The organism is Shewanella mangrovi (genome assembly GCF_000753795.1).
GTDB classification, from domain to species: domain Bacteria; phylum Pseudomonadota; class Gammaproteobacteria; order Enterobacterales; family Shewanellaceae; genus Shewanella; species Shewanella mangrovi.
This window is the reverse complement of record NZ_JPEO01000008.1, coordinates 1-57,671: the sequence shown is the minus strand read 5'-3', so window position 1 is coordinate 57,671 and position 57,671 is coordinate 1. Positions and strand designations below refer to the sequence as shown.

At 47.7% G+C, this 57,671-nt stretch carries 56 protein-coding genes (1 of these 56 running past the window's edge); 40 read left to right on the top strand and 16 right to left on the bottom strand.

Features of this window, described 5'->3' with window-relative positions; translation table 11 throughout:
• The 5 genes from lpxB to HR45_RS11855 all read left to right on the top strand — a co-directional run.
• Positions 1-1,021 carry the 3' portion of a lipid-A-disaccharide synthase gene (gene lpxB / locus HR45_RS11875; protein ID WP_037443209.1) on the top strand. The gene continues 146 nt to the left of window position 1, outside the view, so only the last 1,021 of its 1,167 coding nucleotides appear in the window; the start codon falls outside the window, past its left edge; it ends in the stop codon at positions 1,019-1,021.
• A gap of 3 nt (positions 1,022-1,024) precedes the next feature.
• Positions 1,025-1,645, top strand: coding sequence for a ribonuclease HII (gene rnhB, locus HR45_RS11870; RefSeq protein WP_037443207.1), 621 nt, complete (start codon positions 1,025-1,027; stop codon positions 1,643-1,645).
• 94 nt (positions 1,646-1,739) lie between these two features.
• The gene (dnaE, locus tag HR45_RS11865) at positions 1,740-5,216 is read left to right on the top strand and encodes a DNA polymerase III subunit alpha (RefSeq protein WP_037443205.1); all 3,477 of its coding nucleotides are present in this window, start codon (positions 1,740-1,742) and stop codon (positions 5,214-5,216) included.
• The gene (gene tilS, locus HR45_RS11860) at positions 5,213-6,601 is read left to right on the top strand and encodes a tRNA lysidine(34) synthetase TilS (RefSeq protein ID WP_052074704.1); all 1,389 of its coding nucleotides are present in this window, start codon (positions 5,213-5,215) and stop codon (positions 6,599-6,601) included. Before dnaE ends, tilS begins: the two co-directional genes overlap by 4 nt.
• A 227-nt stretch (positions 6,602-6,828) precedes the next feature.
• On the top strand, positions 6,829-7,224 hold the full coding sequence (locus HR45_RS11855; RefSeq protein WP_037443203.1) for a hypothetical protein: 396 nt from the start codon (positions 6,829-6,831) through the stop codon (positions 7,222-7,224).
• 28 nt (positions 7,225-7,252) lie between these two features.
• Here the strand turns inward: HR45_RS11855 and HR45_RS11850 are convergent, their stop codons facing one another.
• Both HR45_RS11850 and HR45_RS11845 read right to left on the bottom strand, forming a co-directional pair.
• Positions 7,253-7,906 (bottom strand): RluA family pseudouridine synthase, encoded by a 654-nt coding sequence (locus HR45_RS11850; protein WP_037443201.1) that lies wholly within the window; start codon positions 7,904-7,906, stop codon positions 7,253-7,255.
• 66 nt (positions 7,907-7,972) lie between these two features.
• The gene (locus HR45_RS11845) at positions 7,973-8,569 is read right to left on the bottom strand and encodes an acyl carrier protein phosphodiesterase (protein ID WP_037443199.1); all 597 of its coding nucleotides are present in this window, start codon (positions 8,567-8,569) and stop codon (positions 7,973-7,975) included.
• Between the two features lie 134 nt (positions 8,570-8,703).
• Between HR45_RS11845 and HR45_RS19440 the strand changes: the two genes are divergently transcribed.
• The 10 genes from HR45_RS19440 (at position 8,704) to HR45_RS11800 (ending at position 16,811) form a co-directional block, all read left to right on the top strand.
• Positions 8,704-8,862 carry a hypothetical protein gene (locus HR45_RS19440; protein ID WP_156104067.1) on the top strand — a complete coding sequence of 53 codons (159 nt, stop codon included), beginning with the start codon at positions 8,704-8,706 and terminating at the stop codon, positions 8,860-8,862.
• A 58-nt stretch (positions 8,863-8,920) separates the two neighbouring features.
• Positions 8,921-9,967, top strand: coding sequence for a tRNA preQ1(34) S-adenosylmethionine ribosyltransferase-isomerase QueA (gene queA / locus HR45_RS11840; RefSeq protein ID WP_037443198.1), 1,047 nt, complete (start codon positions 8,921-8,923; stop codon positions 9,965-9,967).
• 121 nt (positions 9,968-10,088) lie between these two features.
• Positions 10,089-11,213, top strand: a complete 1,125-nt coding sequence (tgt, locus tag HR45_RS11835; RefSeq protein WP_037443196.1) for a tRNA guanosine(34) transglycosylase Tgt — start codon at positions 10,089-10,091, stop codon at positions 11,211-11,213.
• 26 nt (positions 11,214-11,239) lie between these two features.
• Positions 11,240-11,572 (top strand): preprotein translocase subunit YajC, encoded by a 333-nt coding sequence (gene yajC, locus HR45_RS11830; protein ID WP_037443195.1) that lies wholly within the window; start codon positions 11,240-11,242, stop codon positions 11,570-11,572.
• Positions 11,573-11,589: 17 nt separating this feature from the next.
• The gene (gene secD, locus HR45_RS11825; RefSeq protein WP_037443192.1) at positions 11,590-13,443 is read left to right on the top strand and encodes a protein translocase subunit SecD; all 1,854 of its coding nucleotides are present in this window, start codon (positions 11,590-11,592) and stop codon (positions 13,441-13,443) included.
• Positions 13,444-13,457: 14 nt separating this feature from the next.
• Positions 13,458-14,405: a protein translocase subunit SecF gene (gene secF, locus HR45_RS11820; RefSeq protein ID WP_037443190.1), complete on the top strand. Its 948-nt coding sequence runs from the start codon at positions 13,458-13,460 to the stop codon at positions 14,403-14,405.
• A gap of 225 nt (positions 14,406-14,630) precedes the next feature.
• Positions 14,631-14,951: a putative signal transducing protein gene (locus tag HR45_RS11815; RefSeq protein ID WP_037443188.1), complete on the top strand. Its 321-nt coding sequence runs from the start codon at positions 14,631-14,633 to the stop codon at positions 14,949-14,951.
• Between the two features lie 23 nt (positions 14,952-14,974).
• Positions 14,975-15,337 (top strand): rhodanese-like domain-containing protein, encoded by a 363-nt coding sequence (locus HR45_RS11810; protein ID WP_037443186.1) that lies wholly within the window; start codon positions 14,975-14,977, stop codon positions 15,335-15,337.
• Positions 15,337-16,248: a precorrin-2 dehydrogenase/sirohydrochlorin ferrochelatase family protein gene (locus HR45_RS11805; RefSeq protein WP_037443183.1), complete on the top strand. Its 912-nt coding sequence runs from the start codon at positions 15,337-15,339 to the stop codon at positions 16,246-16,248. The genes HR45_RS11810 and HR45_RS11805 overlap by 1 nt, the downstream gene beginning before the upstream one ends.
• A 116-nt stretch (positions 16,249-16,364) precedes the next feature.
• Positions 16,365-16,811, top strand: coding sequence for a hypothetical protein (locus HR45_RS11800; RefSeq protein ID WP_037443182.1), 447 nt, complete (start codon positions 16,365-16,367; stop codon positions 16,809-16,811).
• Positions 16,812-17,111: 300 nt separating this feature from the next.
• Here HR45_RS11800 and HR45_RS19725 read toward each other — a convergent pair whose 3' ends face one another.
• The 5 genes from HR45_RS19725 to HR45_RS11775 all read right to left on the bottom strand — a co-directional run bounded on the left by HR45_RS19725 (position 17,112) and on the right by HR45_RS11775 (position 21,925).
• Entirely contained in the window at positions 17,112-17,243 is a 132-nt protein-coding gene (locus HR45_RS19725; RefSeq protein WP_277619576.1) for a YciI family protein, read from the bottom strand.
• A 53-nt stretch (positions 17,244-17,296) separates the two neighbouring features.
• Positions 17,297-17,641: a winged helix-turn-helix transcriptional regulator gene (locus tag HR45_RS11790; protein ID WP_037443181.1), complete on the bottom strand. Its 345-nt coding sequence runs from the start codon at positions 17,639-17,641 to the stop codon at positions 17,297-17,299.
• A gap of 183 nt (positions 17,642-17,824) precedes the next feature.
• On the bottom strand, positions 17,825-19,261 hold the full coding sequence (locus HR45_RS11785) for a carbon starvation CstA family protein (RefSeq protein WP_037443179.1): 1,437 nt from the start codon (positions 19,259-19,261) through the stop codon (positions 17,825-17,827).
• 281 nt (positions 19,262-19,542) lie between these two features.
• On the bottom strand, positions 19,543-20,253 hold the full coding sequence (btsR, locus tag HR45_RS11780) for a two-component system response regulator BtsR (RefSeq protein ID WP_037443177.1): 711 nt from the start codon (positions 20,251-20,253) through the stop codon (positions 19,543-19,545).
• Position 20,254: 1 nt separating this feature from the next.
• On the bottom strand, positions 20,255-21,925 hold the full coding sequence (locus tag HR45_RS11775) for a sensor histidine kinase (RefSeq protein WP_037443174.1): 1,671 nt from the start codon (positions 21,923-21,925) through the stop codon (positions 20,255-20,257).
• A 141-nt stretch (positions 21,926-22,066) separates the two neighbouring features.
• Here HR45_RS11775 and HR45_RS11770 point away from each other — a divergent pair, with 141 nt between their 5' ends.
• Complete coding sequence (locus HR45_RS11770) at positions 22,067-22,309, top strand: YecH family metal-binding protein (RefSeq protein ID WP_037443172.1); 243 nt, start codon at positions 22,067-22,069, stop codon at positions 22,307-22,309.
• Between the two features lie 19 nt (positions 22,310-22,328).
• On the opposite strand, the gene HR45_RS11765 is transcribed toward HR45_RS11770, so the two are convergent.
• From HR45_RS11765 to suhB, 5 genes are all read right to left on the bottom strand, one after another.
• A complete protein-coding gene (locus tag HR45_RS11765) occupies positions 22,329-22,691 on the bottom strand; it encodes a ribbon-helix-helix domain-containing protein (RefSeq protein WP_037443170.1) in 363 nt (120 codons plus the stop codon).
• On the bottom strand, positions 22,678-23,346 hold the full coding sequence (locus tag HR45_RS11760) for an AAA family ATPase (RefSeq protein WP_037443168.1): 669 nt from the start codon (positions 23,344-23,346) through the stop codon (positions 22,678-22,680). Before HR45_RS11760 ends, HR45_RS11765 begins: the two co-directional genes overlap by 14 nt.
• A gap of 84 nt (positions 23,347-23,430) precedes the next feature.
• On the bottom strand, positions 23,431-23,730 hold the full coding sequence (locus tag HR45_RS11755) for a PilZ domain-containing protein (protein ID WP_037443167.1): 300 nt from the start codon (positions 23,728-23,730) through the stop codon (positions 23,431-23,433).
• A 124-nt stretch (positions 23,731-23,854) separates the two neighbouring features.
• Positions 23,855-24,259 (bottom strand): phosphate-starvation-inducible protein PsiE, encoded by a 405-nt coding sequence (locus HR45_RS11750; RefSeq protein ID WP_037443166.1) that lies wholly within the window; start codon positions 24,257-24,259, stop codon positions 23,855-23,857.
• Positions 24,260-24,423: 164 nt separating this feature from the next.
• Positions 24,424-25,227, bottom strand: a complete 804-nt coding sequence (gene suhB, locus HR45_RS11745; RefSeq protein WP_037443165.1) for an inositol-1-monophosphatase — start codon at positions 25,225-25,227, stop codon at positions 24,424-24,426.
• A gap of 150 nt (positions 25,228-25,377) precedes the next feature.
• On the opposite strand from suhB, the gene trmJ reads away from it, so the two are divergent.
• The 12 genes from trmJ (at position 25,378) to HR45_RS11685 (ending at position 36,558) form a co-directional block, all read left to right on the top strand.
• Entirely contained in the window at positions 25,378-26,112 is a 735-nt protein-coding gene (gene trmJ / locus HR45_RS11740; RefSeq protein ID WP_037443164.1) for a tRNA (cytosine(32)/uridine(32)-2'-O)-methyltransferase TrmJ, read from the top strand.
• Positions 26,113-26,124: 12 nt separating this feature from the next.
• Positions 26,125-26,946, top strand: a complete 822-nt coding sequence (cysE, locus tag HR45_RS11735) for a serine O-acetyltransferase (RefSeq protein ID WP_037443162.1) — start codon at positions 26,125-26,127, stop codon at positions 26,944-26,946.
• 189 nt (positions 26,947-27,135) lie between these two features.
• Entirely contained in the window at positions 27,136-27,600 is a 465-nt protein-coding gene (gene iscR, locus HR45_RS11730; RefSeq protein ID WP_037443160.1) for a Fe-S cluster assembly transcriptional regulator IscR, read from the top strand.
• Positions 27,601-27,673: 73 nt separating this feature from the next.
• The gene (locus tag HR45_RS11725; RefSeq protein WP_037443158.1) at positions 27,674-28,888 is read left to right on the top strand and encodes an IscS subfamily cysteine desulfurase; all 1,215 of its coding nucleotides are present in this window, start codon (positions 27,674-27,676) and stop codon (positions 28,886-28,888) included.
• Between the two features lie 34 nt (positions 28,889-28,922).
• Positions 28,923-29,303: a Fe-S cluster assembly scaffold IscU gene (iscU, locus tag HR45_RS11720; protein ID WP_037443156.1), complete on the top strand. Its 381-nt coding sequence runs from the start codon at positions 28,923-28,925 to the stop codon at positions 29,301-29,303.
• Positions 29,304-29,321: 18 nt separating this feature from the next.
• On the top strand, positions 29,322-29,645 hold the full coding sequence (gene iscA / locus HR45_RS11715) for an iron-sulfur cluster assembly protein IscA (RefSeq protein WP_037443154.1): 324 nt from the start codon (positions 29,322-29,324) through the stop codon (positions 29,643-29,645).
• 27 nt (positions 29,646-29,672) lie between these two features.
• The gene (gene hscB, locus HR45_RS11710) at positions 29,673-30,194 is read left to right on the top strand and encodes a co-chaperone HscB (protein ID WP_037443152.1); all 522 of its coding nucleotides are present in this window, start codon (positions 29,673-29,675) and stop codon (positions 30,192-30,194) included.
• A gap of 85 nt (positions 30,195-30,279) precedes the next feature.
• Complete coding sequence (gene hscA, locus HR45_RS11705) at positions 30,280-32,139, top strand: Fe-S protein assembly chaperone HscA (protein WP_037443151.1); 1,860 nt, start codon at positions 30,280-30,282, stop codon at positions 32,137-32,139.
• Between the two features lie 8 nt (positions 32,140-32,147).
• Positions 32,148-32,483, top strand: coding sequence for an ISC system 2Fe-2S type ferredoxin (gene fdx, locus HR45_RS11700; RefSeq protein WP_037443149.1), 336 nt, complete (start codon positions 32,148-32,150; stop codon positions 32,481-32,483).
• A gap of 84 nt (positions 32,484-32,567) precedes the next feature.
• Positions 32,568-32,765, top strand: coding sequence for a Fe-S cluster assembly protein IscX (gene iscX, locus HR45_RS11695; RefSeq protein WP_037443147.1), 198 nt, complete (start codon positions 32,568-32,570; stop codon positions 32,763-32,765).
• A gap of 162 nt (positions 32,766-32,927) precedes the next feature.
• Complete coding sequence (ndk, locus tag HR45_RS11690; protein WP_037443145.1) at positions 32,928-33,359, top strand: nucleoside-diphosphate kinase; 432 nt, start codon at positions 32,928-32,930, stop codon at positions 33,357-33,359.
• Positions 33,360-34,008: 649 nt separating this feature from the next.
• A complete protein-coding gene (locus HR45_RS11685; protein WP_037443143.1) occupies positions 34,009-36,558 on the top strand; it encodes a TonB-dependent receptor in 2,550 nt (849 codons plus the stop codon).
• Between the two features lie 118 nt (positions 36,559-36,676).
• Here HR45_RS11685 and HR45_RS11680 read toward each other — a convergent pair whose 3' ends face one another.
• Both HR45_RS11680 and dusC read right to left on the bottom strand, forming a co-directional pair.
• Positions 36,677-37,009: a hypothetical protein gene (locus HR45_RS11680; protein WP_037443141.1), complete on the bottom strand. Its 333-nt coding sequence runs from the start codon at positions 37,007-37,009 to the stop codon at positions 36,677-36,679.
• Between the two features lie 82 nt (positions 37,010-37,091).
• On the bottom strand, positions 37,092-38,033 hold the full coding sequence (gene dusC / locus HR45_RS11675; RefSeq protein ID WP_037443139.1) for a tRNA dihydrouridine(16) synthase DusC: 942 nt from the start codon (positions 38,031-38,033) through the stop codon (positions 37,092-37,094).
• Positions 38,034-38,200: 167 nt separating this feature from the next.
• On the opposite strand from dusC, the gene HR45_RS11670 reads away from it, so the two are divergent.
• The 10 genes from HR45_RS11670 to HR45_RS11625 all read left to right on the top strand — a co-directional run bounded on the left by HR45_RS11670 (position 38,201) and on the right by HR45_RS11625 (position 49,265).
• Positions 38,201-38,590 (top strand): YbaN family protein, encoded by a 390-nt coding sequence (locus HR45_RS11670; protein ID WP_037443304.1) that lies wholly within the window; start codon positions 38,201-38,203, stop codon positions 38,588-38,590.
• A 148-nt stretch (positions 38,591-38,738) separates the two neighbouring features.
• Positions 38,739-39,290: an adenine phosphoribosyltransferase gene (apt, locus tag HR45_RS11665; RefSeq protein WP_037443137.1), complete on the top strand. Its 552-nt coding sequence runs from the start codon at positions 38,739-38,741 to the stop codon at positions 39,288-39,290.
• Between the two features lie 120 nt (positions 39,291-39,410).
• Entirely contained in the window at positions 39,411-41,837 is a 2,427-nt protein-coding gene (dnaX, locus tag HR45_RS11660) for a DNA polymerase III subunit gamma/tau (RefSeq protein ID WP_037443135.1), read from the top strand.
• Positions 41,838-41,954: 117 nt separating this feature from the next.
• Positions 41,955-42,284 (top strand): YbaB/EbfC family nucleoid-associated protein, encoded by a 330-nt coding sequence (locus HR45_RS11655; protein WP_037443133.1) that lies wholly within the window; start codon positions 41,955-41,957, stop codon positions 42,282-42,284.
• A 19-nt stretch (positions 42,285-42,303) separates the two neighbouring features.
• Entirely contained in the window at positions 42,304-42,903 is a 600-nt protein-coding gene (gene recR / locus HR45_RS11650) for a recombination mediator RecR (RefSeq protein WP_037443131.1), read from the top strand.
• A gap of 194 nt (positions 42,904-43,097) precedes the next feature.
• Positions 43,098-45,011, top strand: a complete 1,914-nt coding sequence (gene htpG / locus HR45_RS11645) for a molecular chaperone HtpG (protein WP_037443129.1) — start codon at positions 43,098-43,100, stop codon at positions 45,009-45,011.
• Positions 45,012-45,085: 74 nt separating this feature from the next.
• Complete coding sequence (locus HR45_RS11640) at positions 45,086-45,919, top strand: tetratricopeptide repeat protein (RefSeq protein WP_241461114.1); 834 nt, start codon at positions 45,086-45,088, stop codon at positions 45,917-45,919.
• 185 nt (positions 45,920-46,104) lie between these two features.
• Positions 46,105-46,749: an adenylate kinase gene (gene adk / locus HR45_RS11635; RefSeq protein ID WP_037443125.1), complete on the top strand. Its 645-nt coding sequence runs from the start codon at positions 46,105-46,107 to the stop codon at positions 46,747-46,749.
• Between the two features lie 102 nt (positions 46,750-46,851).
• Positions 46,852-47,847 (top strand): ferrochelatase, encoded by a 996-nt coding sequence (gene hemH / locus HR45_RS11630; RefSeq protein WP_037443123.1) that lies wholly within the window; start codon positions 46,852-46,854, stop codon positions 47,845-47,847.
• 113 nt (positions 47,848-47,960) lie between these two features.
• Positions 47,961-49,265 carry an inosine/guanosine kinase gene (locus tag HR45_RS11625; RefSeq protein ID WP_037443121.1) on the top strand — a complete coding sequence of 435 codons (1,305 nt, stop codon included), beginning with the start codon at positions 47,961-47,963 and terminating at the stop codon, positions 49,263-49,265.
• Between the two features lie 44 nt (positions 49,266-49,309).
• On the opposite strand, the gene HR45_RS11620 is transcribed toward HR45_RS11625, so the two are convergent.
• Complete coding sequence (locus HR45_RS11620; protein ID WP_037443119.1) at positions 49,310-50,620, bottom strand: dicarboxylate/amino acid:cation symporter; 1,311 nt, start codon at positions 50,618-50,620, stop codon at positions 49,310-49,312.
• Positions 50,621-50,828: 208 nt separating this feature from the next.
• Between HR45_RS11620 and HR45_RS11615 the strand changes: the two genes are divergently transcribed.
• On the top strand, positions 50,829-53,258 hold the full coding sequence (locus HR45_RS11615) for an Ig-like domain-containing protein (RefSeq protein WP_037443117.1): 2,430 nt from the start codon (positions 50,829-50,831) through the stop codon (positions 53,256-53,258).
• A 57-nt stretch (positions 53,259-53,315) separates the two neighbouring features.
• On the opposite strand, the gene astB is transcribed toward HR45_RS11615, so the two are convergent.
• Complete coding sequence (gene astB, locus HR45_RS11610; RefSeq protein ID WP_037443116.1) at positions 53,316-54,650, bottom strand: N-succinylarginine dihydrolase; 1,335 nt, start codon at positions 54,648-54,650, stop codon at positions 53,316-53,318.
• A 310-nt stretch (positions 54,651-54,960) separates the two neighbouring features.
• Between astB and topA the strand changes: the two genes are divergently transcribed.
• On the top strand, positions 54,961-57,588 hold the full coding sequence (topA, locus tag HR45_RS11605; protein WP_037443114.1) for a type I DNA topoisomerase: 2,628 nt from the start codon (positions 54,961-54,963) through the stop codon (positions 57,586-57,588).
• Positions 57,589-57,671: the final 83 nt, after the last annotated feature.

Below are 57,671 nucleotides of genomic sequence, written 5' to 3'. Positions count from 1 at the left end.
CTTAGGCTTTGAATCACTGTTTGCGATGGAAGAGTTGTCGCTGATGGGCATTGCCGAGGTGCTCGCGCACTTGCCGCGCTTATTTAAGATCCGTGCGTCCTTGGTTGAGCAAATCTCGGCGCTACAGCCAGATTGCTTTATCGGTATTGATGCGCCGGACTTCAATATTGGTCTTGAGCTCAAACTCAAAGCGCAGGGCATTAAAACCGTGCATTACGTCAGCCCATCAGTATGGGCTTGGCGGCAGAAACGTATTTTCAAAATTGCCAAGGCAACCAATATGGTGCTGGCGTTATTGCCTTTTGAAAAAGCGTTTTACGATCAACATCAGGTGCCTTGTACATTTGTTGGTCATACCCTGGCAGACGATATTCCACTCGAATCAGATAAAATAGCTGCGAGAACCGCATTGGGGCTTGATGTCGACGCCGAGTACTTAGCCATTTTGCCTGGCTCTCGTGGCGGTGAAATGGGCATGTTGGCACAGCCATTCCTAGAAGCAGCTTTGAAGATTAGGCAGCGCTTCCCTGACATTAAGTTTGTTACGCCACTCGTCAATGCTAAGCGTCGTGAGCAATATGTTGCCGCTTTAAAGCAATATGCGCCCGATCTGGAGATTAGTCTCATTGATGGTCATTCTCGTGAAGTGATGGCCGCTGCTGACTGCATTTTATTGGCGTCGGGGACTGCGACCTTAGAAGCGATGTTAGTTAAGCGGCCAATGGTCGTTGGCTATCGTGTGAGTCCTATCACCTACCAAATTGCCAAGCTGATGATTAAAATTCGCCACTTCTCGCTGCCTAACTTGCTTGCAGGACGCGAATTGGTGCCCGAGTTGATTCAACATGAATGCAATCCTGAGCGTTTAGCGGATGAAGTTACTAAGCAGCTCAATAACGACCCTCGACCGTTGCAACAAACTTTCACCGACTTGCATCAATTGTTGAAGCAAAATGCCAGTGAAAAAGCGGCTGATGCGGTTGTTGCTTTGCTTAATTGTCAAACGGAAAAGGAACGTTAAGACATGGCCATTTATAAGCAAATATCCGCAGAGCAACTTGTGATGTTGGAGCAAGGTATTGTGGCCGGTGTTGATGAAGTAGGGCGCGGTCCACTGGTGGGCGATGTGGTAACTGCGGCGGTGATTTTAGATCCGAATCGGCCAATTGCCGGACTGAACGATTCTAAAAAACTCAGTGATAAAAAGCGCGATGCGCTGTTCGATGTGATTATTGAAAACGCCTTGGCCTATAGTGTCGGCCGCGCGTCTCCGGCGGAAATCGATGAACTAAATATTCTTCATGCCACTATGCTGGCGATGCAACGCGCAGTTGCAGGCTTGAGTATCACGCCTCAACGTATACTGGTTGATGGCAACCGTACCCCTGATTTTGCCGGTATTGCCGCCGATGCTATCGTAAAAGGCGACGGTTTAGTTGCGGCTATTAGCGCTGCATCCATTATCGCCAAAGTTACCCGCGATCGTGAAATGGAAGCGCTAGATAAGCTTTATCCTCAGTTTGGCTTCGCTCAGCACAAAGGTTACCCCACCAAGGCTCATTTTGAAGCCATCGCGCAGCATGGTGTATTAGCAGAACATCGCCGTAGTTTTAAACCTGTCCGTCAAGCGCTCGGTTTGGCATAAAAGCAGTTGTTCTTCGTGCCGCTTGCGGTAGCATAGCGGCATATGCCGGCGTTTTTGCCAAACATCATTCATTCAAAAACAAGCAGATATTCGAATGACCGAACCTCGTTTTATTCACCTTCGGGTACACAGTGATTTCTCCATGACCGATGGTCTGGCTAAGGTGAAACCCATCATCTCTAAGACTGTGAGCGAAAATATGCCAGCAGTTGCTATCACTGACCAGAACAACATGTGTGGTTTGGTCAAGTTTTATAGCGGCGCTCAAGATAATGGTTTGAAGCCATTAATCGGCATCGATTTGTGGGTGGTGGTACCGGGGGATGAAGACGAGTTCTACTGTTTAACTGCGCTGGCAATGAATAATGAGGGCTATCAAAACCTCACTCAGCTCACCAGTAAATCTTATCTGCGTGGTTATGTGCGTGATCGTGCGGCAATCGACCGTGATTGGCTCATTGAGCACAATGAAGGGGTGTTGCTGCTTTCTGGCGGTAAAGACGGTGATGTTGGCCGTGCGCTGCTTAAAGGTAACAATCAACAAGCGGAAGAGCTGTTGAGCTTTTACGAGCAGCATTTTAAAGACCGTTATTATCTCGAATTACTGCGCACCGGTCGTCCTGATGAAGAGCGCTATCTGCATCTTGCAGTTGATTTGGCCGAGCGTCACGGTTTGCCTGTGGTGGCAACTAACCAAGTGGTGTTTATGCGCAAAGAGGATTTTGATGCGCACGAAATCCGCGTGGCGATCCATGATGGTTTTACGCTCGCCGATCCGCGCCGCCCAAAGAAATACAGCGCCGAGCAGTATTTTAAGTCAGAAGAAGAGATGTGCGCGCTATTTGAGGATATTCCAGAAGCGCTGCACAACACGGTAGAGATTGCTAAACGTTGTAACGTTACCGTGCGCTTGCACGAATACTTCCTGCCTAACTTTCCTACTGGCGACATGTCGACTGAGGATTATCTGGTGCATCGCTCCAAAATCGGTTTGGAAGAGCGCTTAGCGTTTTTGTATCCCGATGAAGCGGTACGGCTAGAAAGGCGCCCGGAATATGATGCGCGGCTGGATCGCGAGCTCGGCGTAATTAACCAGATGGGCTTTCCCGGATACTTCCTCATTGTGATGGAGTTTATTCAATGGGGCAAAGACAACGGCATTCCGGTAGGGCCGGGCCGTGGTTCGGGTGCGGGCTCTTTGGTGGCGTATGCGCTAAAAATTACCGACCTTGATCCGCTCGAATATGACTTGCTGTTCGAACGTTTCTTGAACCCTGAGCGGGTATCGATGCCCGACTTCGACGTCGACTTCTGTATGGACCGCCGCGATGAGGTGATTGACCACGTGGCTGATATGTATGGACGTGATGCGGTATCGCAGATTATCACTTTCGGTACCATGGCGGCCAAAGCGGTTATTCGTGACGTGGGCCGTGTGCTCGGTCATCCATACGGCTTTGTCGATCGCATCTCTAAGATGATCCCTGCTGAACCAGGCATGACGCTGGAAAAAGCGTTTGCGGCCGAACCCGCGCTGCCCGAGGCGTATGAGGCCGATGAAGAGGTGCGCGACCTTATCGATATGTGTCGCAAACTCGAAGGCGTGACGCGTAACTCCGGTAAGCACGCCGGGGGCGTGGTAATTTCGCCGACCACCATCACCGACTTTAGCCCGCTACTGTGTGACTCGGAAGGTAAAAACCCGGTAACTCAGTTCGATAAAGGTGACGTGGAATACGCCGGTCTGGTGAAGTTTGACTTCTTGGGTTTGCGTACGCTGACTATCATCGAGTGGGCGCTGGATATGATCAACCCACGGCAAGCGCGCGAAGGCAAACCACCTATCGATATTGCGGCGATTGATTTGGCTGACCAAGCATCGTTCCGCATGTTGAAGCGCTACGAGACTACCGCGGTGTTCCAGCTCGAATCGCGCGGCATGAAAGACCTGATTAAGCGTCTGCAGCCCGATAACATCGAAGATATGATCGCACTGGTGGCGCTGTTCCGTCCGGGGCCGCTGGAATCGGGCATGGTGGATGACTTTATTGCCCGTAAACACGGTCAAGCCAAGGTCGCTTATCCGCACCCTGACTTTGAACATGAGTGTTTGAAAGAGATCCTGGAACCCACCTACGGCGTTATTGTTTACCAAGAACAGGTAATGCAGATTGCACAGGCGCTGGCCGGTTACACCCTAGGTGGCGCGGACATGCTGCGCCGGGCGATGGGTAAGAAAAAGCCAGAAGAGATGGCCAAGCAGCGTGGTACCTTCCGCGCCGGTGCTGAAAGTCAGGGCGTTGACCCTGAACTGGCGATGAAAATCTTCGACTTGGTGGAAAAGTTCGCCGGTTACGGCTTTAACAAATCGCACTCCGCCGCCTATGCGCTGGTGTCTTATCAAACATTGTGGTTGAAAACCCACTATCCGTCTGAGTTTATGGCGGCGGTAATGTCGGCGGATATGGATAACACCGACAAAATCGTCACCTTGGTCGATGAATGTGATCGCATGGGGCTAAAAATCATCCCGCCCGATGTGAACAAAGGTTTGTTTAAATTCACCGTCGATGATGAATTGAATATTGTCTATGGCATCGGTGCCATCAAAGGTGTTGGTGAGGGGCCTGTAGAGGCGATTATTGAAGCGCGTAAATCCGGCCCATTCAAAGATATGTTTGATTTTTGCGCCCGCGTCGATCTGAAAAAACTGAATAAGCGGGTAATTGAGCGTTTGATTAGTGCAGGGGCACTTGACGGTTTAGGACCACATCGTGCTGCGATGATGGCGACGCTACCTGAAGCGCTCAAGGCGGCTGATCAGCATGCAAAAGCGGCAGCCTTGGGGCAAGACGACATGTTTGGCTTGCTCAATGATGATCCTGACGACGTCAAACAGCAGTTTGTTGAGTGTGCACCTTGGCCAGATAAAATTTGGTTGGAAGGGGAGCGTGAAACGCTGGGCTTGTATCTGACAGGTCACCCAATTAACCAATATTTGACCGAGCTGAAACAATACACTAGTGGCCGTTTGAAGGATGTGCATCCTACCGAACGCGGTAAAACCGTTAAGGTTGCAGGTTTGGTGGTGGCCACAAGAGTCATGACCACCAAACGTGGTTCCAAAATGGGACTGCTGACCTTAGATGATAAGAGCGCTCGCTTGGAAGTGATGCTGTTTACCGAAGCCTTTGAAAAATATGCAGAGCTTATACAGCAAGACCGGATTTTGATTTGCGAAGGAGAGGTGAGCTTTGATGACTTTTCCGGTGGGAATCGCATGACGGCGCGCAACATCATCGATATAAGTGAAGCGCGCAATCACTTTGCCTCCGCGCTGGAGTTGACGCTGGATGCGGATAAAGTCTCGCCACAATGGTTGGGCAACTTGCAGCAAACTGTTGAACCTTGGCGCAGTGGTTCGGTACCGCTGGTGATTGATTATCGTCAGCCACAAGCCAAGGCCCGATTTAAAATGGGCGATGACTGGCGGGTTAATCCGTCTGATGAGTTGATGCTCGCATTGGAAAGTATGTTGGGCACCGGCCGCGTGCGGATCCTATTCGAATGAGCCGTGCGCTGACCGATCGTATCATTGCTGAAATGCAACGGCTGATCGCGTCTTTGCCGCAGCCGCCGCAGCATATTTGGCTAGGTTTCAGCGGTGGTATGGATTCTGCGTTGCTGGCTTACGCCTTGTCGCTGTTTGTTCGTCAGGCACCAGAATGGCGTAGTCAGGTGCATTTAGTGCATGTGCATCATGGTTTAAATCGCCAAGCGGATACTTGGGCGCAGCATTGTATGGCGAGTGCACGGGTGTACCAACTCGATGGTCGAGTGCTGGCCGTTGATGTCGATACCAGTGCTGGTATGAGCATTGAGGCAGAAGCGCGTAAGCAACGTTATCAGGCGTTAGCTTCTTTGATGCAAGCCAATGACATATTACTCACCGCCCATCATCAAGACGATCAATTAGAAACTGTGTTGCTGGCACTTAAGCGTGGGCAGGGACCAAAAGGCTTGGCTGCAATGGGGGCGGTGCAACCATTTTCTTCACGTTGTTGGCAATTGCGTCCCATGCTGAACGTCAGCCGCAGTGAGATTGAGCAAGCGGTCCAAGCGTTGGCGCTCGATTATGTTGATGACGATAGCAATCTTGATACGCGCTATGATCGGAATTTTCTGCGACAAGACATTATTCCTATGTTGAAGCAGCGTTGGCCTGCCTTTGCCGAAACCGCGAGTCGCAGTGCTACACTCTGCGCTGAGCAGCAGCAGCTGTTAGATGAAATTGCGCTCGAAAAAATTGCGCCCATTTTGTCAGCGTGTGAGTTTACCGGGCAGCCCATTTTGCCTTTAGCGCCACTGACCGCGTTCTCCGATGCTTGGCAACGGCAACTGGTGCGGACTTTTATTGCACAGCAATGTATCGCGCCGCCTTCACAAATTCAGCTACAGCAATTGCTGCAGCAGTTGTTCAGCGCTGCTGATGATGCCAGCGTGATGCTAACCTTCGGAGGTTACCAGTATCGTCGTTTTAATGACGCGCTCTATATCGTCCCACCATTGCCTCCTGCCGCAGCAACAATTGTATTGAGTGACGCGCAATCTGCAGCGCTACGCGCTGGTCAATTGCGTCTTGCGATGCCGGCACCTTGGCAGGCGCTAGCGAGTGTTGTTGTTCAGCAGGGCCCTCGTCTTAATCCAGCGTTATTACAGGGGCAAGTCGAGATTTGTTTCTCGTTGCTAGGCAGTACGCGTTGCCATCCACATTGGCGTCAACAAGGACGTGAACTGAAAAAGATCTGGCAGGAAACCAAGGTACCCACTTGGTTAAGAAATCGAATGCCGATGTTATTGGTGAATGGCAAATTAGTGGCGATTGCTAATCTTTTTATCAACCAGCATGCGCTTGCTACATCAGAGCAAGCGGGGATCAGCCTCGATTTACATTAATCACTCTTCGCTGATTTTTTAGCCTTAATCACAAATTTTGCGCAAATCAGATCTCGATGGATTCGTAACTTAAATAACCCCTTGTATGTGATCTAGATCTCTTTTTATGAAATCTGGTAGATTACACTGGTCACGTTCCGGTTGGGGACTCCTAACCTGTTGTGATGTAAATAAAATGTTTTGTTTTTACCGTAAATTTACTTTTTGCGTTTGGGGGCAAAAGTATTATGGGGTTGTTGCTCGATATTGAAGAGAACCTGCCACTGCAACTACAGGGCTGTTGCAAATTGTCAGGCCTCTCCGCGGCGGAAAAACGCCGTAAATTGGTGCGTCGTCAGCATGAGAACGGCGAGTTAGTTGGCAGTTGGCGCGACAAACGCCAAAACCTTGATGATGAGATTTTACTGTATCGTGAATCAGGCAAATGGATTATGCAGACTTGGTTTAACGATGGCAGTCACAGTTGCGATGAAATGCACGCTGAAGAAACCGAAGAAGGAGTGCGTTTGGAAGAAAAAGGTGGCAACTTCTTCGGTGAGTTTTTTGTGCTAAAAGCAAATGGTGCTTTGGTATTTTGCCGTGACGATGGCTGTTTTTATACCGCGCAGCAGAGTGTTGCCTGAGGCAATTAATACGTCAGCATGGTCAGGTTTAAAAACCTGCCATGCTAACAAAATGCATCTCTTTGTTTGACCACGGATGGCTAAACATCAAACTAGCTGCGTGCAGGCATAATCTTGGCCTTGCATGCAGGATACGTTCGTCTCCGTAGAAATCATCCCCCAAGATCACATGCCCTAGCGCTAACATATGTACGCGTAGTTGATGAGTCCTTCCGGTCTCAGGTTGCAGTGACACTAAGGTAGAATCTGCACGACGCTCCAGCACGCGGTAATGCGTAATCGCTTTTTTCCCTGCGTTATCCACTTTTTGCAACGGTGGATTATCTCGGTCCGCTGCCAAGGGTAAATTAATCGTGCCTTGGTCTTGCGCAAGCAGACCATCCAATTCGGCAATATAAAGCTTGTCGTTATGTCGCTCTTGAAATTGCTTCTTAAGGTGAGACTCCGCTTTTTTACTGCGGGCGAACACCATAATGCCTGACGTTGCACAGTCGAGACGGTGCACCAAAATCGTTTCGGGATATAGCTGTTGCAGGCGGGTGAGGGCGCAATCGTGCGTGACTTCTGCGCGGCCGGGATTTGATAACAGCCCTGATGGCTTATTAATCACAATCACATCACGGTCAATATAGCGAATATCGAGCCAAGGCAGTTTCGGTGGGTGGTATTCAAAAATTTGCATGTTGTCTCCCGCAGTTCGCGGCGTATTGTATACAAAAGCGCTGCGAGAGACCAAATATCCAGACGCTTAGCCCAAATATTCTGCCGGAGTGTCGCGACTCCAACGGCGACTATACGCCATGAGCTGCGGATAAAAGGTCCGAAATGCAATTTCGACATCCACATCCAGCTTATTAAGTGCTTTGGTTGCGCCGTTAAAAAGCTCCGGTTTAGATAAGCGCTTACTTACGCCGCTAACCGCCAGCTGAAAGCCTTGTTTGTCGGCGTAGTTACTAAGCCAGTCGCCTTGGCGCATTTTAGGTAACAAAGTGGCGAGAGCGGTGGGCAGCTCGGCGGTGTCAGCTAGGTGTTGATAACAGCGTTGGCTAAATTGTAACAATGGTTGATGGTGGTACTCATCCCAGTAGCGTGCCAGCATATGATCAAAAGCCAGATCGATTAAAATGGGGGCTACCCGTCGTAGCGGCGCTGGAAATTGGGCTTTAAGCGCTTTAACGCTTTCATCATTATCGGTAAGCGTGTCAATTTTGCGATGCAGCCAGATGCCCTGACGCAAATGCAGAGGATGATCGGCAATGTTGCCGCGACAGAAGTCGCCCGCGAGATTCCCAGCCAATGAGGTATTGCTGATATCGGCGAGGTGCAGATGGGCTAAAAAGTTCATAATTTGTACTTGTCAGAAAGCGGAATGTGGTTAATATGTGCCACCGTGATTTGAAAAATATCACAGACTGCAGAGTATTTCTCTACTAAACTGTCCGCTGGCGAGCTAATTTGCTAACTAAAGGATCATGGAAGATGTGGAATTGGATAGAAAAACTGATGGGTAAACCGGCGCAACCGATAAGGAAACGGGTGCCGATGGAAATCCCGTTTGAGCAGATTGATAGCCGTAGTGGTCGCGTCGATGATTCACCTACGGATGAGTTTACTGAGCGAGAATTGAAGGATTCTTGATCTTCCCCTTTCAAGCCCCTAGACTAGCCGCCGATTTAAGCTATTCAGAGGCATTCCCATGCGAGTTGCAGATTTTGCGTTCGATCTTCCGGAAGAGTTGATCGCGAAATTTCCTACGCCTGAACGTAGCGCGTCCAGACTCCTTACGCTGGACGGAAATAGCGGTACGCTGCAGGACAAACATTTCACGGATATTCTTGAGCTGGTCAACGAAGGTGACCTGATGGTGTTCAACAACACGCGTGTTGTACCTGCGCGTGTGTTCGGGCAGAAGGCCTCTGGCGGTAAGCTGGAAATCCTGCTGGAGCGGATGTTGGACGAGAAGCGCATGTTGGCGCACGTTCGCAGCTCTAAGTCACCTAAAGAAGGCAGTGAGATCATCCTTGATGGTGGTTATCGCTTAAAAATGGTCGCACGTCATGATGCGCTGTTTGAGCTTGAGCTGCTGGAAGACGGTACCATTTTAGCAATGCTGGATGATGTCGGTCATATGCCGCTGCCACCCTATATTGACCGTCCCGATGAAGCTGCCGATAAAGAGCGTTATCAGACGGTTTACAACAAAAATCCTGGAGCAGTCGCAGCACCAACTGCGGGGCTGCATTTTGATGAAGGCATTTTAGCCGCATTAAAAGCCAAAGGCGTGCAGATTGCCTTTGTAACATTGCACGTTGGCGCGGGTACCTTCCAACCAGTGCGGGTAGATGATGTGCTCAATCACCATATGCACTCTGAATGGGCCAATGTGCCTGCAGAGGTGGTGGATGCTATCAATGCCACTAAAGCCGCCGGTAAACGGGTGATTGCGGTGGGTACTACCTCTGTACGGTCGCTGGAAAGTGCTGCCACTTTCAATGATGGCGTGCTGAAACCTTTCTGTGGCGATACCGATATCTTCATCTATCCTGGCTATCAGTGGAAAGTGATCGATGCGATGGTTACTAATTTCCACTTACCTGAATCCACTTTGATTATGTTGGTTTCGGCTTTTGCTGGTTATGAACATGTCATCAAGGCTTATCATCACGCTGTAGCGCAGCGCTACCGTTTCTTCAGTTACGGCGATGCTATGTTTGTGACTCGCCAAACGACAGCCAACGACTAAGCAAAGTACAATTCTAATCACATTATTTAATGAATTAATGTTGGGGAGCGATAAGCTCCCCTTGAATCTGATGGGATACGTCCCCACAACAAGTCAGACTGTTTCTCTGACGAGGTAACACATGAAGTTTGAACTCCAGACAACAGATGGCCGCGCGCGTCGCGGACGTTTAGTTTTTGAACGTGGTACGGTAGAAACCCCCGCGTTTATGCCGGTTGGTACTTACGGTACAGTAAAGGGGATGACCCCTGAAGAAGTAAGAGAAACAGGCGCCGACATTCTACTCGGTAACACATTCCATTTATGGTTGCGCCCAGGCGAAGAAGTGATGCAAAAGCATGGTGATTTGCATGACTTTATGAACTGGCAACGTCCTATTCTGACCGATTCCGGCGGTTTCCAGGTCTTCAGTCTCGGTGATATCCGTAAAATCACCGAAGAAGGGGTGCATTTCCGTTCACCTATCAATGGCGAGAAAATCTTCCTTGACCCGGAAAAGTCGATGCAAATTCAGCATTCACTGGGTTCAGATGTGGTGATGATTTTTGACGAATGTACGCCATATCCCGCCACGGTTGATGAAGCGCGTAAATCAATGCAGATGTCATTGCGTTGGGCGCAGCGTTCACGTGATGAGTTTGACCGCTTAAAAAACCCGAATGCACTGTTTGGCATTATTCAGGGCAGCGTGTACGAGCATTTGCGTGATGAGAGCCTTGATGGTTTGGTGAATATCGGATTTGACGGTTACGCTATCGGCGGTCTGGCGGTGGGCGAACCGAAAGAAGATATGCATCGCATCCTTGAACATGTGTGTCCAAAAATCCCAGCCGATAAACCCCGTTATTTGATGGGCGTGGGTAAGCCAGAGGATTTGGTGGAAGGCGTGCGTCGTGGTGTTGATATGTTTGACTGTGTGATGCCAACACGTAACGCGCGTAATGGTCATCTGTTTACTGCAGATGGCGTGATCAAAATTCGTAATGCGCGTCATCGTGATGACACATCACCGTTAGAAGCTGAGTGCGACTGTTATACCTGTAAGCACTATTCACGCGCTTATTTGCATCATCTTGATCGTTGCAATGAGATGCTGGGTGCTCGCTTAAACACCATCCATAACCTGCGTTATTATCAAAGATTGATGCAAGGTTTGCGCGGTGCCATTGAGACAGGTACATTAGACGCCTTTGTAAGGGACTTTTACACTCGTCAGGGCCGTGAAGTGCCCGAATTACTTGACTAAATCTACTGAAATAAGAAGAGAGAAGTATGTTTATCGCAAATGCCTATGCAAGCGCCGGTGGCGCACCTCAATCTGGTGGTACTTTCCAGCTGATGATTATGCTGATCCTGATGGGATTGGTGTTCTACTTCATGATCTTCCGCCCACAGTCTAAGCGGGTAAAAGAGCACAAAAACCTGATGTCTTCCCTGTCTAAAGGGGATGAAATCCTCACTAACGGTGGTCTGGTGGGTAAAATCGCCAAAATCGCCGAAGACAATGACTATGTGCTGATCAATCTTAACGAAAGCACTCAGATTACTATCAAGAAAGATTATATTGCGGCGGTATTGCCAAAAGGCTCTATTCAGTCGCTGTAAGCCAAGGGGGCTAAGGCGTGTTAAATAAATATCCAATGTGGAAAAATCTGATGGTGATTGTCATTCTCGCCATCGGAGCTTTCTATGCCCTGCCTAACCTCTTTGGTGAGGACAACGCAGTACAGGTCGTTGGTACTCGTGGTACCACTGTTACTGAAACTACTCAGCGACAAGTTAACGATCTGTTGGCCAGTAAAGGCATTCAGGTTAAGCGTTCTGAGCTGGAAAATAGTCAGCTATTGGTGCGTGTTAACAGTGGCGAAGAGCAACTGCTAGCCAAAGAAGCGATTGCACAAGCACTGGGCGATGGTTATTCAGTCGCTTTGAACCTTGCGCCGGCCGTTCCTAAATGGCTGGAAGATGTCGGTGGTTCACCGATGAAGCTGGGGCTTGACTTGCGCGGTGGCGTGCACTTCCTGATGGAAGTCGACATGAGCGAAGCGATTCGCAAAATGGAAGAAGCCAAAATTGCTGATTTCCGCTCACAATTGCGTGAGGAGCGAATTCGTTACTCTGGCGTTAAAGTGACGCCAAAAGGTATTGAAATTCACTTCCGTGATGCTGACAGTGTGGCTCAGGCTGAAGCATTTTTAAAAACGCGTGCTAACAACGAGATGGTGTTTGCTGATGCATCTGAAGGCGAAAACTTCAAGCTGTTGGCAACAATGAGCGAGCCTTATCTGAAGCAGATTAAGGAAGACGCACTGACGCAAAACATCACTACCATTCGTAACCGTGTGAATGAGTTGGGTGTGGCAGAGCCTGTGGTGCAACGTCAAGGTGCTGAACGCATTATCGTTGAACTGCCAGGGGTACAAGACACTGCACGTGCGAAAGAGATTTTGGGCGCGACTGCGTCAATCGAATTCCACATGGTGGATCAGAAAACGGATCTGCAAAATGCCAAAGCGGGTCGTCTGCCAGCAACTTCAGAAGTGTATAAACGCCGTGAGGGTGGTGAAGTTGTCCTGAATAAAGATGTAATGTTAACGGGTGATCATATTACCGGAGCACAACCATCATTTGACCAGTACAGCCGTCCACAAGTCAGCATCAACCTAGATGCGAAAGGCGGTAACATCTTCTCTAATGTTACTAAGGACAACATCGGTAAGCCGATGGCGACTTTGTTCATTGAATATAAAGATAGTGGTCAGCGTAATCCTGATGGCACTGTAAAGATGAGCAAGGTAGAAGAAGTGATCTCTGTAGCGACCATTCAGGCGCGACTCGGTCGTAACTTCGTGATTACCGGTCTTACCCATAGCGAATCACAAAACTTAGCATTGCTGCTGAGAGCGGGTGCTTTGATCGCGCCAGTATCAATTGTGGAAGAACGTACGATTGGTCCTAGCCTTGGTGCTGAGAACATTCAGAACGGTCTGCAAGCTATGATCTGGGGTATGGCAGTTGTGCTGTTGTTTATGATGGTTTATTACCGAGCGTTCGGTTTCATCGCAAACTTAGCACTGTCCTTTAACTTGATCATGGTCGTTGGGGTTATGTCTATGATCCCGGGGGCGGTACTTACCTTGCCTGGTATTGCAGGTATGGTGCTGACTGTCGGTATGGCTGTGGATGGAAATGTGCTGATTTACGAACGTATTCGTGAAGAATTGCGTGCGGGTCGTTCTATCCAGCAAGCAATCCATGAAGGTTACGCTAACGCATTCTCGACCATTGCTGATGCTAACATCACCACCTTTATCACGGCATTGATCCTGTTTGCTGTTGGTACCGGTGCGATTAAAGGCTTCGCGGTAACGCTGATGATCGGTATCTTGACCTCAATGTTCACTGCGATTGTGGGAACCCGCGCGGTAGTTAACGCGTTGTGGGGCGGCAAGCGTCTTAAGAAGTTGTCAATTTAAGGGGAATGCCGACGATGTTACAGATTTTAAATTTTAAAAATTCGGTTAACTTCCTGCGTCATGCGGTACCTATCAGTATCATGTCAATGATTCTGGTGATTGCCTCATTTGTCTCTTTGGGCACCAAAGGCATCAACTGGGGTTTGGATTTTACTGGTGGTACTTCGGTAGTGCTGAACTTCAGTAAACCAGCGGATTTGAATTCTCTGCGTGATCTTTTGGCTGACGGTCCTACTGAGAGCGCAATCGTGCAGAACTTTGGTTCGAGCCGCGACGTGGTGGTACGTTTGCAGACTCAACAAGGGACTAAAAGCGATGACCAAGTAAAACTGGTGATGGCAGCTGCGGAAAAGCAAGATCCTCAGGTTGAAAGAAAGAGTGTTGAGTTTGTTGGTCCACAAGTAGGTCAAGAACTCGCTGAACAAGGCGGTATGGCAGTGCTGGTGGCACTGATCTGTATTCTGCTTTACGTGGCATTTCGCTTTGAGTGGCGTTTGTCATTGGGGGCAGTTGCCGCATTGGCGCACGACGTCATTGTGACCTTGGGTTTGTTCTCAGTACTGCAGTTGGAGTTTGACTTAACCGTGTTGGCGGGTGTGCTGACCGTGGTTGGTTACTCTCTCAACGATACCATCGTAGTATTTGACCGTATTCGTGAGAACTTCCTTAAGATGCGTAAAGCCGAGCCTCGTGAAGTGGTCAATGCTTCCATCACGCAGACAATGAGTCGTACAGTTATCACCACTGGTACTACTTTGATTACGGTTGTTGCCCTTTATCTGAAAGGCGGTTCGATGATCCACGGTTTTGCTACGGCATTGCTGATGGGTATCGTGGTGGGTACATACTCATCTATCTATGTTGCGAGTTTCTTGGCTATTCGCCTCGGTATTAACCGCGAACATATGATGCCTGTACAGATTGAGAAAGAAGGCGCCGATCAGCCGAGTATGATGCCTTAATCGAATGTTGAGCTGAGAAAAAGCCACCCATTGCGGTGGCTTTTTTTTTCTGTATTAGCCTAAAGTCCATTATGAATTGTTGATGAAAAGTAAATTTTCTGTGGAGTATCCCTCGACACTGTTCATTTTTTGGCTGTAGCATGTGGTGAGCAAAAACGCCGAGTTGTCACTAAAGGTGATTCCTGACATCTTATTCAAGCAGTTACAGGTGGAGTAGAGCAGTACATGGAACAGAGAAAAGTGTTGGTTGCTGGAGGCAATTTACTGCAGGCACATACTTGGAAAGGCATGCTAGAAGCCAGTGGTATTGAAGTTGAACTGCGTGGCGAGGCGCTGATGGGCGGTGTAGGAGAATTGCCTGTTGATGCACAAAGCGTGCAGCTTTGGGTACTTGATAGCCAACTAGATCAAGCGCAACAAGCGTTAGCCGCGTTACAGGTTGAACAACCCCAATGGCAGTGTGTACAGTGTCACGAGTACAATGACGCCAGTTTTGAATTGTGTTGGAATTGCAGCGCTGAGCGTTGTGAATCCCATCATGGCTAATACTCACACTCTTTGGAGCCTTTATGCAGCATAGTCCCGGCTTTCTTGCACTTGTCGAAGCGATTCTTCCCAATATCACCGAAATATCCGCCGACGACTATTGGCAAACGCCCTTCGCGTGGACGCTTATCGATGTCCGTGAAGATCACGAGTGGCAATTGGATCACCTCCCCGATGCCACTCACATGGGTAGGGGCATTATTGAGCGGGACATTGAACTGCGATTCCCGGATAAAACGACGCCGCTTGTACTCTATTGCGGCGGTGGTTTCCGCTCAGCACTAAGCTGCCATAACTTACAACTCATGGGGTATTCTAAAGTACTTTCATTAGCAGGTGGCTATCGCGGTTGGTGTGAACAGCAGCGTCCTTTGGTAACGGATTGATGCAATACTTCCCACTATTTCTCAACACTCAGCGCCTAAATGTACTTATTGTCGGGGCTGGGGAGGTTGCTTGTCGCAAGTTAGATCTACTCAGCCGTACCGAAGCTTCGATTGAGGTCGTGGCTCCAGAGGTCTGTGGTGGCATACTCGACTATGCACGCGCTGAACGTATTACATTGCAGCAACGTGCTGTGGTTGATGCAGATCTGCAGCATCGAGACTTAGTTTATATTGCCACTGCCAATCAGAGTCTTAATCTGCAGCTCGCAGTGCAGGCTAAAGAGGCGGGAGCCATGGTGAATGTTGTGGATACGCCTGCCGCATGTGATTTTATTACACCCTCTATTGTGGATCGTGGGCGTTTGATTGTGGCGATCAGCACGGCGGGCGCTGCGCCAGTATTTGCTCGTGACGTAAGAGCTAAACTTGAAGCCATGTTACCTGCGAGTCTTACCCCGTTATTTGATTTCATTGCCAGTAAGCGCAGCGAAGTGCAGCAACGTCTCACTACTGGCCCTGAGCGCCGTCGGTTCTGGGAGCGTTTTTTCGCGCTGAATGGTGAGCAATTTAACGGGCATACGCTGCAAAAATATCAACAGAGTTTTGCCAACGATATTGAGCATGGTGAACTGCTCTTGCTGGCCGATAATTGTCCTGCAGAATTTTTGCCATTAGCGGCTTTGCCATTGTTGCAGCGTATTGATGCTGTGGTGAGTATTGATGATATTCCGCCAGCTATAGCTGAGCTGATGCGGCGAGATGCTGAGCGTCTGGAGATGTTGTCTAACAGTGAGCTATTAAAGGCATGGGAGATTGGCCAGCGTCTGCTTTTGGTGCTACCTGTCGCAGAAGTTGAACGCCTTAAAATCGCATTTCCATTTGCTAAACATTTGCGCCCAGGCGCTATTTAAGCAAACTTATCTTTCAAACTTTCTAGCCCAAAACGCGAATTCTTTTCTCAACAAAAGGACATTGTCCCTCTAACAATCACAACCTTACCAAAAGCCACACGGCGAATATAAAGAGTATGAAAATTCCTTCTGACGTTTATGAGACCGTATTGCTTATGTCCCATGACCTCGTTACTGCCGCGGCGATTGAGGACAAACAGCAAGAGTGGCGTTTGTACAATGAGTTGCGAGAATATGCGGAGTCTGTAGCCGCTTCAGGGCAGGATCATCCATTTCTTTGGGAAACTGTTGCTGACTTTACTAGCAACGACGCTGCAGCTATTGAGATATACCTAAGGGCCTTAGCATTAGCTAAAGAGCTTCATGCTACAGATTATCTAGCGTCCATCTGTTTTGCTTTAGCGGAACGGTATTCGGTGCTCGCGGCACCGGAAACTGCATATGCCTTTTGTGAAGAAGCGAATCATTATGCAAAGCAGACAGACGATTTGGCACTTCGACGACAGATAAGTGAGTTCCCATTGGAACAGGCGCATTCTGACGAAACTTTCAGTCACAAGTAGCAACTCTTGCGATAGAGTTCATCAGGTTCCAACCCCGTTAACATTCCACCTAGTACTTTGAAAACTGACCTTCATTCAGGGGGAGCATGCATCTCAACACCTTGGCTGTGGTGTCACGAAAATGGGCGATGTCGTTACTTCACTCTACTGAAGCAAGGGCACAAGTTCCGGCACCATTTTACTTGTAACGAACTCTGTCACCTCATAACTGGCAACTTGATGGATGATAAACGGGTCGCTGTTTAATATCGCGTCCAGTTCGGTACGATTTGATGCAATGGCGAGTATGATGCCGTCAGTTCACGGCACTTTGCCACCGGAAGCAATAAAGTGACCTTTTTGATAGTGGGTATCCAGATATTCGCGGTGTGCAACTAAGAACTTATCTACTTCTGAGTGCTCGGTTAGGTAGTGTAACGAGACGATATACATGTTGTTTCCTTGATGAGGATGATCTTACTGCTGGTCAGTAATATGCTGAATAGCTAGTCTTCAGCACTGTTAAGGTCTTTACTCCATTGTTCCGAAAGTGCTTTTAACGGATGAATAGCGGCAATGATTTGCTCGCCTAACTCGGTGGGTTGATAGCCGTCGCCCCCTCGTTCAACCAGTCTCGCAGCTCTTAATTCACTTAGTCTTGAGTTTAAAACGGCAGGGGATATAGATTCACAGCGATTCTGTAGTTCGCGAAACGTGCATGGGCCTCCACTGCATAACTGCCAGAGTACGCCCATTGCCCAGCGTCGCCCGAGCAAATCAAAAAGCGCCATAATGGGATTGCCGCTCTCTGAACCGCGAACTGGCTTACCAGGATGTGGGAAGTTAGCCATAACTCACTCTTTGCTATTAATTTAATAGCAAAGAGTACAATAGCGTTCGTGAAATTGCTATGTTTTTAATAGCAACCATATTTATTCTGTGTGCAAGGTGATGTTGTGGGGGATTTTCACACAACAAAAAAAGCCAGTCTTTCGACTGGCTTTTCACTCAAATACTATCTTATTTATTTAACGTTAGGCTTCTTCAGCACTGATAGCGGCGTCTTTGCCTTTGCTGATATAGAACACCATAGCGGTCACGACCGCGGTAATTACGATACCCGCAATGGTCGACACAGTCATTGGCAAGCCAGCACCCAGTGTTTGTGAATTCAGCAGGAAGCTAAACACCACGGCAGTCATGAACATCGCTGGGATTGTACAAATCCAGTGCAGCTTGTTAGTACGCATCAGGTAGGCCGCAGCAGTCCACAGCATCATTACTGCAGTTGCTTGGTTTGCCACACCGAAGTAGCGCCAGATGATACCGAAGTCTACCTGAGTAAGAATCGCACCCAGTACAAACAGTGGTAGTGCCAGCAGCAAACGCTTGCTAATTTTCACCTGAGGCATGTTGAAGTATTCAGCCAGAATCAAGCGAGCAGAGCGGAATGCAGTATCACCTGAAGTGATTGGCAATACGATAACGCCCAGCACCGCCATAAAGCCACCCACGGTACCTAACAGCCCGGTAGATGCAGCGTAAACAACGTTGGCAGGGTTGCCATTCATACCTTCGCTCAGACCTTGTACACCGTCGAAGAAAGACAGGGCAATCGCACACCAGATCAGCGCAATCACACCTTCACCAATCATTGCACCATAGAATACGAAGCGACCGTTCGATTCATTTTCTACACAACGTGCCATCAGTGGAGACTGAGTGGCATGGAAGCCAGAGATGGCACCACAAGCGATGGTGATAAACAGTGCTGGCCACAGTGGCGCATCTTTTGGATTGAGGTTTTTCAGGAAGTCAGCAGGACCAAATCCAGCTAACAGTGAATGCTGATCTGATACCACAATCGCGATAGTCAAACCGACAGACATAAACAGCAGCAATGCACCAAAGAATGGATACAAGCGGCCGATAATTTTGTCGACAGGTACGATGGTTGCAATCAGGTAGTAGACGAAGATGATACCAACGAACATGGTAACGCTCATGCCTGTAAGTTTACCCAGCAAACCTGCAGGGGCCGAGATAAACACCACACCCACTAACAGCAGCAGTACCAGTGCGAAAATGTTCATAAAGTTTTTCGCGCTCTTACCTAGGTATTTACCGGCAAGATTTGGTACCGATTGGCCACCATTACGTACTGACAACATGCCAGAGAAATAATCGTGCACAGCACCAGCAAAGATACAACCGATGACAATCCACAGCATCGCTGATGGACCGTACATAGCACCGAGAATAGGACCAAAGATTGGGCCCACACCTGCGATGTTCAGCAGTTGGATTAGATAGACTTTTGATTTTGACATCGGCACATAGTCGACGCCGTCATTTTGAGCATAAGCTGGTGTTTGGCGGCCTTTATTGATGCCAAATACCTTTTCAACAAATGTTCCGTAGATGAAATAGCCGCCGATTAGCAGCCCCACGCAGAGTAAAAACCACAGCATGTTTATTCTCCCCCAGTTAGCGTTGATGGCATCTTAAACCTTTTGTTAACAACGCCAAGGTGAGATTCAGTAAGCGGTAATATTGGCTGAGTGAGCGGTTATAGATGGCCTTAAGCGGTTTTATTGGAGAATAAGCGGCTGTATATCACCTGTAAAAGGTAGCTGGAATGTTACGAAAGCCTACCACTAAAGTATAATGCTGGTGGCGGCTAAACATTATAAAAGCAATAAAAATAATGTGTTAACCGCTGAACTCTATGAATGGCGGTAAAAATACAGGGTTAATTGAAACCAAAGGCCTGCTTTAACGGTTTCAGGTAGCGGCGTGACACCGGAATTTTCGCTTCGCTGTGGGTGGTGACTTCACCGCCGGTGTCTAATACCTCAATTTCAGCAATTGCCGATGGCGCCACGAGATACTGTCGATGGCAACGGAGTAGCGGGGTTTTCTCTTCAAGTACTTTTAATGTGAGCTCAGTATGGACTTGCTCTTTCGCCGTGGCGATGTGGACCCCAGTTAAATCGCTAAAGGCAAACTCTACATCTTTGACCGCAATAATTTTTAATTTGCTACCGCAATAACAGGGTAAATGCTCCAGATGGACCGGCATCACTGGTGTGAGCAACTGTGGCGTTAGATCGCGTCTGACTTTACTCAAGGTTTGCTGCAGACGTTTCTCATCTAGAGGTTTAAGCAGATAATCAAAGGCATGGTTATCAAATGCCTTAACCGCAAATTCATCATAGGCGGTGACAAACACAATGCGGGGTAACTGCTCTGGGTCGAGCATCGCTATCAGTTCCATCCCACTGATCCGGGGCATTTGAATATCGAGAAACACCAAATCAGGCTTTTCTCTATTAATCATCTGAATGGCTTCGACCGCATTGGCGCATTGACCGATGATCTCAATGTCATTTTCAGTGGCCAGTAGCTCCGCTAATGCCTCGCGAGCATAAAGTTCATCGTCGACGAGTAAGCAACGTATCATGTTAATTATCCCGGTAAGGCAGATTGATCGCGACGCGAGTATACTCGTCTGGCTCGCAGTTGACTGTAACGCCATAATGCGGGCCGTAAAGATTCTGTATACGTTTGTGTACTAAGTTCATGCCAAGTCCGTCTGATTCCGCTTTTTCTTCATATAAACCAGCATTATCTTCAACCGCTAAAATAACCTCATCATTGTGCAATTCTGCGGTAACACGAATATATCCGGGCTCAATTAAATGTGAGGTGCCATGTTTAACCGCATTCTCAATGATGGGTTGCAGCGTAAAAGCTGGCATTTGCATTGCCAGCAGTGCTTTATCAATGTCGATATCTACTTGCAACTTATCCACGAAGCGTGCTTTTTCTATCGCTAGATAGGAGTCAATGTGTTCTAACTCATCACTTAGTGATACTAGTCCCGTAGTACGTTTCAGGTTAATCCGTAAGAACTGGCTGAGCTGTTGCAGTAGTTGCCGGGCATTATCTGGATCGCGGCGCACAATGGCACTGATGGTATTGAGTGCGTTAAACAGGAAATGAGGATTGACCTGCGCTTGCAACAGCTTTAACTCTGCCTGAGTCAACATCGATTGCTGTTGCTCAAAACGTCCGTAAAGGATCTGGTTGGAAAGTAGCCTTGCAATCCCTTCGCCTAGTGTACGGTTGATATTGAGGAAGAGTTTATTCTTTGGCTCATATAACTTGATGGTGCCAATCACTTCGTTATCGGCGCGTAACGGGATGACTAAACTGGACCCCAATTTACAGTTTTTGGAAATTGAGCAGGAGTAGGGCGTTTCAACACCGTCGGCAAACATCACCCGGTTTTGATGAATGGCATCCATGGTGATTTTAGAGGAGATAGGAGTGCCAGGCAGGTGATGGTCAGCGCCAATACCAATAAATGCCATCAGTTTTTCACGGTCAGTTATGGCTACTGCGCCAACAGAGGTTTCTTCGATCACTATCTTGGCGACTTGGGTACTGGTTTGTTCGTTAAAGCCTTTACTTAGAGTACCGACACTGCGCTCAGCAATTTTTAGCGCCTTGGTGGAAAAGCTCGACGACAATTTATCGAACATGGTTTTTTGGTCACGAATAATGCTCATAAACAAGGCGGCACCAATTGAGTTTACCAGTAGCATTGGCGGTGCAATCTGTCTCACCAGTGCTAGCGCTTCTTCAAATGGGTGTGCCACCATTAAAATAATGCACATCTGCATCATCTCAGCATAAAAGGTGACTAAGCCGACGAGAAAGGGATGATAGACCAGTTCGCCACGGCCTTGCTTCTTTAAGTAATAGCTGATCATGCCAGCGCTAAACCCTTCAAAAGTGGTGGATATCGCGCATGAAAGATCGGTAAATCCGCCCAAGGTATAGCGGTGAATTCCCCCGGTTAACCCCACCAATAACCCTGTCGTTGGACCACCTAAAAGACCACCCAACACGGCTCCCATCGCACGGGTATTGGCGATAGCACCATGGGTTTGCTCACCAAAATAAGTGGCCATGATGCAAAAACTTGAGAATACCAAGTAGATATAGATTTTGTGGGGTAGGCGGGTCGAAGCTTCGGCAAAAAGCTTGAACATCGGGGTTTTGCTGACGAGATACACAATGACCATATAAAGGCACATCTGTTGTGTCAGAGCGAGGATCAGCGCCATGTTGAATTCACCTTGGCCGATTGGCTGTTCAGATTGTTAAGTCTGTTCGCTATATTGCCAGAATTCTTGCGTTAAATCAGAGTATGGCATGCAAAAAATCGATATAAATCAGCAACTGCTTATTTTGATGGGAGCTTAACCATGAGTGAATCTATCCACGGTCATGAAGTCTTAGAGATGCTGCTAGCGCAACCTGAAGGGGTAACTAGGGAGTTGCTTAAGTCACAAATGCAGCAACGTTTTGGTGCGACAGCGCGCTATCATACCTGTAGCGCAAGTGATATGGATGCCGACGCATTGATTGAATTTCTTGCCGCTCGTGGCAAGTTTGTCGATGCGCCAGCAGGGATCACCACCGAAGCTGAAAAAATCTGTAGTCACTAATTGTTGATGATGAAGCGCTTTACTTGGGCGACTGTTGTTCGCATAACTCCAACAGTTGTTCTTGCTCATCATCCGTGAGCTGCGAAAAGTTGGCAATAAAAATGCGCAGCAGTTTGGACTTGGCAATACCAGTTTGCTGTGACAAGTCATCGAGTTGAGAAATACTCTGTTCTGTCAGTGTAAAGGTGGCATGGCGAAACTGCTTCGGCGTTTTGCCTTTGCTCAGTTTTCTTGTGACTTGCTCGGCGTCGCCTTTTTCCCCATGTTGTAATTTACTCGGTTTGCCCGCCGCATAGTTGGTAGCGTCTTCGATAAAATCTTCTACCGAGACTTTCTTGGGCTTTTTCTTGACGAGATTGCGTTTTAAATCAGTTAAGCTCATAAGAATTTTCCGGCGGAATAGCAAACAATTCATCAGCTATGGCTCGGATCTCTTCTGCTGCCTTTCCATCGGGCTCAAGTTCAATCACTGAAGAACCTTTTTCTTCACTGTCATCATAGATGTTACGGTTAAAAGTGACGGAGTTGAGTACGCGTAGGCCGAAGGATTCAACCACCTCTTTTGCTTCTAAAATCCGTTTCGCTTGTGTGGGTAACGCCGGGCATTGAGTGAGAACAATTGTTGCGACCATTTTCGGATTAACCATTTTACAGGTCGACAGCATATCTTCCATGTGCGGCAGGGTTTTTAAATCGCGGCGTTTAGGACGAAGGGGAATGACGACATAAGTGGCGACTGACATTGCTGCACGCATGGCTAAGTTATCTTGACCACCACAATCGACAATGACGTAATCATAGCGTTCATCAAGACTTAGTAAGTCATTGCGAATTTTGCCGTAGAGTTGAATACAGTTGATGCCGGGAAGTGATTCATCGGTGTTACGTGCTTGAATCCAGTCAGAGGTGGTTCGCTGTGGATCACAGTCGACCATCAATACGTTGGCATTAAACTTCTGAGTAATGTGTACCGCAATATTTTGGGCTAAACAGCTCTTACCGCTACCGCCTTTTTCGCCGCCAACGAGCAGTATCATAAAAATTCTCCCCGAGCATTAGATACTTAGTCTTATCACACAAGTTCACCAAGTATAGAACAGAATAAAATTTGCATTGCGCTGCTAAAAAAGCTGCATGGCAATGTGAAACACCTCACCATTGGGTGAACAGCGGCAAACCTGACCTTTAATCGTATTTTGCGCATCAGTGCCGGCATTAAAGGTAACTTCGACTAATTCACCTAGTTTAAAGGCGTTGCTGTACTCAATGAGAATGCCGTGCCGCGACAGGTCGATACAGATGCCTTCAGCTGTCTGGAATTGCCCGCTAGCATCCTGCCAACCTAATCTTATTGTTTCTGATTCAAGATCTACCCGTAAGGACTTACGGCGTTCGTTGAAAGAATCTACATCATCACTCATATGTCGTCCCTTTATGGATGTGCATAGTTACTCGCCACGTTAACACAGCATAGAACGCTTGAGTAGAGGCTGCAAAATGCTGATATCTAAAAATATGCCCGACGTTTTCGCCGGGCATATTTGCTTAGTTATCGTATTCCTGATTACGTGGGTAAGGCATTTTTAATTGGCCCCAGCGAATCACAATGACGGTACAGGCTAATACCAGTGTTGAAAGTGATACAGTGAACACGCGCCAGTCTTCCATTGCTTTCATATCGAGGATTAAATAACGGGCTAACGCGACAATGGCAATGTAGAGTGGCATGCGCACGGGCAACTTACCTGATTCGGCATAATTGGCGACCATGGCAAGCACTTCTAGATAGATGAACAACAGCAGCAAGTCTGCGAGCTCTACAGTGCCTACTTCAAAGATGTGTACGCCTTCTTGGCCGATGGCAACAACTGTGGCAATCGCTATCAGTAGCAACACGACATGTTCCACTGCCTTGAGCGATTTAGCGCCGTACTTCCGATAGATTTCCATAGCAACTCCTACATTATTTTTATGTTCATTATCAATGATTCAGCGTAATGCTTCAGTGAAATTTGCGTGACTAAACTCACAGATAATCGACGGTGTTCGTGTCCGTTGTGACAATTTGGGTATAAAAAAACCGCCAAGCGGCGGTTTTTTATATTGAAGAGAGATTAACGCTTCAGTGCTTCGCTCAACTGTGGGCGGAATTTCTTCACCAATAGTGCGGTAGTTTTCGGACCACCTGCCACGATGTTACCGCTAATAAGGTAGTTGTGGCCACCTGACAGTTCAGCCACAGTACCGCCAGCTTCACGTACCAAAAGGTCGCCAGCAGCGATGTCCCATGGCTTCAGACCGATTTCAAAGAAGGCATCAATACGGCCAGCAGCAACATAAGACAGATCTAAGGCGGCAGAGCCTGCACGACGGATATCGGTGCAGCTAGCGAACGCTTCAGCAAACAGCTTCATATAGGTTTCGGTATGCTGACGTGCTTTAAATGGAAAACCGGTAGCCACTAAGCTCTTGCTTAAGTCATTTGGGTTATTGGCACGAATACGGAAGTCATTCAGCTTAGCGCCTTGACCGCGAACAGCAGAGAACAACTCTTCACGTACAGGGTCATAAACGATAGCGACTTCAGTTTTACCTTTAACTTGTAAGGCAATAGAAACAGCAAAGTGAGGAACACCATTAACAAAGTTATTGGTGCCATCCAGCGGATCGACAATCCACAAATAATCTGAGCTAGAACCACGGTTTTCACCGTTTTCTTCACCTACGATGCTATGATCGGGGTAAGATTTGCGGATTTGCTGAACAATGGCAGCTTCTGCTTCTTTATCAATATTTGACACAAAATCGTTAACACCTTTGGTATCAACTTGAACGCGGTCTAATTCGTTAAAACCACGCATGATAATCTGGCCTGCGGCACGAGCGGCGCGCACACCAATGGTAAGCATCGGATGCATTGCAATCCCCTGAATGTGAAAGAACGGTCGAAAAAACGCGCGTATTATACATGAGCCAAGAGTTATATCAAATACCGATTTTTGTGTGAGCAATATTGGCGGTCTGTGATACGATCCGGCTCCTAATTTTTACGGAACTAAAGTCGTCAAATGCTTAGCAATATTCGGGTTGTTTTAGTGGGGACAACTCACTCAGGCAACATCGGCTCGGTAGCTCGAGCAATGAAAACCATGGGTTTATCTTCTCTCTATTTGGCAGAGCCAAAAGTGACGCCAGACGGTCAATCTATTGCGCTGGCCGCAGGGGCTTCTGACATCCTTAAAGATGCGATTACAGTGGATAGTATGGCTGAAGCCATTAAGGACTGTTCATTAGTGATTGCCACCAGTGCCAGAAGTCGCACATTAGAGTGGCCCGTGCTCGAACCAAGAGAAGCTGCACAAAAACTTGTTGCTGAAAGCGCAAACAGTAAAGTTGCCATTGTGTTTGGTCGTGAGCGTAATGGGTTAAGCAACGAAGAACTGCAAATGTGTCACTATCATTTGGCTATCCCTGCCAATAGTGAATATAGCTCGCTCAATTTGGCTCAGGCGGTGCAGATTGTGTGTTATGAAACCCGCATGGCATTTCTTGATACGCAAAACCAGGAAGAAACCACAGAGGTTGTTGAATATCCTTCAGTTGACGATCAAGAACGTTTCTACGAACATCTGCAACGAACGCTAACTAGCACCGGGTTTATTATTAAAAATCACCCGGGCCATATTATGCAGAAATTACGTCGTCTGTTCAGCAAAGCCAGAGTAGAAGCCCCCGAAATGAACATTTTACGGGGTATTTTGACCTCTATTGATAAAGCGACAGAAAAGCAAAAATCAGAGTAGTTCGAGGAATATATGGGTGTGATATCAAGACTCCGAGAGGATATTCAGTCAATCTATCACCGTGACCCCGCGGCACGTAGCGCGTTGGAGATTTTGCTTAACTATCCAGGCATGCATGCCATTTGGCTGCACCGCATCAGCAATAAGATGTGGAGAGCAAAATGGTTCTTTCTCGCGCGCTGTCTGTCCACATTTTCTCGTTGGCTTACCGGCGTTGAAATACACCCAGGTGCCACTATTGGCCGTCGCTTTTTTATTGACCATGGCATGGGCATCGTTATCGGTGAGACCGCAGAAATTGGCGACGATTGTACGCTTTATCACGGTGTGACCCTCGGTGGTACCACCTGGCAAGCGGGAAAACGTCACCCCACACTACAAAATAATGTCGTGATTGGTGCGGGCGCCAAAGTATTAGGGCCTATCACCATGCATGATGGTGCGCGAGTCGGTTCTAACTCTGTTGTGGTAAAAGATGTGCCTGCTAACACGACAGTCGTCGGGATCCCTGGACGTGTTGTCACCATGGGAACGCCTCAATCTAAAGAGAAGTCTGAGCGCCGCTCCGCGATGGCCAAAAAATATGGCTTCGATGCGTATGCTGTTTCACCTGATAACCCAGATCCTGTTGCCAATGCCATTGGTCAGATGCTTGATCATATGCATTTGATGGATTCCAAAGTTCAGGATTTATGTAAGGTAATGAAAGAGATGGGCGCGCCTATCTGTACCGAGAAATTACCTGAACTGGATGTTGGTGACTTCTGCGAGGCGGAATTGGCTGCAGCCGAAAAACGCAAGCAGGCGATGGACGCTTTCGATCCTGAGATCTAGCTATTTTTGTAACTAAATGAGGCTATTTCTCGTTGAATCCCGAACAGCAAAGGAGTTTAATACCCAACTATTAAACTTGGGTATTAAATTGGCGATAAAATAACCTAGTAACCTGCAGGGTTTTATACTTGACTAGTTTAGTAGGATATGGTCAAATTTAGGTATCTTATTTATCGCCATGGTGTTTTTATGAAGTTGACATCCAAAGGTCGTTACGCGGTAACCGCAATGCTTGATGTTGCGATACATTCGGCGACCGGGCCAGTACCACTGGCAGACATTTCAGAACGTCAGGGGATCTCTCTGTCTTATCTCGAGCAACTGTTCGCCAAACTCCGTAAAAAGGGCTTGGTAGCGAGTGTAAGAGGGCCGGGCGGTGGTTACCGTTTGGGGAAAGACGCTGCAGAAATCTCAGTGGCGATGGTTGTCAATGCGGTCGATGAGTCAGTAGATGCAACCCGTTGCCAAGGCCAATCGAACTGTCAGAGTGGCACTCGTTGTTTAACTCATTCACTGTGGGGCGATTTGAGTAAACAAATTTCTGAATTTTTGAACGGTATTAGTCTTGCCGCATTAATGCAGAAGCGCGATGTACAGTACATATCTGTTAAACAAGATAAGATACATCAGGAACAACAAAGGATCAGCGCCTGAGCCTTTGTTGAGAATTAATATAAAAGTACGTGGTATGTAGCCTCGGCGGAGACTGCTAAGTACGGAGTGTGTAATGAAACTTCCTATTTATTTGGATTATGCCGCAACAACGCCTGTCGACCCTCGGGTTGCGCAGAAAATGGCACAGTACATGACGATGGATGGTGTATTTGGGAATCCAGCGTCCCGTTCTCACCGTTACGGTTGGCAAGCTGAAGAAGCCGTAGATATCGCCCGTAATCAAATCGCTGATCTGATCAACGCCGACCCGCGTGAAATTGTGTTCACCTCTGGCGCGACTGAATCCGACAACCTAGCGATTAAAGGTGTGGCTAACTTTTATCAGAAGAAAGGTAAGCACATCATCACCAGCAAAACCGAACATAAGGCGGTATTGGACACTTGTCGTCAGCTTGAGCGTGATGGCTTTGAAGTGACCTATCTTGAGCCTGAAAGCAACGGTTTGATCCCGCTGGAACGTATTGAAAACGCGCTGCGTGATGACACCATTTTGGTCAGTATCATGCACGTGAACAATGAAATTGGTGTGATTCAAGACATCAATGCAATCGGCGAATTATGCCGTAGCAAAGGTATTGTCTTTCACGTTGATGCCGCGCAAGGCGCAGGCAAAGTTGCCATTGACGTGCAAGCTACCAAAGTTGACCTAATTTCTATCTCTGGCCACAAAATGTATGGTCCTAAAGGCATCGGTGCGCTGTATGTTCGCCGTAAACCTCGTATCCGTTTGGAAGCGCAAATGCATGGCGGTGGTCATGAACGTGGTATGCGCAGTGGTACTTTGCCGACTCACCAAATCGTGGGCATGGGCGAAGCGGCTGCCATTGCGAAAGCTGAAATGGACAAAGACAACGAACGTATTCGTTATCTGCGCGACAAGCTGTGGAATGGTATCAAGGATATCGAAGAAACCTACATCAATGGTGATATGGAACACCGCGTATGCGGTAGCTTGAACGTAAGTTTCGCTTATGTTGAAGGTGAATCATTGATGATGGCACTGAAAGATCTCGCAGTATCTTCTGGTTCTGCCTGTACTTCAGCCAGTCTCGAACCTAGCTATGTGCTACGTGCACTTGGTTTGAATGACGAGATGGCACACAGCTCAATTCGTTTTACTGTTGGTCGATTCACCACGGAAGAAGAGATTGATTACGCGATTGCAACTATTAAAGATTCAATCGGTAAGCTTAGGGAGATGTCTCCATTGTGGGAGATGTTCAAGGATGGTATTGACCTGAACCAGGTGCAGTGGGCTGCCCACTAACTTCCCGCAGACGTATTAAATTTGGAGCAATATCATGGCATACAGTGAAAAAGTGATTGACCACTACGAGAATCCTCGTAACGTGGGCTCGTTCGACAAAGATGATCCGTCCGTGGTGACTGGTATGGTCGGTGCCCCTGCTTGTGGTGACGTAATGAAACTGCAGCTGAAAATCAACGAATCAGGCATCATTGAAGACGCTCGTTTTAAAACTTATGGTTGCGGTAGCGCAATCGCCTCTAGCTCGCTGGTAACAGAGTGGGTGAAAGGGAAAAGTGTTGAAGAAGCCGCTTCAATTAAGAACACCGACATCGCAGAAGAGTTGGCGTTGCCACCAGTGAAAATTCACTGCTCAATTTTGGCAGAAGACGCAATTAAAGCCGCTCTGGAAGAATATAAGACCAAGAAAGCCTAACCAAGATCGGGAGTTAATATGTCGATTTCGATGACACCTGCTGCTGCAGACCGCGTCAAATCTTTTCTGGATAATCGCGGAAAAGGTATCGGTTTGCGTTTAGGGTTAAAAACTTCCGGTTGTAGTGGTATGGCTTATGTCCTCGAGTTTGTCGATGAACTCAACGAAGACGATGAGTTATTTGAAGTGAATGGCGTCAACATCATCATTGACGCCAAAAGCTTGATTTACCTTGAGGGCATTGAACTTGATTTTGTCAAAGAAGGCCTCAACGAAGGTTTTCAGTTCAATAATCCTAATGCCAAGGGCGAGTGTGGCTGCGGTGAAAGTTTCACAGTCTAGCCTACTCGCTTCGCAATAGAGCGCTGTATGAACTACTTCGAGTTGTTTAATTTGCCAGCGACATTTGATGTTGATGTCGCTGAGCTGTCCACCCGCTATCGTGAGCTGCAAAAAACGGCTCATCCCGATAGATTCGCCAACGCCAGTGAACAACAAAAGCTACTGGCCGTTTCCCGTACCGCGCAAATTAACGATGGCTTTCAAACCCTGAAAGACCCGATTCGTCGCGCCGAGCATTTGCTGGAAATGAAAGGGGTGGAATTACAAAATGAAACCCAAACGGTGAAAGACACCAGCTTCCTGATGCAGCAAATGGAATGGCGTGAAGCATTAGAGGATATTAGTCGTAGTGGTGATGAAGATGAAGCCGATAAGCTTGAGCGTTCTTTCAAGCAATATCGTGCGGATATCACCCATGCGCTGCAGGACTTATTAGCAAAAGATGATGTGGCAGCAACGCAAAGCGCAGCGGATCACGTCAGAAAGCTAAAGTTTATGGCAAAATTGCAGGATGAACTGGTTAGAATTCAGGACGCGATGTACGACTGAGTGTTCTGAGTGAAGCTTCACTTACCTTAGTTAACGATTTGGCTCACTTAGGTTGAGCCAAATTTTTAATGAAGAATGGATATTTATGGCACTTTTGCAAATTGCTGAACCCGGCCAAATGGCTGCTCCTCACCAGCATCGACTCGCCGCTGGTATTGATTTAGGTACCACTAATTCGCTAGTGGCTTCAGTGCGTAGTGGCAAGGCTGAGACCTTAGCTGACGTTGACGGAAGTCATTCATTACCTTCAGTGGTGCATTTCGCTAAAGACGGCATTACCGTGGGCAGTGAAGCACTGGCCCATTCTGCGGTCGATCCACAAAATACCATAGTGTCAGTAAAACGCTTTATGGGGCGCTCGCTGGCGGATGTGCAACAGGGCGCTCAGCGCTATCCATATCGGTTTGAATCGAGTGAAAACGGTTTGCCGGTATTTGTCACTGAGGCCGGAAAACTCAATCCAGTGCAGGTTTCTGCAGAGATTTTGCGTCCGCTGGTGGCTCGTGCTGAAGACACACTGGGTGGTTCGCTTGAAGGTGTGGTGATTACCGTGCCAGCCTATTTTGATGATGCACAACGTCAAGGCACCAAAGATTCGGCAAACCTGCTGGGCGTTAAGGTACTGCGTTTATTAAATGAGCCAACAGCTGCAGCCATCGCTTACGGTTTAGATTCAGGTCAGGAAGGTGTTATTGCCGTTTACGACTTGGGTGGCGGTACGTTTGATATCTCTATTTTGCGATTAAATCGTGGTGTGTTTGAGGTATTGGCAACGGGTGGTGACTCGCAACTTGGCGGTGATGATTTCGACCATCTGCTTGCAGAAGATCTGCGTGCTCGCCTCGGCTTGGGTGAGCTTGCGCCTCAGCTAGAGCGTAAACTGCTGATGGAAGCGCGCCGCGTGAAAGAAGTGCTATCAAATAGCGCTACTGCGACCACAGTGCTGACAGTCGATGATAGTGACGTTTCTTGCGATACCAGCGTGGAACAGTTTAATGAGCTGATCAATAAGTTGGTGAAGAAAACTATTCAAAGCTGCCGTAAAGCACTGCGTGATGCGGGAGTGGAAGCGGAAGAAGTATTGGAAGTAGTGATGGTTGGTGGTTCGACCCGCGTGCCATTAGTACGCGAGTTAGTTGGCGAATTCTTCGGTCGCACACCACTTACGAGTATCGACCCGGATCGTGTTGTCGCAATTGGCGCTGCTATTCAAGCCGATATTTTGGTGGGTAATAAGCCTGACTCAGAATTATTATTGTTGGATGTTATTCCACTGTCGCTCGGTATTGAAACCATGGGTGGCTTGGTTGAGAAAGTTATCCCACGTAATACCACTATCCCTGTCGCAAGGGCGCAAGAGTTTACTACCTTTAAAGATGGTCAAACTGCAATGGCATTTCATGTGGTACAAGGTGAGCGTGAACTGGTGTCTGATTGCAGATCCTTGGCGCGTTTTACCTTACGTGGAATCCCATCGCTCGCGGCGGGCGCTGCGCACATTCGCGTGACATTCCAGGTGGATGCTGATGGCTTATTGAGCGTAACAGCGATGGAAAAGTCTACGGGTGTACAATCCAGCATTCAGGTGAAACCATCATTTGGTCTTTCTGATACTGAAATCGCAGGCATGATTAAAGACTCAATGACCTACGCTAAACAGGACATTGAGCTACGGATGTTGACCGAACAAAAAGTGGAAGCTGCACGAGTGCTCGAGTCGTTGAACGCAGCGTTAGCTGCCGATGGTGAGCTACTCACAGACGCCGAACGTGCTGAAGTTGATGGTGCCATGCAATTGTTAGCACAGAGTGCTGAAGCTGATAATGCTGATGCAATTAAGCAGGCCATCGAGCAAGTAGATGCTGCTACCCAAGCTTTCGCTGCTAAGCGTATGGATAATTCAATTAGAGCCGCACTGAAAGGTCAGTCGGTGGATAAAATATAGGTGCAATAATGCCGCAAATCGTATTTTTACCTCATGCAGATCTGTGCCCAGATGGAGCAGTCGTTGAGGCTGATAAAGGCGAATCTATTTTGAATGTTGCGTTACGCAACGGTATCGAAATTGAGCATGCTTGTGAAAAGTCATGCGCCTGTACAACCTGTCACGTTATTGTGCGTGAAGGATTTAATAACCTCGAGCCAAGTGATGATTTGGAAGACGACATGCTGGATAAGGCGTGGGGCCTAGAACCAGAAAGCCGTCTGTCTTGCCAAGCGAAGGTGGAAGATGAAGACCTCGTGGTCGAAATACCTAAGTACACCATTAACATGGTAAGTGAAGGTTAAAAACGAAAGGCCAGCGCAAGCTGGCCTTTTTGTCACTAGTGCTAAGCTTAAGGTAACCGCCCTTAGTTGATTTGAGGAGGCGTTATGTCATTAAAATGGACTGATTCACTTGATATCGCTCTGGAACTGCTGGAAGCCCATCCAGAGGTCGATCCTGAAAGCGTGAGCTTTACCGATTTATATAACTGGATTATGGCGTTAGAGGCATTTGATGATGATCCTAAGCATTGTGGTGAGCGCATTTTAGAAGCGGTACAACAATGCTGGATTGAAGAGCGATAATCGTCTGAGATTTAAAATGTGGTGCTGTTCGCAGTCAAAGAACAAGCAAGATTGCGCCATCTCCGTAAAATCGTTGCTTTTGTGAGATTAAATTAGGATTTTTAATCGTTATTTCGTATAATCCGCGCGAAATTTAAATTCGCTGATTTAGGAACCTTAACAATGGCGATTGAACGTACTTTTTCTATCATCAAGCCTGATGCAGTTGCAAAAAACCACATCGGTGCAATCTACAGCCGTTTCGAAAGCGCTGGCCTGAAAATCATTGCGTCTAAAATGGTTCACCTGACTAAAGAACAAGCTGAAGGCTTCTACGCTGAGCACAGCGAACGTCCTTTCTTTGGTGCTTTGGTTAGCTTCATGACTTCTGGTCCTATCATGGTACAGGTTCTGGAAGGCGAAAACGCTGTTCTGGCTAACCGTGAAATCATGGGTGCTACCAACCCAGCTGAAGCTGCTCGCGGTACTCTGCGTGCTGATTACGCAGTAAGCATCGATGAAAATGCTGTTCACGGTTCAGATGCTCTGGCTTCTGCAGAACGTGAAATTGCTTATTTCTTCGCAGCTGACGAAATCTGCCCACGTACTCGTTAATTAGTACGCTAGGTAAAAAGGGGCGCGTTGATACGCGCCTTTTTTGTTGGTTGCAATCAAGACACATGGGTTCCGATCGTGTGTAAAGCGGTTTAAAAATTTGTTGTTTCGATAAGCGTCTTTCTTCCTTTCTCATGTGGCTTCCTTTCCCTGCTTAAACTTCAATTTCATGCCTCGTTCTTACATTGCCATTAATACTGTAGTATTCGTAACCTATTGATACATGTTTGTCTTAATTGTTTTATTTTTACACGTCGAAACATATCCATTTTAATTAATCTTAATTAGTACTTTTTTTGCACTAAAAATAAGATATTCGGCTTGCTTTAAAAACCTATCTAAATAGCTTAATCATGTATATATAGTTAAATTTAAAAAGTTTTAACCTTATTTATAAATATGAATCAAGATGTATCTTATCGTTAGTTTTAATAATAACACATTGTAATTTAATAAGTTTATTGTTATCTGCTGTTTCGGGGGCCTTTGGCGTTTGTATCAATTTGTTTTAATTGGATTAATTCGGCACCTGCTTTATTGAACTTGATGCTGAATTTGTGAAATATGCTCTCGAAGATTAATTCTTCGTGAATATCAAAAAATATAAGCGAGCATTTCGCATTTAGGAAAATCGTCAAGGGAGTTAAGCATGAACTCTATTAGTTTAACGGCTAAGGCAGTCAGCCGTGGCTTGTTAATGACCGCAGTATCAGGATTTGTTTTTAGTCAATATAGCTTGGCGGCAGAGCAAGCTGCTAGCGAGCAAGCAAACACCGATAAAGTGGAACGTATCGAAGTTACCGGTTCGCGTATTCAGCGAGCTGATCTGGAAACCGCTTCACCGGTCACCACAATCAGCGCAGATACTATTGTCGCGCAAGGGTACACTTCTGTTGACCAACTGCTGCAAGACCAAACTTCTATGGCGGGAGCGCCTATCGGTTCAACGACCAATAATGGTTCTGATGGTGTAGCACAAGTTGATTTACGGGGTATGGGATCGCAACGCACGTTAGTACTGCTAAACGGTCGCCGCATGGTGAACTCGGGTTCTGGTGCGGATAGTGCAGTGGATTTGAACTCAATTCCAGTTTCAATGATCCAACGCGTCGAAATTCTCAAAGATGGTGCCTCAGCTGTTTACGGCTCGGATGCAATCGCAGGCGTGGTAAACATCATCACTAAAAAAGATTTTGAAGGCTTTCAATTAGATGCGAAATCTTCTACTACAGACAAAGGTGATGGCCAAACTTATGAGTTGAGTGGCTTATATGGTTTTAATACCAAAAATGGTGGTAACTACACTGTTGGGGCTGCGTTCTCAAAACGTAATGGTGTAATTCAAGGCGATCGCGATTGGACCGAGTCTGGTGCGAGTTCATTCATTCCTGAGGGTGCGTTAAATGGTATGCGTTCTGCCGCAGACGGTAGCTGGTATGCACGTGACTATGGTTATGACTACACACAAGACAGTTACTACCAAACGCCATCAAAACGTTACAGCTTGTTCGCCAATATGACACAAGAATTGAACGACGACATGGTGTTAACGGGGGATTTCCTCTATACCAAGCGTAAGTCTCATCAACAGATGGCCGCTCAGCCAGCAGATATTTTCTTAGATGTCTGCACCGATACATTGACGAGCAATTGTGTGACGCTGGATAGCGCGATGACGGCCGCAGGCATTACCGCAGATGCGAATGGCCAAGTTGAATACCGTCAGCGTACTAATGATGTGGGTGACCGCATTTATACTCAAGATACTGATACTTATCGCGCATCGTTGGGGTTACAAGGTGACTTGAATGTTGCCAATGGTATGCGTTGGGATGTGTCATACACCTACGGTAAAAACAAAGCAACGACCGGCACAGAAAACTCAATCAATGCGACATGGATGGCGGATGCTATCTATGCCGACCAAGACGCTTGGTTTTACAGTGATAACGTTCCTACTGATGCTATCGATGACATTAGTTACACTGAATCTAACAGCGGCGGTAACGAGCAGCACGATGTTCAAGCCAACCTTAGTGGTGATTTATTCCAAGTAAGCGGTGGCGCAGTAAGTTACGCTATTGGCGCTGAATACCGTTATGAAGAAGGCTTCTATACGCCAGATCCGATTATTGTTGCCGGTGAAAGCACCGCCGCACAACAAGATCCGACTAAAGGCCATTACGACGTTATCTCTTTCTATCAGGAAGTCAGCGTACCGTTCACTGAAAAACTGACTGGTGATTTTGCTTTCCGTTACGACGAATATGACACCTTTGGTAAGGCGTCTACTTGGAAAGTGGGCCTAACTTATCGTATCACCGATGATTTAATGTTACGCGGCGTGACGGCTACAGGTTTCCGTGCACCTAGTATCAGTGAGTTGTACGGTGGTAATTCAGGCTCGTACGATTATCTAGATGACCCATGGGGCAATGCTCAAGATTCTCAATTACTGGTCAACTACACTTCCGATGATGATCTGAAACCTGAAGAGTCAGAATCTTTCACTGCGGGCTTTGTATACTCTCCAAGCTATTTGGAAGGGTTTTCAACGACTGTCGATTATTGGAAGTTTAATATCACCAATGCTATCAGCCGTGTTGATGTACAAGCCAACTTGAACGCCTGTTATAACGGCGATGCTGAAGCATGTAGCGCTGTCGGTATTACCGAAGCTGAAGGCGTTGCGGGTGATTTAAGTGGTTTGACGGCAGCCTTGACTAACATCGGTACGCTGAAAACCAGCGGCGTCGATATCAACGTTAAATATGCGTTCACCGGTTTAGGCTTGGATTGGAGTATCAACAATGATGCGACCTATCTGATTGAGCACATCGAAGATGGCATTGACTACGTCGATTATGTCGATGGCAACATGGGCGGCTATGCTAAATGGCGTAATAACTTCAGTATCACGGCGAGCCAAGACGACTGGAGTATCATGTATTACAACCGTTATATTAGCAGCATGCGCGATTATAGCGCCGACGATGGTTCAAGAGCCGATTCAGTGCTGTACCATAACATTGTGGGCACCTATCACTTTACTGATAACTTGAGTGTGTCTGCTGGCGTGAAAAACTTCACTGATGAAGACCCATCATATGTATCTAACGGCAGTGATGGTGGGACATCCCCGCAAGTTTATGATGTAGTTGGACGTCAAATCTACGGCAATGTTAGCTATAAATTCTGATGATCTTGGCAAGGTGCAGCTATTGTTTTGCTAATCCTTGTTAACCAAAAAGGTAGTCGTTATGACTACCTTTTTTATCGATGTGGCGGAGCAAATATATCGCTGCTTAGCACAGGTGCTAGTGGGTTAAACGTAGCTCTTGGCGATGCTGATGCCGAAACTGTTCATCACACAGTTGGCAGCGCTGTTCGGTCGGATCGCTTGCAATACGATCAGCTTCAATTTCAGCTTCGCAGTCAGCGCATAGGCCATATAAACCAAGCTCTAATTGGCAAATTGCCGCATCCAGGCGAACCAATCTTGCATAGATAGCGTTGCCACACAGTTCGCGTTTAGCCATCAACTCAATGATGTCTCCGAGCGCCATATCTCGCCATTGTGGATCCAACGCCACCAACTCGCTTCTGATGTCCTTTTCTATTGCCGACAATCGTTGTCTTATCTGCTGCATGATCACGCCGCCCTTTAGTGGTCGCTGAAGTTCCTAGTCTAGTGAGCTAATTGCGGCTCACTATGACATTGATCAAGTTCAGCTACTTTTGCAGCAAGCTCGCAGTGTTTTCTAACAGTACGATGATCTCTTCACGGGTTTTCAGCAGGCGCAGTTGCCGAAACAGCTGATCGGCTTCTTCATATTGGCGATTCAGGTAACTAAACCATTGCTTGATGCGTGCCGGGAAATAGAGATTTTTCTCGTGTTCAAACTGGGTGTATTGCAGCAACAACTGCAGTGTTTGCTGCCAAGAGTAGGGCGCTTCAATACCTTTGATCGCACTGGCGAGATTAGGCAGTGCAATCGCGCCGCGTCCCACCATGACATCGTTGCAGCCGGTAACGTCAATACAGCGAGCCGCATCTGCTTGGGTCCATATCTCGCCGTTGGCGATAACCGGTATGGGTAATTTTTGCCGAATATCGGCGATATATTCCCAGTAGGCAGGCGGTTTATAGCCATCGACTTTGCTGCGGGCATGCACTGCCAGTTCCGTTGCGCCAGCTTCATAAACCGCAAGCGCATTTTCCATATAGAGCGAACGATCATCAAAGCCTAAGCGAATTTTGGCGGTAACCGGATGTTCCGCTGGGACCGCTTGGCGCATGGCTTTGACAATGTCATGTACTTGCTCTGGACAGCGCAGTAATACAGCACCGCCGTTACTGCGGTTGACCATTTTCGCTGGACAGCCGAAATTGGCATCTACCCCATGAGAACCGAGATTAATGGCGGTGACGGCGTTGTCTGCCATGCAACTAGGATCTTGTCCCAATAACTGCACCCGCACAGGTGTTCCCGCTTTTGTTTTACCTGCTTGCAGTAGCTCAGGGCATAAACGGTAAAACACTTTTTCGGGCAATAGTTGATCAACCACGCGCACAAATTCTGTCACCAGCAAATCGTATTGATTGATGCTGGACAGCAATTCACGCATTAAATGGTCAACAACCCCTTCCATCGGGGCAAGGATTACTCTCACGTGGTGACAACCTCATATTTTGGGGCTGCGCATTCTACCTTAAAAGTGGGCTTTGCCCAACGACGTCAGTGGTTAATTCGATGGCGACAATCTATCCGCTAGCTCTTGGGAATTTTGCAAAACTTAGCTAAACTTCACAATTGAGAATTGTTTTCATTTGGTGTTTGCTGATGTTGAAACGTAGCTTCTTTTTAGTCTCAGGATTGCTGGCTGTCGGATTAGGCGTGTTGGGCATGTTTCTGCCATTGTTGCCAACGGTGCCATTTCTGTTGTTAGCCGGATTTTGTTTTGCGCGTTCTAGCCCCAAATTGCATCGTTGGTTACATCAACATCCTTGGTTTGCTGCGCCGCTGGCAGATTGGAACCAAAACCGAGTTATTCGTCGGCCATTGAAGATCAGGGCATCGGTGATTTCGGCACTCAGTTTTGCCGTTAGCATTGCTGTAGTACCATTAGTCTGGGTCAAGCTGCTGTTAGTCACACTGTTTATTTGTTTAATGGTCTTCATATGGCGGCAGAATGAAGTCGCAACTGTGTCACCTTTGTCGGCCAAATAAACAACCGTTGCCGCACAAACACTCAAATGCGGTTGCAACCATATTCAAAGCGGCTTAAGCTTTAGCCGGATTTTAGACGAGGTCCACCTAGGGTGGGCCTTTTTGTTGTTAGAAACAGGGTAAACCCGTCAAATTAAGTATTGAGATTATGGCTATAAATACCGAGCAGTTGGCGCTAATCAAGCAGAGTATCAAAACCATTCCTGATTATCCGAAAGCCGGCATCATGTTCCGTGATGTGACCAGTTTGCTGGAAGACCCAGTTGCCTATCAGGTCACCATTAAGGCGTTTTTGGATAAGTATCAAGGCCTAGGTTTTACCAAGGTGGTGGGTACCGAAGCGCGCGGTTTTCTGTTTGGTGCGCCGTTGGCACTTGAATTAGGTGTTGGTTTTGTCCCAGTGCGTAAACCAGGTAAATTGCCTCGCCCAACGATTTCAGAAAGCTATGAACTGGAATACGGCCATGACACCCTCGAAATGCACAAAGATGCTATTGTGCCGGGCGATAAAGTGCTGGTAGTTGATGATCTGTTGGCCACTGGTGGCACTATCGAAGCGACGGTGAAACTGGTTCGTCAGTTAGGTGGCGAAGTTAAGCATGCCGCCTTTGTGATCTCTTTGCCAGATCTGGGCGGTCAACAACGCCTTGAAGCGATGGGATTGGAAATCTGTCAATTATGTGAGTTTGACGGGGATTAATTCCGCAAACTCTCAAGCCTCGGATCGTAGCAATAGCATGTCTTGAATCTGCATGGTATTGTTTGACGATCCGCGGAGCTTGCTCCCGCAATATCAAGCCAATGTTATTTGGGGAGTTTCATGTCATATCAGGTGTTAGCCAGAAAATGGCGACCTGCCAGCTTTGATCAGGTTGTGGGCCAGTCCCACGTCCTGCATGCATTAACCAATGCGCTCGGTCAGCAGCGCTTGCATCACGCTTATCTCTTCACTGGCACTCGCGGCGTCGGTAAAACGAGTCTCGCGCGGTTATTTGCCAAAGGTCTCAACTGCGAGCAAGGCATTACCGCTACACCATGTGGTAAATGCGCTAGTTGTGTTGAGATTGCCCAAGGGCGATTCGTCGATCTTATCGAAGTAGATGCTGCGTCGCGTACCAAAGTAGACGATACGCGTGAGCTGTTGGACAACGTGCAATATCGACCCACACGCGGTCGTTTCAAAGTCTATCTGATTGACGAAGTTCATATGTTGTCGCGTAGCAGCTTCAATGCCTTGCTCAAGACACTGGAAGAGCCCCCCGAACACGTTAAGTTTCTGTTGGCGACTACTGACCCGCAAAAGTTGCCAGTAACCGTATTATCACGCTGTTTGCAATTCAATCTGAAGAGTTTAAATCAGCAGGAGATTGGCGCTCAGTTGACGCATATCCTGAGTCAGGAACACATTCCGACAGAGGACGCCGCCGTTAACCTGTTGGCTAAAGCGGCAAATGGCAGTATGCGTGATGCGCTGAGCCTTACCGATCAAGCCATCGCGTTTGGTGCAGGTCAGGTGATGCTGACTCAAGTGCAAACGATGCTGGGTTCTGTGGATGAACGTCAGGTCATTTCACTGCTCCAAGCCTTGGTCAATGCCGATATCGCCGAGTTACTCACGCAGGCTGACAAAGTGTTGGCGTTTGGGGCTGATGCGAATGAGGTCTTGCGTAGTTTGCTGGAGCTGTTGCATCAAATAACCCTAACGCAATTTGCTCCGGCAGCGGCACAGTTATCTATGTATGCTGAGCAGATCCAAACGTTTGCTAAGGCGCTGGCGCCCGAGCAGGTGCAACTCTATTACCAGCTTTTGCTGACGGGACGCAAAGATCTACCTTATGCGCCGGATCCGAAATCAGGACTTGAGATGGCCTTGTTGCGAGCGGTGGCTTTTGAACCGAAAGCGACACCTTCACGCTGGTTGGCAGAAAGTGATGCGACTGCCGCAAAAGTACAGTTACCCAGCAGTCATGAAAATTCAGCGGCGCCAACGCTTAGCACTCCGGATGCAACGCTTGATCCAGCAAATATTTCAGCCCAATCCTCGGACGATATTGCTCAAGCAAGTGAAGAAGAGGATGACGAGGCATTAGCCGCTGAACAAGCTTTGATTATGTCGCAGGCCGACAGCATGGGCTACCAAGGTTACGAACAGATGCCACAAGCTTCTGACTACAATGTCGAAGATGACTATGGAACGGCGCCTGCCGAGCAGCTTGTCGATGAAAAGCGCTACGTCACTGATGAAGATGATACTGAGCAAGCTCCATTTCATGATGAGCTTACGGGAGATATGTTTTCCGCAGCAACGCCTGCACCAGCAGCACCTGCGTTAATCCCGAGCGATAGTGAACCAGCAACTCAAGGTGCTGATGGATTGTTCGGTGATGATCTCCTCGATCAAGTATTGGCCAGTCGTGACAGTCTGATAAAAGATATTGAAGCGATGTCGGCGGACGAAGAGGAGAGTGCTGCCCGCTCGCCGGGACTTGCTTCAAAAAAAGTGGCTCAGGAAACCCGTGGAGTCCTTCCTGAGCCGGCACTAACAGAGACTCCACCGACAGTAACGAACGAAGCAAATGCGGTAGAGAATCTGGGGAGTTCAGATACGTCGTCGGCGGTTAATCAAGCCGATGAGCAACGAGATAACGCCTCTTCAGTCGAAGACATCGCGAGTGAAGTTGCCCCCGCGGTAAAGGATGCCACATCATCAACGGACATAGCACAAACAGAGTTGCAGCGTACACCGGAACTAGAGGTCGCAGCGACTGCAGCAATAGCGCCACAAGCAACAGCGCCGTTATCACAGCTTGCTGCACCGACTGGGCATCCTGATGACCTCAATTGGTACAAGCTGGTGGCCAGCGCCAATATTGGCGGGCGAGTGCGGCAACTCGCGGCAAACTCGGTATGTTATACGCTCGGAGAGCAAATCAGGTTATTGCTCAAGCCTGACCAAAAGCACTTAGCCGCAAAAACTGCCGTGGCACAGATGGAAAGTGCAATGAGCGAAGCGCTGGGCGTTAGCTGTCAGGCGGTTATCGAGGTTGGTGTTGATGAGCAACGTGAGACGCCGTTAGAGATTCGACATCGTTTCAATCGAGAATTACTGGCGCAAGCTAAGGCTGCATTGATTCAGGATGACAACATTCAATGGCTGATGACGCAGATGGGCGCCGAGCTTGATGAAGATTCGCTTAGCTACCCGGGTGAAATGCTGGCTGAAAAAACGGCGTTAATTGCCAGTTAAGTGATATCACGGTCGAATTCGCGACGAGCTTGCGGCATTTAAATTGCCAATAGTGAATATTTGGGTAAGATGGGCGAGTTTTCGCTATCACCTTTAGTTAATGAAAGAGAACTGAATATGTTTGGAAAAGGCGGTATGGGCAACCTGATGAAGCAGGCCCAGCAAATGCAAGATCGTATGGCAAAAATGCAGGAAGAGATCGCTCGTATGGAAGTCACGGGTGAATCAGGTGCAGGTCTGGTAAAAGTCACCATGACCGGCAGCCATAACGTACGCAAAGTCGAAATTGATCCAAGCTTGCTCGAAGATGATAAAGAGATGCTGGAAGATTTGATTGCAGCAGCGTGCAACGATGCGGCCCGTCGTGTCGAAGAAACGCAAAAAGAGAAAATGGCGCAAGTGACTGGCGGCATGCAATTGCCACCAGGTATGAAAATGCCATTTTAATTGAGCAACGATTATCAGCATGAAATTTAGTCCGTTAGTTGACGAACTGATCCAATCGTTGCGTTGTTTGCCGGGCGTTGGCCCGAAATCGGCGCAACGCATGGCATTTCAGTTGTTGGAACGTGAACGCAAAGCTGGCTTAAAGCTCGCGGACGCACTATCAAAGGCGATGAGTGACGTAGGCCATTGTCAAAGTTGCCGCACCTTCACTGAAGAATCTTTGTGCCCGATTTGCGCCAGTAATAAACGTGGACAAGCCGATACTATCTGCGTCGTAGAAACGCCGGCAGATGTGTTAGCCATTGAAGCCGGTGGCCATTTTTCAGGCCGGTATTTCGTGTTACTTGGGCATCTTTCGCCGTTAGACGGGATTGGTCCTGAAGAACTCGGATTGAGTTTATTGGAGCAGCACCTGCAAACGGGTGATATCCTAGAATTGATCCTTGCGACTAATCCAACCGTCGAAGGCGACGCAACTGCGCACTATATTGCGGATATCGCGCGTCGTCATAACGTTAAGGTGAGTCGAATAGCGCATGGCGTGCCTGTTGGTGGTGAACTCGAATATGTCGACAGCACCACTTTAGCGCTGTCTTTTAATGGCCGCATTCAGCTGTAAACGATAAAACTCATCATGTTGTGAATCACTAAAGCCTCGCATTTGCGGGGCTTTTTGTTTGTTGATTGTTGGCTTTTTGAACGTTTCACCACGTTGGGAGCTTGAAAAGCGCATATCGGCCCCCATCTTAGTTTTCAATCAGGTTTTACAGTGTTTTTTTGATTGTCCAACGGGATGAACTAAGGAAGAAATTCATGTCTCAACAAGAAACTCATGGTTTTCAAACTGAAGTCAAACAACTTTTGCATTTGATGATCCACTCTCTGTACTCCAACAAAGAGATTTTCTTACGTGAGCTGGTGTCTAACGCCGCCGATGCTGCCGATAAACTGCGTTATTTGGCGTTGACCAACGATGCCTTGTATGAAGGTGACGGTGAGTTGCGGGTGCGTGTCAGTGCCAATAAAGATAAAGGCACAGTCACCATTGAGGATAACGGCGTGGGTATGACCCGCGAAGGCGTTATCGAACACTTGGGTACCATCGCTAAATCTGGTACTGCTGAATTCTTCAAAAATCTGTCTGGTGATGCCGCAAGAGATTCACAACTGATTGGTCAATTTGGTGTGGGTTTCTACTCTGCCTTTATCGTGGCCGACAAAGTGACAGTACGCACCCGCGCTGCCGGTGAAGCGGCTGATAAAGCGGTGCAATGGGAATCAGAGGGTGAAGGCAGCTTCACTGTGACTGACATCGTCAAAGAAAACCGGGGTACTGAAATCGTACTGCATCTGCGTGATGATGAAAAAGAGTTCGCTGATGACTGGCGTTTGCGTTCAATCATTACCAAATACTCAGATCATATCTCTGTGCCAGTAGAGATGTGGGAAGAGGGCACGCCAGAGCGTGACGGCGAAGACGGTGAAAAAATCCCGGCCACCGAAGGTGCGTGGAAGGTGATGAACAAAGCCACCGCGCTGTGGAACCGCAATAAGTCAGATATTAGCGACGAAGAATATCAAGAGTTCTATCGTCACATCTCGCACGATTATGGCGATCCGCTGAACTGGAGCCATAACCGCGTTGAAGGTAAACACGAATACACTAGCTTGCTGTACATTCCGGCAAAAGCACCATGGGATTTGTGGAATCGCGACTACAAGCACGGTTTGAAACTGTTTGTGCAACGCGTGTTCATCATGGATGACGCTGAGCAGTTTATGCCATCGTACCTGCGCTTCGTGAAAGGTTTGATTGATTCTAATGACCTGCCGCTGAACGTCTCGCGTGAAATTCTGCAAGACAACAAAGTGACTCAATCTATGCGTGCAGGTTTAACCAAACGCGTATTGGGTATGTTGGAAAAACTGGCCAAAGACGACAGCGATAAATATCAACAGTTCTGGACCGAATTCGGCCAAGTGCTGAAAGAAGGCCCAGCGGAAGATTTTGCTAACAAAGAACGTGTGGCAGGCTTGCTGCGTTTCGCTTCAACACATAATGACGCTTCTACGCAAAATGTGTCGTTAGACGACTACATTGAACGCATGAAAGATGGCCAGAAACACATCTACTACATTGTGGCGGATAGCTACGAAGCTGCGGCGCACAGCCCGCACTTAGAGCTGCTGCGTAAGAAAGGCATTGAAGTACTGTTGTTGTCTGATCGTATCGACGAATGGCTGATCAGCCACCTGACTGAATACAAAGAAAAGCAACTGCATTCAGTCACCCGTGGTGATCTTGAGCTGGGCGATTTGGAAGATGAAGCGGAAAAAGCGGAACAAGAAAAAATCGCTAACGAAGCCGAAGATTTGATCAAACGCGTGAAAGATGCCTTGGGTGACAAGGTGAAAGACGTGAAAGTGACGATGCGTCTGACTGACACGCCAGCGTGTGTTGTTGTCGGTGAAGGTGAGATGTCATCACAGATGATTAAACTGATGCAAGCCGCCGGTCAACCCGTGCCAGAGGTGAAACCGATTTTTGAGGTAAACCCAAGCCATCCATTGGTGGCACGTTTGAATGAGCTGCAAGACGAGCAATCCTTTGCCGAGTGGAGTGAGCTGCTGCTGCAACAAGCGCTGCTGTCAGAAAAAGGCAGCTTGTCAGATCCATCTAAGTTTGTCAGTCTGATGAACAAGATGCTGCTAAGCGGCCTCAAATAATCATGCCGAAGAGGGCCTTTATGGCCCTTTTCTTTTTGTCAGTCACTGCATAGGTACCGAATTTTATGACAGCAATGGAATTAACCAGAGATAACATTCAACAGCTGGTGGATATCTCCAAAGAACAACTGGTGGCTATGGTGTTCTGGGCAGAGCAGATGCCTGAAACCAAACAGCTTTTGGCGCAGATGGAGCAAATTGCGGCCTCTTATCCAGGCATGTTGCAACTGGCGTCAGTTAACTGCGAAGCGCAGATGGAGCTGGCGTCTTACTTCCGTATTCAAAGCTTGCCGACGACTTTGCTGCTAAGCCAAGGCCAACCAATCGACGGCTTTGCTGGTAATCTGGAAGAGCCCAAAATCCGTGAAATGTTGGCTAAGCATCTGCCTGCAATGTGGGAGTTGAAACTCAAGCAAGCCAAAGAGTTGTTGGCCAATGAGCAAGCCACAGCAGCGCTTCCAGTGATTAAAGAAGCGTACGATGAACAGCCGAACGGTGAAGTGACTCTAACCTACGCCGATATCGCGCTCACTAACGGTGATGTAGAAGCCGCTAAAACCTTGCTGGCAACTGTGAAATTGGAAGATCAGCACGGCGAATATGAGTCACTGATGTCGCGGGTTGCACTGGCGGAAGAAGCGGCCGACACCCCCGAAATTCGTAACCTGCAGCAAGCGTTTGAGCAGGACCCGACCAATGTGGATGTGTTGGGTAAATTGGCGAATGCACTGCATCAAGCGCAGCGTAATGAAGAGGCCTTAGAGCTACTTTTTGTACCGCTGAAAAAGGATTTGAACGCCGGTGAAGGAGCCATCAAGCAGCAGTTGCTGACCATTATGTCAGCGCTGGGGCAGGGCAATCCGCTGGCAAGCCAGTATCGACGTAAGCTCTATAGCTTGCTTTATTGAGCTGAGTCACAGTTAAAAAATCATCAGTGTGAGCTGCAAAGCGTAATAGATTAGTGGCATTTGACCTTTACGCAATAATCGGCTTTGTCGGCTAAAGTCGAAGCGCAAAGCCTTCTCAATTGCAGCCTAATATGCGAAGATTCCGCCCCTGATTAAGTAAATCAATGCGAAAAGAGGACTCTTGTATGCGCATTATCCTTCTGGGTGCCCCAGGTGCCGGTAAAGGCACTCAAGCTCAATTCATCATGGAAAAGTACGGTATTCCGCAAATTTCTACTGGTGACATGCTGCGCGCTGCAGTAAAAGCAGGCACTCCCCTGGGTCTGGAAGCCAAAAAAGTCATGGATGCTGGTCAACTAGTGTCTGATGATCTGATTATCGGCTTAGTAAAAGAGCGTATTGCTCAAGACGATTGTGCCAACGGTTTCTTGTTGGACGGTTTCCCGCGTACGATTCCGCAAGCAGACGCAATGGTGGCTAACGGCATCAACATCGATCACGTGATCGAAATTGACGTACCAGACGAAGAGATCGTTAAGCGTATGAGCGGTCGTCGTGTGCATCCAGGTTCAGGTCGCGTATATCACGTGGTATTTAATCCACCAAAAGTGGAAGGTAAAGACGATGTGACTGGCGAAGACTTGGTGATCCGTCCAGATGACGAAGAAACCACAGTACGTAAACGTCTGACCATTTATCATGAACAAACCGAGCCGTTGGTTGCTTACTATGGCAAAATGGCTGAGAGCCACGATGTGAAATACAGCAAGTTTGACGGTACCCAAGCCGTAGCTGCTGTAAGCGAAGCCATCGTTTCTGCCTTGGCATAATGAGTTGATTCTCATAATCGAAAAAGCCTGCATGCGCAGGCTTTTTTTATGACTAACGCTTTGATAACTTAGCGGCATTAATCGAAAACAGGATGTCGAAACGTGCAAACTAACCAACCTCCATTTGGTGTCTTGCTGGTCAATCTTGGTACGCCAGCAGCACCAACTAAAACGGCAGTACGCGCTTTTTTAAAGCAGTTTTTAAGCGATCCCCGCGTCGTTGATGTCAATCGGGTACTGTGGTGGTGCATCCTCAACGGTATTATTTTGAATATTCGTCCAGGCAAAGTCGCTAAGCTGTATCAGTCGATTTGGTGGCAAGAAGGCTCGCCACTGATGGTCATCAGCCGTAAACAGCAGCAGGCCTTGCAAAATCAGTTGTTGAGTCGCACTGGGTTGGATATTCCGGTCGAATTAGGCATGAGCTATGGTGAACCATCACTGGATAGTGGTCTAAAAGCGCTGGAAGCCAAAGGCGTAAAAAATGTACTCGTCTTGCCGCTGTATCCGCAATATTCCTGTTCAACCGTTGCTAGTGTCGTTGACGGTGTAGCCGCGATGCTGAAGTCTCGCCGCAATCTGCCAGAGTTACGTTTCGTGCGTGATTACCATGATAAAAAAGGTTATATCGCTGCGTTGGCTCAGAGTGTTAAGCAACACTGGCAGCAACATGGACAATCGCAAAAGCTGTTGTTGTCATTCCATGGGGTGCCTGAGCGTTATGTGAATGAAGGCGATCCTTATCGTGACCATTGCTATAAAACCGCAGAACTACTTGCGCAAGAATTGGCTCTGACTACAGAACAATGGATGGTATGTTTCCAATCGCGCTTTGGTAAAGAGCCATGGTTGACGCCATACACTGATGAAACGCTCGAGAGTTTGCCAAAACAAGGCGTAAAATCGGTCGATATCATCAGCCCCGCATTTGCGGCTGATTGTCTGGAAACCTTGGAGGAAATCTCTATCGGTGGTAAAGAGACCTTCCTTCATGCCGGTGGTGAATCTTATCGTTTTGTACCTTGCTTGAATGATGATGAACATCATATGGCATTTTTGGCTGATCTGGCGTTGCAACACGCTCAGGGGTGGAGTTAACACAGCGCTGGCAACGATGGCAAGGTGTGGTAGAATCTGCCGCCTTTGAGTATGACGTGGATATTGTCGTCGTTGAGACGACGATATTCGCAGTGCGCCGATGAGATGCCGTTATGAAATTCCCCGGACAGCGTAAGTCCAAACACTATTTTCCTGTCAAAAATCGCGACCCGCTATTGGCGCAGTTGATCCAGCAACCTAAGCCCACTGGGACTTGGGTTTGTGGTATTGATCAGACCCTCGTTGATATTGAAGCCAAAGTCGAAGATGAGCTTTTAGCGCGCTATCAACTGCCTAAGGGTAACTCCACGCTGTTAGAAGAAACGATGGCGGAAGCGCTCTACGAAGAACTTAAAAGTTTGGGCATGATTTGTGGTCAATACGCTGGTGGCACCATCGGCAATACTGTCCATAATTACTCAATCCTAGCGGATGATCGTTCGGTGCTGTTCGGCGTCATGAGTCACCAGATCGAAGTGGGTAGTTATGCTTATCGCTACCTATGTGATACCTCCTCAAAAGTTGATCTAAACCATCTGCAACCAGTCGAAGGCCCATTAGGGCGCTGTTTTACTTTGATTTCAGAAAATGGCGAACGTACCTTTGCGATTAGCAAAGGTGCGATGGATAAGCTGAATGCTGAGTACATTAATAAGGAGCTCGTGCAGGGAAGTTCAGCTTTGGTGATTTCAGCCTATCTCATGCGTGCAGCTAACGGCGATGGCATCACTGAAGCCGCTATGACGGCCATTCGTTATGCTAACGAAGCCGATGTGCCGGTTGTGTTAACGTTAGGAACCCGCTTTCTGATTGAACAAGATCCGCAGTTCTGGCGTGATTTTATTCGCGATAATGTCACTGTGTTGGCAATGAATGAAGAAGAAGGATTGGCGCTGACGGGATTGGAAGATCCATTGCTTGCCAGCGAAGCCACGCTTGAGTGGTGCGATATGGTGCTGACTACCGCGGGGGCGACCGGACTCTACACTGCGGGCTACGCCGAAGATTCAGAGAAGCGCGAAACGGCGCATCTGTTGTTGCCTGGTGCGATTCCAGAGTTTAACCGTTATGAGTTTTCGCGCCCAAAACGTCGTCGCGATTGTGACACACCGATTAAAGTCTACGCTCACATTTCGCCTTATATGGGCGGACCTGAGCAGATCCGCAATACCAATGGCGCAGGTGATGGCGCGTTAGCGGCGCTGCTGCATGATCTCGCAGCTAATACTTTTCATAAGACCAATGTGCCGGGGTCGATTAAGCACAGTAAAGGCGGCTTATGTTACTCCTCATTCTCGCAAATTTGTAAGTATGCCAACCGTGTTGCATACGAAGTGTTAGCACAAAATAGCCCGCGCCTATCTCGCGGTTTGCCAGAGCGTGAAGATAGTCTCGAAGAGGCTTATTGGGAAAGATAAAAAACGGCGTCCAATCGGACGCCGTTTTTATGTGTTAATGCAGATTAGATTGACGGTTCACTTAACTGTTCTTCTAATCCTTTGGTTTTGCCCGCTTCGGAATCGTTGTAAACCTCAAGACTAAAATCTTTCTCTGATTTACCCACAATCACAGTCGCTACCATATCCCCGGTAACGTTAACCGCGGTACGCACCATATCAAGTAAGCGATCTACGCCGATGATCATTGCAATCCCTTCAACAGGTAGCCCCACTTGTTTCAGCACCATCGCCAACATAATTAAGCCAACGCCTGGTACACCCGCGGTACCAATAGAAGCCAGAGTCGCAGTGATGACCACACTGACATAGTCACCGAATCCGAGATGCACGCTGTAGACCTGAGCAATAAATACGGTTGCGACACCTTGCATGATAGCGGTACCGTCCATGTTGATGGTCGCGCCCAGCGGCAGTGTAAATGAGGCAACACGATTGTTGACCCCCATGCGGTGTTCAGCGGTTTCCATGGTGACTGGCAAGGTTGCATTCGAACTCGCAGTACTGAAGGCAAATAATTGCACATCACGCATTTTACGAAGGAACATTAATGGGTTCAGGCCAGAAAAGAGTTTCAGTAACACGGGATAAACAACGACGCCGTGGAAAATAAGTACTGCCAGTACCAAGAAAAAATACATGGCGACGTCTTTGAGTTTATCGACGCCGAGCGTCAAGGATAACTTGGCAATAAGTGCAAACACACCATATGGTGCCAGGCTCATCACCAAGGTCACTACTTTCATAATGACTTCGTTTAAATCTTCAAATAATGCGGCAACGCGGCGGCCTCGTTCACCAATATGTGACACGGCAAAACCAAAAATCACTGCGAAAATAATAATTTGCAGCATATTGCCGTCAGTCATTGCCTTAATCGGATTGGTGGGCACCATACTGATTAATACGTCCGCTAGCCCTGGCGCTTCCTTTGCATCATAGCTTAAATTTGCGGTTAATTGTCCACCTTCACCTGGATGAAATATTACTGCTGCGCTGATAGCAACCGTCAGCGCGATTGCAGTAGTGAACAGATAAAAGGCTAACGTCTTACCCCCGAGTTTACCCAATTTTGATGGGTCGCTTAATGAGCAAGTACCACATACTAGTGATACAAAAACCAAAGGTACTACTAGCATTTTCAAACAGTTAACAAAGATGGTGCCGACAACATGCAACACACCATCGGAGATGTAATCTTTAACGAATTGACTATCGGGGGCTAATTCTCGTAGTAACCAACCAAACAAAAAACCTGTCACCATCGCGATCAGAATTTTACCGGTGAGACCGAGCTTCCTTTTTTTCGCTGACATTTTTCTTCCTGTTATTTTTCTAATTTTCAAAGCCGCTTAAGCCTAGCAAGAAAGGGATAATGAGGGAACTGTCAAACTCCACAGAATTTTGTTGAGAAAATAAAACAGCACCTGTTAAGTATGTAATTATTGTGTGAAAACTCTGTATAACCTAAGCTATAGCGGAAACAAATTTTCTCATTGGCTCGAGATGACAAGGAGGCTGACAATGCGGTCAGCAATTAAGTTCTTAGGGGCGTTTATGTGTTTGATGCTTTCTGCCTGCGGTGGCGGTGGCAACTTGGATCAAAACACAGATAACGGCACAACCAATCCAACGGGTACCACGACAGTAACCTTAACCATTTCTAACAGCTCGATTGCTGCTGATTCTCCCGCAACACTGACCGCAGTGGTAAGCAATAGTCTTTCTGGTCCAATAGCCGGAGAGTTGGTGACATTTGAACTCAATAACAGCGAACTGGGCACCTTTGTTCCCGCAATCGGTACGGCACTTACCAACGCCGATGGTATTGCGACCGTTACATTGGCAACCTCCAACATTGCTGGAGCAGGGCAAGTGACCGCATCAATCAGTTCAGGGGAATCTGATTCTGTTGGTTTCACTATGGCAGGTGACGGCGGTGCAAGCGGTGGCTCAGCGCAAATTACCCTTAACTTAACTGATGCTAGCGGCAATGCAACTGACACTATCAGCGCGACCACTCCAGGTGTGTTGACGGCGCGTGTAACAGGCGTATCAAGAACCGTTATTGTGACGTTTACTAGCACCATAGGTGATTTACCAATAGCGACTGCGATTACTGACAGCAGCGGTGTTGCCAGCGTCAATATTTACGCGGGTAGCATTCCCGGCGCCGGAACTGCGACAGCAACCTTAGCTACTGGCGAGTCAGCCGATAGAGTCTTTGTCGTTGGCGCTACCAACGTAGACATGGGTAGCGGCTCTCCTTTCGTTTCAGGGCAAGCAGCTGTAAGTGCAACCACCCTGTCTGCCGGTGGCACAGCCACTATCAGCGTAGAATTACGTGATGACGAAGGTAATCTATTTACCGATCCGGTTGATGTTGCGTTCTCATCTACCTGTACCAATCAAGGAACCGCTCAACTGAGCACGCCAGTCACCACCGTCAATGGTGTTGCCAGCAGCACCTATTTGGCCCAGGGATGTGTGGGGACCGATAACATTACGGTTACGGCAGATGTCGGTGGCAGGAGCTTGACAGCTTCTGGTAGCTTGGAAGTGTTATCGGCTGATGTAGGCAGCATCGTCTTTGTTGACGCGACACCAACACAAATTGGCATTCAGGGGACCGGTCTTGATGAGTCTTCTACATTGAGATTCCGAGTACTCGACACCAATGGTAATGTGGTACCTAACCAAGGTGTCTCGTTCAGCCTCAACTCTACGTCTGGTGGTTTAACGTTAGATCCTGCCAGTGCAACGACCAACAGTTCTGGTATTGTGCAAACAGTGGTTAATTCAGGCACTGTATCAACCACGGTTAGAGTTACAGCCATCATTGACGGTTCGAATCCGGTGATTTCAACCCAATCAAATGACTTGGTGATTTCTACTGGGATTCCAGATCAGGATTCATTCTCATTATCTGCAGAGATATTGAATGCTGAAGGGTGGAATATTGATGGTACGCAAGTGATGGTGACCGCACGCTTAGCCGATGCCTTTAACAACCCGGTTCCAGATGGAACAGCTGTGTACTTCACCACTGAAGGCGGCTCAATTGCACCATCATGTGTTACGACAGATGGTGCCTGTAGTGTCGCTTGGCGTAGTCAAAACCCGCGTCCAGAAGGACAAACCTTGGTCGACCCAGCAACGGGGGCTATGCGTAACCCAAGAGCTGAGTTGGTTGACGGAGGTAACTTCTATGGTCAGCAGTTCGGTGGACGGGCAACGATCACAGCAACCGCTCAAGGTGAAGAGTCTTTCCCTGATCTGAACGGTAATGGCCGTTTCGACCCCTCTGAAATGGCAGCGTTTGCGGGTAACGATGTGTCTGGCAATCCATATGATCTTGATGAAGCCTTCGGCGATTACAACGAAGATGGCATTTTCAACCCACAGCAAGCCGGTGGCCAGACTGGTGGATCTCTTGAAGAGCTGATCGATTTCAATACTAACGGTGTGTTTGATGAGCATGACGGTGTTTACAACGGTGTCTTATGTGCCACACCGGCTCATGCTGGCTGTGCTGATGGTATTAGCCACCCTAAATCTGTTGATGTACGAGGTAGCTTAGTCATCGTGATGGCGAGTAGTGAGGCCTATGCGACAGCGTCTTCTGATATCCGCATCATTGATAGAGATGGCGATAATCTGGGTGGCTCTATTGATATTGATGGTACCGGTACTGCAACCGTGCAATTCACGATCTCTGATGTACATAACCAACAGATGCCAGCAGGTTCAGTAGTTAACTTTAGTACCACAGCTGGTAGCGTTGATAGCACTGCGAGCTATACATGGCCTAGTTCCAACCATAACGGTGGCAGACAGTTTAGCGTTACCTTAGGCGGCGCGGATCAGCCTGACTCCGGTACCTTTATTGTCACTGTGACTTCTCCTGGTGGTCTCGTTAGTGATGTTGTGAGTATTCCGGTGAATATTTACTAGAACCATTTGAGTATGAAAAAAGCCCGCTTTGCGGGCTTTTTTATGTGTATAAATTAATTAGCGCTGGAACGGATAGATACTGCCCAGTTTTAAAATATGCGTCAGCTCATCTAATGCTGTGCGGGTTTCCATCAATAGTTGCGGATCAGCTAAATCTTGTGGCAGTAACCGATCGCGATAATGACGCTCAACCCATTTGGTTAATATTTGATAGCGTTCATCATTCAACAGTACCTGACTGTTCACCGCATTAAGTTCCTGCTCATTCATCGCAACGCGCAAGCGTAAGCAAGCTGGTCCACCACCATTTTGCATACTCTGTTTAACGTCGAAATACAGCACTTGCTTGATAGGCGTGCCAAGTTCAACTAATTCATCAAGATATGCTTTGACGCCAACATGTTCCTCACAATCTGTCGGCGCGATAATGGCCATCTCACCTGAAGGTAAGGTGACAATTTGGGTATTGAAGAGATAGGTTTTCACCGCATCAGCAACGGACACTTTACTGCTCGGAACTTTTATCAAGTGCAGTTCACCGTCGAACTTATTTTGTAGCTCTTGCAATTTGGCTTCACGATCAAAGAACGCTTGTTCGTGAAACAGCAATACGTTTTGGTTGCCAACAGCGATGACGTCGTTGTGAAATACCCCTTGATCGATTACTTGTGGGTTTTGTTGAATAAACACACTGCAATCATCATCGACCCCATGTAAACGGGCAATTGCCTGTGATGCTTCTAGAGTTTGTCTTGCAGGGTATTTCTGCGGTTTAGGCATCGACGGGTTTAATGCCGATTGACCGTAGACAAAAATCTCCACACCAGACTCATCATATTGCTGGCATAAGCGTGTATGGTTTGCCGCGCCTTCATCACCTAGATTGGCGTGCATCGGCAACGGAGCATGATGTTTAAAGTGGCGTTTATCATAGAACATGGCTTGCAAGATACGGCTGGTCGTATCGGCTTCGATACTACGATGAAACTTGTCGACGAGGTTTGCCGGAGTGAAGTGGACTTTTCCATCGCTAGTATCGGCACTTGGAGACACGGTAGCTGCGTTGGCGGTCCACATACTGGAAGCACTCGCACACGCTTGTAGCCACTGAGGCGACGTTTTAGCCGCTTTCTCTAATACTTGGGCATCCGTACCCGAAAAACCCAATTGACGCAGTGTGTAGACGTCAGGACGCTCCTGAGGGGCAATGATGCCTTGTACTAATCCTAAGTCCGCTAATGCTTTAGCCTTTTTCAATCCTTGTAAGGCGGCCGCTTTGGGATTTGATGGTGCTGTAGCGTTTTGGCTGGAGGCGACATTGCCAAAGGAAAGACCTGCATAATTGTGAGTGGGTCCCACTAGGCCGTCGAAGTTAGCTTCGAACTGTTTCATCTCGTCCCCTTAATTATTTAAGAACATGTTAAATTGGCCTCCAGTATAGGGAAGAAATTATCGCCGACAAGCTACGCTCTGGTGCAGAAAACTGGCGACAGCGCCAAAATTGAATAACTATTGCTTGCACACCGCTGAATAATGAAATATTAATTTTTTTATGTGAAATTTTATTTTTTTGAATATTTTTCTGTGTTTAAAAATTGACTTCCTGTCATACATAAAAGTGGGATTGACTTGAAACTGGGTCAACAACCCTCTATATATGGTGGCAAATTTTACCTTTCCGAGAATTTTGGCGCACTGAATAATGGGAAAATCGCTAGTTATTGTCGAATCACCGGCCAAAGCCAAGACTATCAATAAATATCTTGGTAAAGAATTTATCGTTAAATCGAGTGTTGGGCACATTCGAGATCTGCCAACCTCTTCCTCTGCCGAGTCCAATGGAAAAAGCGTTTCCGCTGCTGATGTGCGTAAGATGTCGCCTGAAGAAAAGGCATTGTATAAACAGCAAAAAGAGCGCAAAGCGCTCGTCGCGCGAATGGGTATTGACCCTGAGCATGACTGGAAAGCCAATTACCAGGTACTCCCCGGAAAGGAAAAGGTGGTTAAAGAGTTAAAAACACTGGCAGAATCTGCCGACCAAATCTATCTCGCAACGGACTTGGACCGCGAAGGAGAAGCGATTGCTTGGCACCTGCAACAGGTGATTGGTGGTGACGAGCAACGTTTTAAGCGGGTTGTATTTAATGAAATCACCAAAAGTGCCATTCAAGACGCGTTTAGTCACCCAGGTGATCTGAACAACAACATGGTGAATGCACAGCAAGCCCGGCGTTTTCTTGACCGGGTTGTAGGCTTCATGGTGTCACCTCTGTTGTGGAAAAAGGTTGCTCGTGGCTTGTCAGCAGGACGGGTGCAATCGGTAGCTGTTCGATTAGTGGTTGAACGCGAAGCCGAAATTAAGGCATTCGTACCTGAAGAATTCTGGGATGTGCATGCAAACTTGCAAGCATCAACCAGTGTGCTGGATATGGAAGTGGTTCGCTACAATGGCGAAGCTTTTGAACCGAAAAACGAACAACAAGCGCTTAAGGCTGTTGCTGAATTGCAACAACTGCCTTATGTCGTTGCAGCGAAAGAAACCAAAGCCACTCAAAGTAAACCGAGTGCGCCGTTTATTACGTCAACGCTGCAACAGGCTGCCAGTACGCGCCTCGGTTTTGGTGTGAAAAAAACCATGATGCTGGCGCAGCGCCTCTATGAAGCTGGTCACATCACCTACATGCGTACCGATTCCACCAACTTGAGCCAAGAGGCGTTAGATAGTGTTCGCGCCATGATTGGTAGTGAGTTTGGTGACAAGTATTTGCCAGATGCTCCACTGCGTTACGGCAATAAAGAAAATGCGCAAGAGGCGCACGAAGCGATTCGTCCATCAAACGTACAAGTTTCTGCCGTCTCTCTCTCCGATATGGAGCGTGATGCGCAGCGTTTGTATGAACTTATCTGGCGCCAGTTTGTTGCCTGTCAGATGACGCCTGCACAATACGATGCAACACGTCTTACTGTGACCGCGGGGGATTATGAGCTGCGTGCAAATGGACGTGTACTTAAGTTTGATGGTTGGACCCGTGTACAACCTGCGCTCAAGAAAAAGAATGAAGATGAAGTCACGCTGCCATTTGTTGAACAGGGTGACAAACTAGATTTGAACGAGCTGACGCCTAAACAACACTTTACCAAACCGCCAGCGCGATACAGCGAAGCCTCCTTGGTTAAAGAGTTGGAAAAACGGGGTATCGGACGTCCGTCTACGTACGCTGCTATTATTTCGACCATTCAAGACCGCGGTTATGTGCGGGTAGAAAACCGTCGCTTTTTTGCGGAGAAAATGGGCGAAATTGTCAGTGAACGCTTATTAGAAAACTTCAGTGAATTGATGAGCTATGACTTTACCGCTGACATGGAGCAGACGCTCGATGATGTCGCTCACGGTGAGTTGGAGTGGAAGCAGGTACTCAATAAATTCTATGGTGAGTTTACTCATCAGCTAGAACAAGCTGAACTGACACCGGAAGAGGGCGGTATGCGTCCGAACCAGATGGTGTTAACCGATATTAGTTGTCCAACCTGTGGTCGTCCAATGGGCATCCGCACCGGTTCTACCGGCGTATTCCTAGGATGCTCTGGTTATGCATTGCCACCAAAAGAACGCTGCAAGACCACCATGAATTTGGTGCCGGGTGAAGAAGCGATTTCGGATGGAGAAGATGCCGAAACAGATGCGCTACGCGCAAAACATCGCTGTGCTAAATGTGGTACCGCAATGGATAGCTATCTGATTGACGAAACGCGCAAGCTGCATGTGTGCGGTAACAACCCATCATGCGATGGCTATGAGGTCGAAGTCGGTCAGTTCAAGATTAAAGGCTACGATGGTCCGGTTATTGAGTGTGACCGCTGTGGTAGCGATATGGAGCTGAAGAACGGACGTTTTGGTAAATACTTTGGCTGTACCAACAGCGAATGTAAGAATACCCGCAAGCTGTTGAAAAATGGTGAAGCGGCACCACCAAAAGAAGATCCTATTCATTTGCCTGAGCTGAAGTGCACTAAGTCGGACGCCTATTTTGTGCTACGTGATGGTGCGGCGGGCATTTTCTTGGCTGCCAGCACCTTCCCGCGTTCGCGTGAGACGCGTGCGCCGCTGGTGGAAGAGCTGGTTAACTATCGTGAGCAACTGTGGCCTAAGTATCAGTACTTAGCTGATGCGCCAGTCAAAGATGATGACGGTAATCCAACCTTAGTGAAATTTAGTCGTAAGACGAAAGAGCAATACGTTGCGAGTGAAGTCAACGGTAAAGCCAGTGGTTGGGCTGCACACTTCCAAGATGGCAAGTGGGTTAGCACAGGCTCTGCCAAGAAAAAGTAACCACAACTGATCGTCACAGACGTAAAAAAGCCCTGCAATTGCAGGGCTTTTTGTTGTCACCCTTAAACCACCTCCTATGGAGG

Bases quoted from the DNA above. Each gene is read 5' to 3' on its own strand.
- HR45_RS11640 (WP_241461114.1), top strand. From the start codon at position 45,086: ATGGAATTAACCAGAGATAACATTCAACAGCTGGTGGATATCTCCAAA.
- yajC (WP_037443195.1), top strand. From the start codon at position 11,240: ATGTTTATCGCAAATGCCTATGCAAGCGCCGGTGGCGCACCTCAATCT.
- trmJ (WP_037443164.1), top strand. From the start codon at position 25,378: ATGCTTAGCAATATTCGGGTTGTTTTAGTGGGGACAACTCACTCAGGC.
- HR45_RS11775 (WP_037443174.1), bottom strand. From the start codon at position 21,925: ATGGCGCTGATCCTCGCTCTGACACAACAGATGTGCCTTTATATGGTC.
- queA (WP_037443198.1), top strand. From the start codon at position 8,921: ATGCGAGTTGCAGATTTTGCGTTCGATCTTCCGGAAGAGTTGATCGCG.
- HR45_RS11805 (WP_037443183.1), top strand. From the start codon at position 15,337: ATGCAATACTTCCCACTATTTCTCAACACTCAGCGCCTAAATGTACTT.
- HR45_RS11765 (WP_037443170.1), bottom strand. From the start codon at position 22,691: ATGAGCTTAACTGATTTAAAACGCAATCTCGTCAAGAAAAAGCCCAAG.
- htpG (WP_037443129.1), top strand. From the start codon at position 43,098: ATGTCTCAACAAGAAACTCATGGTTTTCAAACTGAAGTCAAACAACTT.
- iscR (WP_037443160.1), top strand. From the start codon at position 27,136: ATGAAGTTGACATCCAAAGGTCGTTACGCGGTAACCGCAATGCTTGAT.
- tilS (WP_052074704.1), top strand. From the start codon at position 5,213: ATGAGCCGTGCGCTGACCGATCGTATCATTGCTGAAATGCAACGGCTG.
- hscB (WP_037443152.1), top strand. From the start codon at position 29,673: ATGAACTACTTCGAGTTGTTTAATTTGCCAGCGACATTTGATGTTGAT.
- astB (WP_037443116.1), bottom strand. From the start codon at position 54,650: ATGAAACAGTTCGAAGCTAACTTCGACGGCCTAGTGGGACCCACTCAC.
- HR45_RS11755 (WP_037443167.1), bottom strand. From the start codon at position 23,730: ATGAGTGATGATGTAGATTCTTTCAACGAACGCCGTAAGTCCTTACGG.
- fdx (WP_037443149.1), top strand. From the start codon at position 32,148: ATGCCGCAAATCGTATTTTTACCTCATGCAGATCTGTGCCCAGATGGA.
- HR45_RS11750 (WP_037443166.1), bottom strand. From the start codon at position 24,259: ATGGAAATCTATCGGAAGTACGGCGCTAAATCGCTCAAGGCAGTGGAA.
- secF (WP_037443190.1), top strand. From the start codon at position 13,458: ATGTTACAGATTTTAAATTTTAAAAATTCGGTTAACTTCCTGCGTCAT.
- recR (WP_037443131.1), top strand. From the start codon at position 42,304: ATGAAATTTAGTCCGTTAGTTGACGAACTGATCCAATCGTTGCGTTGT.
- cysE (WP_037443162.1), top strand. From the start codon at position 26,125: ATGGGTGTGATATCAAGACTCCGAGAGGATATTCAGTCAATCTATCAC.
- HR45_RS11855 (WP_037443203.1), top strand. From the start codon at position 6,829: ATGGGGTTGTTGCTCGATATTGAAGAGAACCTGCCACTGCAACTACAG.
- HR45_RS11685 (WP_037443143.1), top strand. From the start codon at position 34,009: ATGAACTCTATTAGTTTAACGGCTAAGGCAGTCAGCCGTGGCTTGTTA.
- HR45_RS11770 (WP_037443172.1), top strand. From the start codon at position 22,067: ATGAGTGAATCTATCCACGGTCATGAAGTCTTAGAGATGCTGCTAGCG.
- iscX (WP_037443147.1), top strand. From the start codon at position 32,568: ATGTCATTAAAATGGACTGATTCACTTGATATCGCTCTGGAACTGCTG.
- HR45_RS11625 (WP_037443121.1), top strand. From the start codon at position 47,961: ATGAAATTCCCCGGACAGCGTAAGTCCAAACACTATTTTCCTGTCAAA.
- ndk (WP_037443145.1), top strand. From the start codon at position 32,928: ATGGCGATTGAACGTACTTTTTCTATCATCAAGCCTGATGCAGTTGCA.
- HR45_RS11680 (WP_037443141.1), bottom strand. From the start codon at position 37,009: ATGCAGCAGATAAGACAACGATTGTCGGCAATAGAAAAGGACATCAGA.
- tgt (WP_037443196.1), top strand. From the start codon at position 10,089: ATGAAGTTTGAACTCCAGACAACAGATGGCCGCGCGCGTCGCGGACGT.
- topA (WP_037443114.1), top strand. From the start codon at position 54,961: ATGGGAAAATCGCTAGTTATTGTCGAATCACCGGCCAAAGCCAAGACT.
- adk (WP_037443125.1), top strand. From the start codon at position 46,105: ATGCGCATTATCCTTCTGGGTGCCCCAGGTGCCGGTAAAGGCACTCAA.
- HR45_RS19440 (WP_156104067.1), top strand. From the start codon at position 8,704: ATGTGGAATTGGATAGAAAAACTGATGGGTAAACCGGCGCAACCGATA.
- dnaE (WP_037443205.1), top strand. From the start codon at position 1,740: ATGACCGAACCTCGTTTTATTCACCTTCGGGTACACAGTGATTTCTCC.
- HR45_RS11760 (WP_037443168.1), bottom strand. From the start codon at position 23,346: ATGATACTGCTCGTTGGCGGCGAAAAAGGCGGTAGCGGTAAGAGCTGT.
- apt (WP_037443137.1), top strand. From the start codon at position 38,739: ATGGCTATAAATACCGAGCAGTTGGCGCTAATCAAGCAGAGTATCAAA.
- HR45_RS11615 (WP_037443117.1), top strand. From the start codon at position 50,829: ATGCGGTCAGCAATTAAGTTCTTAGGGGCGTTTATGTGTTTGATGCTT.
- HR45_RS11850 (WP_037443201.1), bottom strand. From the start codon at position 7,906: ATGCAAATTTTTGAATACCACCCACCGAAACTGCCTTGGCTCGATATT.
- suhB (WP_037443165.1), bottom strand. From the start codon at position 25,227: ATGCATCCGATGCTTACCATTGGTGTGCGCGCCGCTCGTGCCGCAGGC.
- dnaX (WP_037443135.1), top strand. From the start codon at position 39,411: ATGTCATATCAGGTGTTAGCCAGAAAATGGCGACCTGCCAGCTTTGAT.
- HR45_RS11790 (WP_037443181.1), bottom strand. From the start codon at position 17,641: ATGGCTAACTTCCCACATCCTGGTAAGCCAGTTCGCGGTTCAGAGAGC.
- HR45_RS11845 (WP_037443199.1), bottom strand. From the start codon at position 8,569: ATGAACTTTTTAGCCCATCTGCACCTCGCCGATATCAGCAATACCTCA.
- HR45_RS11655 (WP_037443133.1), top strand. From the start codon at position 41,955: ATGTTTGGAAAAGGCGGTATGGGCAACCTGATGAAGCAGGCCCAGCAA.
- iscA (WP_037443154.1), top strand. From the start codon at position 29,322: ATGTCGATTTCGATGACACCTGCTGCTGCAGACCGCGTCAAATCTTTT.
- HR45_RS11815 (WP_037443188.1), top strand. From the start codon at position 14,631: ATGGAACAGAGAAAAGTGTTGGTTGCTGGAGGCAATTTACTGCAGGCA.
- HR45_RS11810 (WP_037443186.1), top strand. From the start codon at position 14,975: ATGCAGCATAGTCCCGGCTTTCTTGCACTTGTCGAAGCGATTCTTCCC.
- HR45_RS11620 (WP_037443119.1), bottom strand. From the start codon at position 50,620: ATGTCAGCGAAAAAAAGGAAGCTCGGTCTCACCGGTAAAATTCTGATC.
- HR45_RS11785 (WP_037443179.1), bottom strand. From the start codon at position 19,261: ATGCTGTGGTTTTTACTCTGCGTGGGGCTGCTAATCGGCGGCTATTTC.
- HR45_RS19725 (WP_277619576.1), bottom strand. From the start codon at position 17,243: ATGTATATCGTCTCGTTACACTACCTAACCGAGCACTCAGAAGTAGAT.
- rnhB (WP_037443207.1), top strand. From the start codon at position 1,025: ATGGCCATTTATAAGCAAATATCCGCAGAGCAACTTGTGATGTTGGAG.
- iscU (WP_037443156.1), top strand. From the start codon at position 28,923: ATGGCATACAGTGAAAAAGTGATTGACCACTACGAGAATCCTCGTAAC.
- HR45_RS11725 (WP_037443158.1), top strand. From the start codon at position 27,674: ATGAAACTTCCTATTTATTTGGATTATGCCGCAACAACGCCTGTCGAC.
- HR45_RS11800 (WP_037443182.1), top strand. From the start codon at position 16,365: ATGAAAATTCCTTCTGACGTTTATGAGACCGTATTGCTTATGTCCCAT.
- btsR (WP_037443177.1), bottom strand. From the start codon at position 20,253: ATGATACGTTGCTTACTCGTCGACGATGAACTTTATGCTCGCGAGGCA.
- hscA (WP_037443151.1), top strand. From the start codon at position 30,280: ATGGCACTTTTGCAAATTGCTGAACCCGGCCAAATGGCTGCTCCTCAC.